Origin of the sequence: uncultured Allobosea sp., from assembly GCF_945956895.1 — a bacterium.
Lineage (GTDB): Bacteria > Pseudomonadota > Alphaproteobacteria > Rhizobiales > Beijerinckiaceae > Allobosea.
Genome location: NZ_CAMFJF010000007.1, coordinates 56,806 through 110,797, shown reverse-complemented (window position 1 = coordinate 110,797; position 53,992 = coordinate 56,806). Strand labels below are relative to the sequence as shown.

General features: G+C 66.7%; 56 protein-coding genes and 2 tRNA genes (2 of these 58 running past the window's edge). 23 read left to right on the top strand and 35 right to left on the bottom strand.

The window, feature by feature from the left end; genetic code table 11:
• A protein-coding gene (locus Q0Q02_RS06755; RefSeq protein ID WP_293807984.1) for a rhomboid family intramembrane serine protease crosses the window boundary here: on the top strand, positions 1 to 625 show its 3' portion. 203 nt of this gene lie to the left of the window's left edge; only the last 625 of its 828 coding nucleotides appear in the window; its start codon lies off the left edge, out of view; the stop codon is at positions 623 to 625.
• Positions 626 to 822: 197 nt separating this feature from the next.
• Positions 823 to 1,254 (top strand): CBS domain-containing protein, encoded by a 432-nt coding sequence (locus Q0Q02_RS06750; protein WP_293807982.1) that lies wholly within the window; start codon positions 823 to 825, stop codon positions 1,252 to 1,254.
• A 25-nt stretch (positions 1,255 to 1,279) separates the two neighbouring features.
• Here the strand turns inward: Q0Q02_RS06750 and Q0Q02_RS06745 are convergent, their stop codons facing one another.
• The 3 genes from Q0Q02_RS06745 to folE all read right to left on the bottom strand — a co-directional run bounded on the left by Q0Q02_RS06745 (position 1,280) and on the right by folE (position 3,657).
• The gene (locus tag Q0Q02_RS06745) at positions 1,280 to 2,257 is read right to left on the bottom strand and encodes a patatin-like phospholipase family protein (RefSeq protein WP_293807980.1); all 978 of its coding nucleotides are present in this window, start codon (positions 2,255 to 2,257) and stop codon (positions 1,280 to 1,282) included.
• Positions 2,258 to 2,459: 202 nt separating this feature from the next.
• Positions 2,460 to 2,867, bottom strand: a complete 408-nt coding sequence (gene hisI, locus Q0Q02_RS06740) for a phosphoribosyl-AMP cyclohydrolase (protein ID WP_293807978.1) — start codon at positions 2,865 to 2,867, stop codon at positions 2,460 to 2,462.
• A 145-nt stretch (positions 2,868 to 3,012) separates the two neighbouring features.
• Positions 3,013 to 3,657 carry a GTP cyclohydrolase I FolE gene (folE, locus tag Q0Q02_RS06735; RefSeq protein WP_293807976.1) on the bottom strand — a complete coding sequence of 215 codons (645 nt, stop codon included), beginning with the start codon at positions 3,655 to 3,657 and terminating at the stop codon, positions 3,013 to 3,015.
• A 184-nt stretch (positions 3,658 to 3,841) separates the two neighbouring features.
• Here folE and Q0Q02_RS06730 point away from each other — a divergent pair, with 184 nt between their 5' ends.
• On the top strand, positions 3,842 to 4,288 hold the full coding sequence (locus Q0Q02_RS06730) for an iron-sulfur cluster assembly scaffold protein (protein ID WP_293807974.1): 447 nt from the start codon (positions 3,842 to 3,844) through the stop codon (positions 4,286 to 4,288).
• Here Q0Q02_RS06730 and Q0Q02_RS06725 read toward each other — a convergent pair whose 3' ends face one another.
• Positions 4,289 to 5,032: a phosphatase PAP2 family protein gene (locus Q0Q02_RS06725; RefSeq protein WP_293807972.1), complete on the bottom strand. Its 744-nt coding sequence runs from the start codon at positions 5,030 to 5,032 to the stop codon at positions 4,289 to 4,291. It lies immediately after the preceding gene.
• Between the two features lie 122 nt (positions 5,033 to 5,154).
• Here Q0Q02_RS06725 and yidD point away from each other — a divergent pair, with 122 nt between their 5' ends.
• The 6 genes from yidD to Q0Q02_RS06695 all read left to right on the top strand — a co-directional run bounded on the left by yidD (position 5,155) and on the right by Q0Q02_RS06695 (position 12,218).
• Positions 5,155 to 5,499, top strand: a complete 345-nt coding sequence (yidD, locus tag Q0Q02_RS06720) for a membrane protein insertion efficiency factor YidD (RefSeq protein ID WP_293808058.1) — start codon at positions 5,155 to 5,157, stop codon at positions 5,497 to 5,499.
• A 51-nt stretch (positions 5,500 to 5,550) separates the two neighbouring features.
• Entirely contained in the window at positions 5,551 to 7,548 is a 1,998-nt protein-coding gene (thrS, locus tag Q0Q02_RS06715; protein WP_293807970.1) for a threonine--tRNA ligase, read from the top strand.
• Positions 7,549 to 7,917: 369 nt separating this feature from the next.
• Positions 7,918 to 9,207 carry a DUF2157 domain-containing protein gene (locus tag Q0Q02_RS06710; protein WP_293807968.1) on the top strand — a complete coding sequence of 430 codons (1,290 nt, stop codon included), beginning with the start codon at positions 7,918 to 7,920 and terminating at the stop codon, positions 9,205 to 9,207.
• The gene (locus Q0Q02_RS06705; protein ID WP_293807966.1) at positions 9,207 to 9,824 is read left to right on the top strand and encodes a GDYXXLXY domain-containing protein; all 618 of its coding nucleotides are present in this window, start codon (positions 9,207 to 9,209) and stop codon (positions 9,822 to 9,824) included. The genes Q0Q02_RS06710 and Q0Q02_RS06705 overlap by 1 nt, the downstream gene beginning before the upstream one ends.
• A 421-nt stretch (positions 9,825 to 10,245) precedes the next feature.
• Positions 10,246 to 11,472, top strand: coding sequence for an OpgC domain-containing protein (locus Q0Q02_RS06700; RefSeq protein ID WP_293807964.1), 1,227 nt, complete (start codon positions 10,246 to 10,248; stop codon positions 11,470 to 11,472).
• 86 nt (positions 11,473 to 11,558) lie between these two features.
• A complete protein-coding gene (locus tag Q0Q02_RS06695; RefSeq protein ID WP_293807962.1) occupies positions 11,559 to 12,218 on the top strand; it encodes a GDSL-type esterase/lipase family protein in 660 nt (219 codons plus the stop codon).
• 108 nt (positions 12,219 to 12,326) lie between these two features.
• On the opposite strand, the gene Q0Q02_RS06690 is transcribed toward Q0Q02_RS06695, so the two are convergent.
• Positions 12,327 to 13,190: a hypothetical protein gene (locus tag Q0Q02_RS06690; RefSeq protein WP_293807961.1), complete on the bottom strand. Its 864-nt coding sequence runs from the start codon at positions 13,188 to 13,190 to the stop codon at positions 12,327 to 12,329.
• Between the two features lie 262 nt (positions 13,191 to 13,452).
• On the opposite strand from Q0Q02_RS06690, the gene Q0Q02_RS06685 reads away from it, so the two are divergent.
• Both Q0Q02_RS06685 and Q0Q02_RS06680 read left to right on the top strand, forming a co-directional pair.
• Positions 13,453 to 14,022: a nitroreductase gene (locus Q0Q02_RS06685; protein ID WP_293807959.1), complete on the top strand. Its 570-nt coding sequence runs from the start codon at positions 13,453 to 13,455 to the stop codon at positions 14,020 to 14,022.
• A gap of 4 nt (positions 14,023 to 14,026) precedes the next feature.
• Positions 14,027 to 14,632 carry a flavin reductase family protein gene (locus Q0Q02_RS06680; protein ID WP_293807957.1) on the top strand — a complete coding sequence of 202 codons (606 nt, stop codon included), beginning with the start codon at positions 14,027 to 14,029 and terminating at the stop codon, positions 14,630 to 14,632.
• A 135-nt stretch (positions 14,633 to 14,767) separates the two neighbouring features.
• Here Q0Q02_RS06680 and Q0Q02_RS06675 read toward each other — a convergent pair whose 3' ends face one another.
• The 3 genes from Q0Q02_RS06675 to Q0Q02_RS06665 are packed head-to-tail and all read right to left on the bottom strand — an operon-like array spanning position 14,768 to position 16,377.
• Positions 14,768 to 14,977, bottom strand: coding sequence for a heavy-metal-associated domain-containing protein (locus Q0Q02_RS06675; RefSeq protein ID WP_293807955.1), 210 nt, complete (start codon positions 14,975 to 14,977; stop codon positions 14,768 to 14,770).
• Positions 14,978 to 14,996: 19 nt separating this feature from the next.
• Positions 14,997 to 15,875, bottom strand: coding sequence for a CoA ester lyase (locus tag Q0Q02_RS06670; RefSeq protein ID WP_293807953.1), 879 nt, complete (start codon positions 15,873 to 15,875; stop codon positions 14,997 to 14,999).
• 4 nt (positions 15,876 to 15,879) lie between these two features.
• Complete coding sequence (locus Q0Q02_RS06665; protein ID WP_293807951.1) at positions 15,880 to 16,377, bottom strand: MaoC family dehydratase; 498 nt, start codon at positions 16,375 to 16,377, stop codon at positions 15,880 to 15,882.
• 191 nt (positions 16,378 to 16,568) lie between these two features.
• Here Q0Q02_RS06665 and Q0Q02_RS06660 point away from each other — a divergent pair, with 191 nt between their 5' ends.
• Positions 16,569 to 17,645 carry a lytic transglycosylase domain-containing protein gene (locus Q0Q02_RS06660; RefSeq protein ID WP_293807949.1) on the top strand — a complete coding sequence of 359 codons (1,077 nt, stop codon included), beginning with the start codon at positions 16,569 to 16,571 and terminating at the stop codon, positions 17,643 to 17,645.
• A complete protein-coding gene (locus Q0Q02_RS06655; protein WP_293807947.1) occupies positions 17,642 to 18,856 on the top strand; it encodes a DUF2336 domain-containing protein in 1,215 nt (404 codons plus the stop codon). The genes Q0Q02_RS06660 and Q0Q02_RS06655 overlap by 4 nt, the downstream gene beginning before the upstream one ends.
• A gap of 6 nt (positions 18,857 to 18,862) precedes the next feature.
• Here the strand turns inward: Q0Q02_RS06655 and Q0Q02_RS06650 are convergent, their stop codons facing one another.
• From Q0Q02_RS06650 to Q0Q02_RS06630, 5 genes are all read right to left on the bottom strand, one after another.
• The gene (locus Q0Q02_RS06650; RefSeq protein WP_293807945.1) at positions 18,863 to 19,636 is read right to left on the bottom strand and encodes an NAD kinase; all 774 of its coding nucleotides are present in this window, start codon (positions 19,634 to 19,636) and stop codon (positions 18,863 to 18,865) included.
• Between the two features lie 137 nt (positions 19,637 to 19,773).
• On the bottom strand, positions 19,774 to 20,757 hold the full coding sequence (locus Q0Q02_RS06645; RefSeq protein ID WP_293807943.1) for an MBL fold metallo-hydrolase: 984 nt from the start codon (positions 20,755 to 20,757) through the stop codon (positions 19,774 to 19,776).
• A gap of 77 nt (positions 20,758 to 20,834) precedes the next feature.
• The gene (locus Q0Q02_RS06640; RefSeq protein ID WP_293807941.1) at positions 20,835 to 21,269 is read right to left on the bottom strand and encodes a hypothetical protein; all 435 of its coding nucleotides are present in this window, start codon (positions 21,267 to 21,269) and stop codon (positions 20,835 to 20,837) included.
• Positions 21,270 to 21,387: 118 nt separating this feature from the next.
• Complete coding sequence (locus Q0Q02_RS06635; RefSeq protein WP_293807939.1) at positions 21,388 to 21,765, bottom strand: hypothetical protein; 378 nt, start codon at positions 21,763 to 21,765, stop codon at positions 21,388 to 21,390.
• Positions 21,766 to 21,979: 214 nt separating this feature from the next.
• Positions 21,980 to 22,270 (bottom strand): hypothetical protein, encoded by a 291-nt coding sequence (locus Q0Q02_RS06630; RefSeq protein WP_293807937.1) that lies wholly within the window; start codon positions 22,268 to 22,270, stop codon positions 21,980 to 21,982.
• A 173-nt stretch (positions 22,271 to 22,443) separates the two neighbouring features.
• On the opposite strand from Q0Q02_RS06630, the gene Q0Q02_RS06625 reads away from it, so the two are divergent.
• The gene (locus Q0Q02_RS06625; protein WP_293807935.1) at positions 22,444 to 22,929 is read left to right on the top strand and encodes a DUF3617 family protein; all 486 of its coding nucleotides are present in this window, start codon (positions 22,444 to 22,446) and stop codon (positions 22,927 to 22,929) included.
• A gap of 30 nt (positions 22,930 to 22,959) precedes the next feature.
• On the opposite strand, the gene Q0Q02_RS06620 is transcribed toward Q0Q02_RS06625, so the two are convergent.
• From Q0Q02_RS06620 to rlmB, 4 genes are all read right to left on the bottom strand, one after another.
• A tRNA-Thr gene (locus Q0Q02_RS06620) sits at positions 22,960 to 23,034 on the bottom strand.
• Between the two features lie 166 nt (positions 23,035 to 23,200).
• Entirely contained in the window at positions 23,201 to 23,494 is a 294-nt protein-coding gene (locus Q0Q02_RS06615) for a GYD domain-containing protein (RefSeq protein WP_293807933.1), read from the bottom strand.
• 217 nt (positions 23,495 to 23,711) lie between these two features.
• Positions 23,712 to 25,370 carry an MFS transporter gene (locus Q0Q02_RS06610; RefSeq protein ID WP_293807932.1) on the bottom strand — a complete coding sequence of 553 codons (1,659 nt, stop codon included), beginning with the start codon at positions 25,368 to 25,370 and terminating at the stop codon, positions 23,712 to 23,714.
• A 272-nt stretch (positions 25,371 to 25,642) separates the two neighbouring features.
• On the bottom strand, positions 25,643 to 26,443 hold the full coding sequence (gene rlmB, locus Q0Q02_RS06605; RefSeq protein WP_293807930.1) for a 23S rRNA (guanosine(2251)-2'-O)-methyltransferase RlmB: 801 nt from the start codon (positions 26,441 to 26,443) through the stop codon (positions 25,643 to 25,645).
• Positions 26,444 to 26,555: 112 nt separating this feature from the next.
• On the opposite strand from rlmB, the gene Q0Q02_RS06600 reads away from it, so the two are divergent.
• Positions 26,556 to 27,098, top strand: a complete 543-nt coding sequence (locus tag Q0Q02_RS06600; protein WP_293807928.1) for an AAA family ATPase — start codon at positions 26,556 to 26,558, stop codon at positions 27,096 to 27,098.
• A gap of 288 nt (positions 27,099 to 27,386) precedes the next feature.
• Positions 27,387 to 27,471, top strand: a tRNA-Tyr gene (locus tag Q0Q02_RS06595).
• 212 nt (positions 27,472 to 27,683) lie between these two features.
• Here Q0Q02_RS06595 and Q0Q02_RS06590 read toward each other — a convergent pair.
• Genes Q0Q02_RS06590 through Q0Q02_RS06580 form a run of 3 tightly spaced genes read right to left on the bottom strand, consistent with a single transcriptional unit; the run spans position 27,684 to position 31,677 of the window.
• Positions 27,684 to 28,529: an amidohydrolase family protein gene (locus Q0Q02_RS06590; protein WP_293807926.1), complete on the bottom strand. Its 846-nt coding sequence runs from the start codon at positions 28,527 to 28,529 to the stop codon at positions 27,684 to 27,686.
• Entirely contained in the window at positions 28,526 to 29,974 is a 1,449-nt protein-coding gene (locus tag Q0Q02_RS06585) for an amidase (RefSeq protein ID WP_293807925.1), read from the bottom strand. Before Q0Q02_RS06585 ends, Q0Q02_RS06590 begins: the two co-directional genes overlap by 4 nt.
• Entirely contained in the window at positions 29,971 to 31,677 is a 1,707-nt protein-coding gene (locus tag Q0Q02_RS06580; RefSeq protein ID WP_293807923.1) for a class I adenylate-forming enzyme family protein, read from the bottom strand. Before Q0Q02_RS06580 ends, Q0Q02_RS06585 begins: the two co-directional genes overlap by 4 nt.
• Positions 31,678 to 32,064: 387 nt before the next feature.
• Here Q0Q02_RS06580 and Q0Q02_RS06575 point away from each other — a divergent pair, with 387 nt between their 5' ends.
• Complete coding sequence (locus Q0Q02_RS06575) at positions 32,065 to 33,117, top strand: LysR substrate-binding domain-containing protein (protein ID WP_293807921.1); 1,053 nt, start codon at positions 32,065 to 32,067, stop codon at positions 33,115 to 33,117.
• Here the strand turns inward: Q0Q02_RS06575 and Q0Q02_RS06570 are convergent.
• From Q0Q02_RS06570 to Q0Q02_RS06545, 6 genes are all read right to left on the bottom strand, one after another.
• Positions 33,025 to 33,822, bottom strand: coding sequence for an ABC transporter permease (locus Q0Q02_RS06570; protein ID WP_293807919.1), 798 nt, complete (start codon positions 33,820 to 33,822; stop codon positions 33,025 to 33,027). The two genes, Q0Q02_RS06575 and Q0Q02_RS06570, sit on opposite strands and share 93 nt — an antisense overlap.
• 5 nt (positions 33,823 to 33,827) lie before the next feature.
• Positions 33,828 to 34,664, bottom strand: a complete 837-nt coding sequence (locus tag Q0Q02_RS06565) for an ABC transporter permease (protein ID WP_293807917.1) — start codon at positions 34,662 to 34,664, stop codon at positions 33,828 to 33,830.
• Positions 34,661 to 35,839 (bottom strand): ABC transporter ATP-binding protein, encoded by a 1,179-nt coding sequence (locus Q0Q02_RS06560; protein WP_293807915.1) that lies wholly within the window; start codon positions 35,837 to 35,839, stop codon positions 34,661 to 34,663. The genes Q0Q02_RS06565 and Q0Q02_RS06560 overlap by 4 nt, the downstream gene beginning before the upstream one ends.
• A 278-nt stretch (positions 35,840 to 36,117) precedes the next feature.
• On the bottom strand, positions 36,118 to 37,146 hold the full coding sequence (locus tag Q0Q02_RS06555; RefSeq protein WP_293807913.1) for an extracellular solute-binding protein: 1,029 nt from the start codon (positions 37,144 to 37,146) through the stop codon (positions 36,118 to 36,120).
• Positions 37,147 to 37,350: 204 nt separating this feature from the next.
• Positions 37,351 to 37,830: a DUF411 domain-containing protein gene (locus Q0Q02_RS06550; protein WP_293807912.1), complete on the bottom strand. Its 480-nt coding sequence runs from the start codon at positions 37,828 to 37,830 to the stop codon at positions 37,351 to 37,353.
• 22 nt (positions 37,831 to 37,852) lie between these two features.
• Positions 37,853 to 38,122, bottom strand: coding sequence for a heavy-metal-associated domain-containing protein (locus tag Q0Q02_RS06545; RefSeq protein ID WP_293807910.1), 270 nt, complete (start codon positions 38,120 to 38,122; stop codon positions 37,853 to 37,855).
• A gap of 191 nt (positions 38,123 to 38,313) precedes the next feature.
• On the opposite strand from Q0Q02_RS06545, the gene Q0Q02_RS06540 reads away from it, so the two are divergent.
• Positions 38,314 to 38,709 carry a cupin domain-containing protein gene (locus tag Q0Q02_RS06540; RefSeq protein ID WP_257732078.1) on the top strand — a complete coding sequence of 132 codons (396 nt, stop codon included), beginning with the start codon at positions 38,314 to 38,316 and terminating at the stop codon, positions 38,707 to 38,709.
• Positions 38,710 to 38,835: 126 nt separating this feature from the next.
• Positions 38,836 to 39,057 (top strand): hypothetical protein, encoded by a 222-nt coding sequence (locus Q0Q02_RS06535; protein WP_293807907.1) that lies wholly within the window; start codon positions 38,836 to 38,838, stop codon positions 39,055 to 39,057.
• Between the two features lie 227 nt (positions 39,058 to 39,284).
• On the opposite strand, the gene Q0Q02_RS06530 is transcribed toward Q0Q02_RS06535, so the two are convergent.
• The gene (locus tag Q0Q02_RS06530; protein WP_293807906.1) at positions 39,285 to 40,730 is read right to left on the bottom strand and encodes an undecaprenyl-phosphate glucose phosphotransferase; all 1,446 of its coding nucleotides are present in this window, start codon (positions 40,728 to 40,730) and stop codon (positions 39,285 to 39,287) included.
• A 210-nt stretch (positions 40,731 to 40,940) separates the two neighbouring features.
• Positions 40,941 to 41,315, bottom strand: a complete 375-nt coding sequence (locus Q0Q02_RS06525) for a VanZ family protein (protein WP_293807904.1) — start codon at positions 41,313 to 41,315, stop codon at positions 40,941 to 40,943.
• Positions 41,316 to 41,560: 245 nt separating this feature from the next.
• Between Q0Q02_RS06525 and Q0Q02_RS06520 the strand changes: the two genes are divergently transcribed.
• Together Q0Q02_RS06520 and Q0Q02_RS06515 are read left to right on the top strand one after the other, a co-directional pair.
• Positions 41,561 to 42,310, top strand: a complete 750-nt coding sequence (locus tag Q0Q02_RS06520) for an aspartate/glutamate racemase family protein (RefSeq protein WP_293807902.1) — start codon at positions 41,561 to 41,563, stop codon at positions 42,308 to 42,310.
• Positions 42,311 to 42,547: 237 nt separating this feature from the next.
• Complete coding sequence (locus Q0Q02_RS06515) at positions 42,548 to 43,942, top strand: DUF2793 domain-containing protein (protein WP_293807900.1); 1,395 nt, start codon at positions 42,548 to 42,550, stop codon at positions 43,940 to 43,942.
• A gap of 3 nt (positions 43,943 to 43,945) precedes the next feature.
• Here the strand turns inward: Q0Q02_RS06515 and Q0Q02_RS06510 are convergent, their stop codons facing one another.
• The 4 genes from Q0Q02_RS06510 to Q0Q02_RS06495 all read right to left on the bottom strand — a co-directional run bounded on the left by Q0Q02_RS06510 (position 43,946) and on the right by Q0Q02_RS06495 (position 48,388).
• Positions 43,946 to 44,869, bottom strand: coding sequence for a 3-hydroxyacyl-CoA dehydrogenase NAD-binding domain-containing protein (locus Q0Q02_RS06510; RefSeq protein ID WP_293807898.1), 924 nt, complete (start codon positions 44,867 to 44,869; stop codon positions 43,946 to 43,948).
• Positions 44,869 to 46,602, bottom strand: a complete 1,734-nt coding sequence (araD, locus tag Q0Q02_RS06505) for an L-arabinonate dehydratase (protein ID WP_293807896.1) — start codon at positions 46,600 to 46,602, stop codon at positions 44,869 to 44,871. The genes Q0Q02_RS06510 and araD overlap by 1 nt, the downstream gene beginning before the upstream one ends.
• 177 nt (positions 46,603 to 46,779) lie before the next feature.
• Positions 46,780 to 47,697, bottom strand: a complete 918-nt coding sequence (locus tag Q0Q02_RS06500) for a dihydrodipicolinate synthase family protein (protein WP_293807894.1) — start codon at positions 47,695 to 47,697, stop codon at positions 46,780 to 46,782.
• Positions 47,687 to 48,388, bottom strand: coding sequence for a GntR family transcriptional regulator (locus tag Q0Q02_RS06495; protein WP_293807893.1), 702 nt, complete (start codon positions 48,386 to 48,388; stop codon positions 47,687 to 47,689). Before Q0Q02_RS06495 ends, Q0Q02_RS06500 begins: the two co-directional genes overlap by 11 nt.
• 196 nt (positions 48,389 to 48,584) lie before the next feature.
• Here Q0Q02_RS06495 and Q0Q02_RS06490 point away from each other — a divergent pair, with 196 nt between their 5' ends.
• Positions 48,585 to 49,556, top strand: a complete 972-nt coding sequence (locus Q0Q02_RS06490; protein ID WP_293807891.1) for a tripartite tricarboxylate transporter substrate binding protein — start codon at positions 48,585 to 48,587, stop codon at positions 49,554 to 49,556.
• 160 nt (positions 49,557 to 49,716) lie between these two features.
• Here the strand turns inward: Q0Q02_RS06490 and Q0Q02_RS06485 are convergent, their stop codons facing one another.
• Complete coding sequence (locus Q0Q02_RS06485; RefSeq protein WP_293807889.1) at positions 49,717 to 50,487, bottom strand: HpcH/HpaI aldolase/citrate lyase family protein; 771 nt, start codon at positions 50,485 to 50,487, stop codon at positions 49,717 to 49,719.
• A 202-nt stretch (positions 50,488 to 50,689) separates the two neighbouring features.
• On the opposite strand from Q0Q02_RS06485, the gene Q0Q02_RS06480 reads away from it, so the two are divergent.
• The gene (locus tag Q0Q02_RS06480) at positions 50,690 to 51,700 is read left to right on the top strand and encodes a DUF2891 domain-containing protein (protein ID WP_293807888.1); all 1,011 of its coding nucleotides are present in this window, start codon (positions 50,690 to 50,692) and stop codon (positions 51,698 to 51,700) included.
• A 37-nt stretch (positions 51,701 to 51,737) separates the two neighbouring features.
• On the opposite strand, the gene Q0Q02_RS06475 is transcribed toward Q0Q02_RS06480, so the two are convergent.
• Positions 51,738 to 52,670, bottom strand: a complete 933-nt coding sequence (locus tag Q0Q02_RS06475) for an ABC transporter substrate-binding protein (RefSeq protein ID WP_293807886.1) — start codon at positions 52,668 to 52,670, stop codon at positions 51,738 to 51,740.
• 33 nt (positions 52,671 to 52,703) lie between these two features.
• Positions 52,704 to 53,992, bottom strand: partial view of an amino acid ABC transporter permease/ATP-binding protein gene (locus Q0Q02_RS06470; RefSeq protein ID WP_293807884.1) — the 3' portion only. The gene runs 514 nt beyond the window's last position; only the last 1,289 of its 1,803 coding nucleotides appear in the window; its start codon lies beyond the right edge, outside the window — the gene reads right to left on this strand; it ends in the stop codon at positions 52,704 to 52,706.

Sequence of the window (53,992 nt, the reverse complement as noted above, 5' to 3'; positions counted from 1 at the left end):
GGGGCGGCTCGACGATGTGGTTGGCGCCATGGCGCAGAGCACGGCGGGGCAGGACGTCGCCGAACGGCTGCAACTCGTCAGGCTCCTGCTCGCGGATGGCGGGGTCAGGCTCTGGACGATCCTGACCTACGGCTTCCTGCACGGCTCCTGGCTCCATCTCGTCTCCAACGCGGTCTGGCTCGCTGCCTTCGGCAGCCCGGTCGCCCGGCGGCTCGGGCCGGGACGTTTCCTGAACCTGATGGCACTCTCGACGATCGGAGGCGCATTGCTGCACTGGTGGTCGCGCGATCTCGACGTGCTGCCGCTGGTCGGCGCTTCGGCCGGCATTTCGGGGGCGACGGCAGCGGCGATCCGCTTCGTCTTCGCGCCGGGCCTGCGCTTCGGCGAGCTCGGCAACGACGCGGTGGTTCGCGCGATTCCGGCCGCGCCGCTCGGGCAGCTCTGGCGCAATTCGCGGGCGCTCCTGTTCATCGCCATCTGGTTCGTGACGAACATCCTGTTCGGTGCCGGGCTCGTGCCGATCTTCGGCGAGGAGACCAGCATCGCGTGGGAGGCCCATATCGGCGGTTTCGTCGTCGGCCTGCTCTTGTTTCCGCTGTTCGATCGGGGCCAGCAGGGCCGCTGACGCAGGCGATGCGGCAGTCCCCTGCCTGAGCTTGCGTTTCTCTGCGTGAACCTTGCTTGCGCCAAGGTCTTCGCCCACACTCGCATCATTGCGAAGCACTTCCCGAGCCGGCCCGGCATGAGGAGTTTTGCCGGCCCTCGCGGAGTTCCAGCGAAACCGCGCGCTGGCGACGGCGCGCCTGCGAGGAGGGACTGTCCATGAATGTCGAGCAGTTGCTGAGCGGCAAGGGGCACGATGTGATCTCGGTGCAGCCGCATCGGACGCTGGCCGAGGCGATCCGCACGCTGAGCGAGAAGCGTATCGGCGCCGTCGTCGTCATGGGAGCGGACGGGGCGCTGGTGGGCATCCTGTCCGAACGCGATATCATCCGGGCGCTCGGCGAATTGGGCTCCAGCGCTCTGGAGAGCGCGGTCTCGCGCTCGATGACCTCGAAGGTCGTGACCTGCCGGCCGCAGACCAGCGTCGACGAACTGATGGAGATCATGACGACGGGGCGCTTCCGTCATGTTCCGGTCGTCGAGAACGGGCGCGTCACCGGCATCGTTTCGATCGGCGACGTGGTGAAGCACCGGGTCGCCGCGATCGAGGCCGAGAGCCAGGCGATGCGCGACTACATCGCGATGGCCTGATGGAATGCGAAGCTGCCGGGGAGCGTCAGCTCTCCGGCGTGATGTAGTTGGCTGCGACGAGGGCGGCGATGTCGTCCAGAGCGCGCCGCGTGGCCTGCCTGCCGAGCTCGATCGTCTCGGCGGCGCGGTGGAAATCGAACAGTCCGATGCGGCCGAGCCTCGGGCCGATCATCACGTCGGGCGGATCGCCCGCCAGGCGCGAGCGCGAGATGCGGTCCTGGGTGATGTTGAATGCATCGATCATCACGCCGGCAAGGCCGGGGCGGTTCTCGGCCGGGCGACCGACGATATTGCGGACACGCTTGGCCGCGCCGCTGATCCCGTCATACCAGCGTGGCTCCGGCTGGATCCGCAATTCAGGCACGAGCGGATCGGGGTCGGAGCTCTGATCCTGGATGGTGGTGCCGCGGCCGGTGAGGTCGCTGTTGAGGTTGACGCAGATCACGACATCGGCGCCGAGCGCGCGTGCCGCGGTGACCGGAACCGGATTGACGAGCGCGCCGTCCATCAGCCAGCGGCCGCCGAGCTTCACCGGATCGAAGATGCCCGGCAGCGCGTAGGAGGCGGTCAACGCCTCGACCAGCGGGCCATGGGTCAGCCAGATCTCGTGGCCAAAGCCGAGTTCGGTCGCGACGGCGACGAAGCGATGGTTCAGATCCTCGATCCGGATGCCGTTCAGGTGCTGATCCAGCAGGCGTTTCAAGCGCCCGCCGGCGATCAGACCGGCGCCGCCGATATGGAAATCCATCAGGCCGACGATGCGGCGCTTGGTCATGCTGGTGGCGAATTCGGTGAGCTCGGGCAGCTTGCCGGCGGCGAGACAGCCGCCCACCACGGCGCCGATCGAGGTTCCCGCGATGACATCGGGGGGGAAGCCGGCCTCGACCAGCACTTCGAGCGCACCGATATGGGCCCAGCCGCGGGCTGCGCCGCCGCCGAGCGCGAGGCCGATCTTCGGCCTGACCAGGGCCGGCTGGCCCTCGACCGGGCGCATCTCATTCATTGCGGCACCACCTCCGCCGAGACCAAAGGCTCGCCGCGCGACACCATCCCACCGCATGGGCTCGTCCCTCCGTGGATAGAGAGGGTCTCAAAAGCCGATGAGCGAAAGATGAACGGCCAGCCTCCGGCGATTATCGCCCGTATTTGACGAAACCGTGAAGGCATGTCGGCGGCATTGCGGATGCGCGCCGGGGTCAGCCCCGTCAGTCGCAGAGGATCAGCGGTTTCTCCGCCTCGCCCCGTAGCGGCTTGAGCCGGTAGAAGCAGGAGCAGCGCCCGGTGTGGCAGCAGCCGCCGTCGCCGCCGACCTTCACCTTGATCCAGAGCGCGTCCTGGTCGCAGTCGACCCGCATCTCGACGATGGTCTGGATCTGGCCGGAGGTCGCGCCCTTGTGCCAGAGCTCCTGACGCGAGCGCGACCAGTACCAGGCTTCGCCGGTCTTGATCGAGCGTTTTAGCGCCTCGGCATTCATATGCGCGACCATCAGAACCGCGCCGCTGTCGGCTTCCGTCGCGACGACCGTCACCAGGCCGTTCGCATCGAATCGGGGGCTGAGCACGGTTCCCTCTTCCAGGGCGTGCTTGTTGGTTTCAGTGGGGAAGGGGCTCATCTCGGCTCCGGGGAGATCGTGCTGCGGTGTGGCCCCGCCGTCATTCCCGGGCGAAGCGAAGCGCAGACCCGAGAATCTCTGGGGAGAGATGCTCGGGTCAAGCCCGAGCATGACGGCTTGCTCATCGGCGCGGCCGGCGGCGCGGTCAAAGCCCTGGCGACTTCACCATCGTGAAGAAGCGGACCTGCTCGGCCGGATCATCCCGGAAGACGCCGCGATATTGCGTCGTCATCGTCGAGGAGCCTTGCTTCTGCACGCCGCGCATCGACATGCACATGTGCTCGGCCTCGACGAGGATGGCGACGCCGCGCGGCTCCAGCACCTCCTCGATCACGTCGGCGATCTGGGCGGTCATCGTCTCCTGCGTCTGCAGGCGGCGGGCATAGACGTCGACGATGCGGGCGAGCTTCGACAGGCCCACCACGCCTTTCGACGGGTAGTAGCCGATATGCGCCTTGCCGACGAAGGGCACCATGTGGTGCTCGCAATGCGAATAGAACGGGATGTCGCGGACCAGGACCATGTCCTGATAGCCGTCGACCTCCTCGAAGACGCGGTCGAGGATGTCGTGCGGATCCTCGTCGTAGCCCCTGTACAATTCCTTATAGGCCTTGACGACGCGCTGCGGCGTTTCGGCCAGCCCCTCGCGCGAGGGGTCGTCGCCCGCCCAGAGCAGCAGCGTGCGGACTGCGGCTTCCGCCTCTTCCTGCGTCGGTTTGCGAACCAGAAACTTGTCAGCGGAGGGGGCGACAGCCCGCTCGACGGACAAGGACTTAACCACAGGGATCATGTGGTGCCTCCCGTTGGGACGATGAAGACCTCGCGAGCCGCCCTTGCGGGCTGCGGCTGCGTGGCCGATGCGACAAGTTTGATGCCTCGCGGCGGAAGAGGTTCCCATGCCCTCCCGTTTTGTGGCGATCAACCCTATATTGTGTCTGCGTGCCGGTCATTCCAGACTGGCGAGAGATCGAACCATGCTGGACGACGTCTACAACAAGCGCATCCTCTCGCTTGCCGCCAACATCCCCCTGCTGCAGCGCCTGCCATCGCCCGATGCGACGGCGCGCGCGCATTCGAAGCTATGCGGCTCGACCGTGACAGTCGATGTCACCATGGAGGGCGATGTCGTCACCGGCTTCGGCCACGAGGTGAAGGCCTGCGCGCTGGGGCAGGCCTCGTCCTCGATCATGGCGCGCCATGTCGTCGGCTCGACGGCGGCTGAATTGCGGGAGGTGCGCGAGCAGGCGCGCGCCATCCTGAAGGAGAATGCCGACCCGCCCGACGGCAAATGGGCGGACCTCGCCGTGCTCGTGCCGGTACGCGACTTCAAGGCGCGCCACGCCTCGACGATGCTCACCTTCGACGCGGTCGTCGATGCGATCGAACAGATCGAGGTGAAGCGGCGCGAGGCTGCAGCCTGATCACTTCACGCCGAACGCGACCTTGATCTCGGGAATCGTCTCGTCGAAACGGGTCCTGAAGGCCTTCTCGGCGAGCAGGGCCTTGGCGACCGCGCGCCCGGCCTTGTCGCCGGCGACGAGATCGCTCGGGAAGTGGAAGCCGCAGACGAGACGGCTCTCGCCGTAGCTCTTCACCCGCTCCTCCAGCTTGTCGCCCATCTCGGGAACGGCCGTCTTCAGCAGTTCCGCATAGAGTGCGGCGGTTGCGGCATGAGCGGAGGGGAAGGAGGTGCCTTCCGGGCGGGCGCCGGGGCAGGGCTTGACGCGGACCTTCGCCCAGAGCTGGAACGGACGCTGGCGGCTGGTCAGGCGGTGGACGCTTTTCAGGAGGATGCCAAGCTCGACCTGCGCTTCGCGGAAGAGCAGCCGCACCTCGCGATGGGTGCCGTCGACATAGCGGGTGTCCATGCCGTTCAGGAAATTTACGAGCCCTTGGCGCTGATCGGCGATCGCCTGCTTCTCGCGTTCCGGCGTGCGGGCTTGCGTGATCTGCTGCACCTGCTCGAACTCGGCCTTGGCCTCGGGGCTGTTCTGCGCCGGCGGCAGGCCGATGATATGGGCGATGTCGAGCTTGGCGCTGTCGAGCCAGAGCAGGTACGGCCGCTGCTGGGCGAAGGCCGGCGTGGCGAGGCCGAGGCCAAGCGCGAGACCGGCGCCGAGAAGAGCCTGGCGAACGAGGGCTTGGCGAAAGCGAGCGGCGCGCATCATGTATCCGGGGTCGAGCAAGGGAAGCGGTTCTGGTGGCGGCTGAACGAAACGAAGCAGACGATCTATTCCAGCGTCTCTTTGTTAAGCAAAGATTTTCGCGCCTGCGAAGGTTGGCATTTTTGCCGCGCCGGGGCGCTCATTTCGCCATCCGCGGCTATCAACTGAGCTTGTCCATGCTGGTCGGGCGGCATTGTCGGCACTGGCCGAGCTGCTCGGCCTATACCGACGAGGCGATCCTGCGCTTCGGGTTGTGGCGCGGTGGTTGGGTCGGCTTCGCGCGAATTTGCCGTTGCAACCCCTGGGGCACGAGCGGCGTCGATATCGTCTGCGAGGCATTGCCGCCCGAGGCGAGGTGGTATAGGCCGTGGGCCTATGGCCGCTGGCGCGGGACAAACGTGCCGGCGGCTTTCGATTCCGACGCCGAACCGGCCACGGGCGGCGGAACGCAATCCTCACATCCGTAGCCGGCCTAGTCTTACGGGGCTTGTATCCCCGAGTGAGCAGGATAGCGATCCATGACGATCTCCCTGACATTTCCCGATGGCGCCAAGCGCGAGTTCCCCTCCGGCATTACCGGAGTCGAGATCGCCAAGGGCATCTCTCCCTCCCTGCTGAAGCGCACCGTCGCGATGGCGCTCGACGGCACCGTCGTCGATCTCGCCGACCCGATCACCGCGGACGCGAAGATCGAGCTCCTGAACCGCGAGGATCCGCGTGCGCTCGAGCTGATCCGGCACGACACCGCCCACGTCCTCGCCGAGGCCGTGCAGGAGCTGTTTCCCGGCACGCAGGTCACGATCGGCCCGGTGATCGAGAACGGGTTCTTCTACGATTTCGCCCGCAACGAGCCCTTCACGCCCGAGGATTTCCCGGCGATCGAGAAGAAGATGCGCGAGATTATCGCGCGCGACAAACCCTTCACGAAGGAGGTCTGGAGCCGCGACAAGGCCAAGGACTTCTTCGCCGGGAAGGGCGAGGCCTACAAGGTCGAGCTGGTCGATGCGATCCCCGCCGACCAGACGCTGAAGATGTATGCTCAAGGAGCGTGGATCGATCTCTGCCGCGGCCCGCATATGACCTCGGTCGGCAAGGTCGGCAACGCCTTCAAGCTGATGAAGACGGCCGGCGCCTATTGGCGCGGCGACTCGAACAACGCGATGCTGACCCGCATCTACGGCACCGCCTTCGCCAAGCAGGAAGAGCTCGACGCCTATCTCAAGCAGCTCGAGGAGGCGGAGAAGCGCGACCACCGCAAGCTCGGCCGGGAGATGGACCTGTTCCACTTCCAGGAGGAGGGGCCGGGCGTCGTGTTCTGGCACTCCAAGGGCTGGCGCCTGTTCCAGGAGATCATCGCCTATATGCGCCGGCGTCTCGCCGCCGACTATGAGGAGGTTAACGCGCCGCAGATCCTCGACAAGTCGCTCTGGGAGACCTCGGGCCACTGGGGCTGGTACCAGGACAACATGTTCGCGGTGAAATCGGCCTCGGCTTTCGAGAATCCCGCCGATGCCGAGCGCGACCATCGCGTCTTCGCGCTGAAGCCGATGAACTGCCCGGGCCATGTCCAGATCTTCAAGCACGGTCTGAAGAGCTATCGCGATCTGCCGATCCGGCTTGCCGAATTCGGCAACGTCCATCGCTACGAGCCCTCCGGCGCGCTGCATGGGCTGATGCGCGTGCGCGGCTTCACGCAGGACGACGCGCATATCTTCTGCACCGAGGAGCAGCTCGCGGCCGAGTGCCTGAAGATCAACGACCTGATCCTCTCGGTCTACGAGGATTTCGGCTTCACCGACGATCTCGTCATCAAGCTCTCGACGCGGCCCGAGAAGCGCGTCGGCTCCGATGCGGTCTGGGACCATGCCGAGGACGTCATGACCAAGGTTCTGGAACGGATCGCCAAGCAGTCCGGCAACCGGATCAAGACCGAGATCAATCCGGGCGAGGGCGCCTTCTACGGGCCGAAATTCGAGTATGTGCTGCGCGATGCTATCGGCCGCGACTGGCAATGCGGCACGACGCAGGTCGACTTCAACCTGCCGGAGCGGTTCGGCGCCTTCTATATCGGCGCCGATGGCGAGAAGAAGCAGCCGGTCATGGTCCACCGCGCCATCTGCGGCTCGCTGGAGCGCTTCACCGGCATCCTGATCGAGCACCATGCCGGGCATTTCCCGCTCTGGCTGGCGCCCGAGCAGATCGTGGTCTGCCCGATCACCTCGGAGGCCGATGCCTATGCCGAGGAGGTGACGATGGCCCTGATGGGCGCCGGCCTGCGCGCCCGCGCCGACCTGCGCAACGAGAAAATCTCGTACAAGGTGCGCGAGCACTCGCTGGCCAAGGTCCCGGTCATCCTCGCCGTCGGCAAGCGCGAGGCCGAGGAGAAGACCGTGACGGTCCGCCGCCTCGGCAGCCAGGCGCAGACGGTGATGACACTGTCGGAGGCGCTCGCGGCGCTGGGCGAGGAGGCGCTGGCGCCGGATCTGGCGCGCCGGAAGGCCGTGAAGGTGGCCTGACGGAACCTCGCCGTCATGGCCGGGCTTGACCCGGCCATCTCGGAAACCAGCCTTATTCTGCCGGAGATTCTCGGGTCGGAGCTCTGCTTCGCCCGACAATGACGGCGAGTGGCTAGGTTTCCTCCGAAGTCCGTTGGGCTTGCAGGGAACCACGCCGTCATTCCGGGGCTTCGCGTCAGCGAAGAGCCCGGAACCCAGAACCGATGCTGTTTTTCAAGAAGACGCGGTTAGGTCGCCGCTCAAACGTGTAACAGCATCGGCTCTGGGTTCCGGGCTCAGGCCTGCGGCCTGCCCCGGAATGACGACAGAGGTTCCGAGAAAATCTGTTGCTCTAGCGAATCCCGCCCCCGCCATGGCAGACTGCCGGCGATGCTGACAGGCTCCTATCGCAAGCGGCTCGAAGCCGATCTTCCTCGCTGGGTCGCCGAAGGCTGGCTCAGCGCCGAGAATGCCGCGGCTATCCGGCGCTCGATCGTGAGCGAGCAGGGCGGCATTCGCCTGCCGGCGCTGCTCGGTCTGCTCGGCGGCCTGCTGATCGCGGCGAGCGTCGCGGCTTTCGTCGCAGCGGGCTGGGAGGACATCCCGCGCCTCGTCAAGCTCGGCATGATCCTCGCGGCCATCGTGGCCTGCATCGCCTATGCGTTCCGGCTGGAGCGTCAGGGCTCGCCGCGCGGTGCCGATGCCGCGGTAACATGTGGCGTGCTGATCTTCGGCGCCGGGCTCGCTCTGGTCGGCCAGATGTACCATCTGCCGGCGGATTGGCCGGGCGGGGCCTTGCTGGTCGCACTCGGCGGTCTGATCGCCGCCTTCCTGATGCGTTCGAACGGTGCGCTGGCGATCGCGCTGATCGCGATCTGCGCCTGGAGCGGCGGGCGCTGGGAGGAGGCGCGCAGCGGCGCCCATCTCGGCTTCTTCATCTTCTACCTGCCGGCCTTGTGGCTCTCGCTGTCGCGCGACAACCGGCTGGTGCATCACCTCGTCGTGCTGGCGGCTGCGGCCTGGCTCGCCATGGCGCCGGGCTATGGGCTGTTCGACCGCTTCGATTACGGGCTCCTGGCCTATGGGTTGGCGCTCGCCGTGTTCTATGTGGCGCTGGGCGCGTTGGCGCTCGACCGGGGTCTGCCCTCGGTGCTGACCGCCTGCCTGCCCTGGGGGCTGCTCGGGCTGGTGCTGGTGCTGAATGTCGAATTGATCCGCATCCTCGACCGCGAGGAGGCGCGGGCCGGGCATGCCTTCCGCTTCGTCTTCCTGGCCTATGCCGTGGCCGTTCCGGCCGTCGCCTGCCTGGCGGGGCTCGCCCGCGAGCGGCGCTTCTCCTGGCCGTTGGCGGGCGGGCTTGTCTTCGCATTGCTGGTGCCTGCCGTGTTTTGGACCGGCATCGTCACTGCCATGGCCGGCAAGATCATCGTCGCGAGCCTCATCCTGCTGGCAGCGACCGCGCTGGTGGCGGCCGGGTCGGTCGGCGGCGTCCGACGGCTTGCATTGGCGGGCTCGGTGCTGTTCGGCGGCGCGATCCTGATCCTGCTCTGGCAGACGATCGGCACGCTGCTCGACCAGTCGCTGTTCTTCCTCGTTGCAGGCGCAGCGCTGCTCGCGATCGCCTCGGGTGCGCGGCGCCTCTTCGCTCGCCTCAACCCGCCTGAGAAGGAAGCCGCCTGATGCGCGCGCTCTCGGCTGATGCGCTTGTCGGAAAGGTGCCGCTGCTCTGGCGCGCGCTGGCGACGGCGGTGCTGCTGGTGCTCGTCCTGTTCGCGCTTGTGGAGCAGCGGGCGCAGATCCTGCGGGGCGGCACCGAAATCCGCCTGAAGACCGTTCCGATCGATCCGCGCGATCTCTTCCGCGGCGACTATGTCGTGCTGGCCTATCCGATCAGCACGGTCGATGCCGATACGGCCGGCAAGGCGGGTTTCGAGCGCGGCGAGCGGGTCTATGTCAGCCTGGGCCGGGACGAGCAGGGCTTTGCCAAGGCGGCCGGCGTTTCGCGCGATTGGCCCAAGGCTAGCGATGGCATGGTGGTGATTGCCGGGCGCGTCATTTCCACCTCGGCCTGTGCCACCAATGCGGATGGCACCTTCGATTGCGGCGGCAAGCGTAATCGCCTGCGCATCGCCTATGGGATCGAGAGCTTTTTCGTGCCGCAGGGCGAGGGCAAGGCGATCGAGACCACCGACAAGGCGCGGGTCGAGGTCGTTGCCGCTGTCTCGTCGTCGGGGGAAGCCGCGATCAAGCGCCTGCTGATCGACGGCAAGCCGGTCTACGCCGAACCGCCATACTGAGATCGCGAAGCTGGAGCGGGGCCCCTTTGAGGGGACTGTTTCCCTCGTCGGTCCACTCAGTGCGGACAGGTTTCACCGTCATTGCGAGAAGCGAAGCGACGAAGCAATCCAGGGGGACTGGGCTAAAGCGTTCAATCCAGCCCCCTGGATTGCTTCGCTACGCTCGCAATGACGGATAGGTGCGGCATCACATTGCCGTGTCGGTCTCGCTCCGTCTCAACCCCGCCGCAAACCCGCTCATGATCCGCCACACGGGCTTGTGACAACGCGCCGCGTGACGTGAATCCTCGGGAGTTATATGAACGCTAGATGAACGAATTCGACAACGAACGTTCATCTTGAGAGCTGCCTGCCGGGAACCCGCATCGGCTGCCGGCGTTTCCATCCTGATTTTCGGCCTGCTGAAGGACTGTCGTGCCCCATGTCCTCCGATTCCTCCTTCAGGCGCTTCCTGCTCCTCGGCCGACCGGCCGCCGATGTAGTGCTGGCTGCGCCGGGGCGGGATGCGCGGATCGACGTCATCCGCGGGCTTTCCCTGCTGATCATCTTCATCAACCACATGCCGGGGAACGTGGTTTCGGCCTACATGCCGCATAATTACGGCTTCTCGGACGCGGCCGACATCTTCGTCCTGCTGGCCGGCGTCTCGGCGACGCTCGCCTATGGCGGGCTGATCGAGCAGCGTGGCTTTCCGGTCGGGGCACTGAAGCTCGGCGCGCGGCTCTGGACGCTCTACATCGCCCATATCGCGGTCTTCATCATCGTCTGCGGTGTGGTTGCCACGGCGGTGACGCAGACCCAGAATCCGCTCTATATCGAGGCGATCAATATCCAGCCCTTCTTCCGTGACACGGTGGAAGCGCTGATCGGCGCGCTGACGCTGACCTATCAGCCGTCCTATCTCAATATCCTGCCGCTCTATATCGTGCTGCTGGCGCTCTTCCCGGCGATCTACTACGCGGCGCGCCTGAGCCCGCTGCTCACGCTCGCCTGTTCGCTAGCGATCTGGCAGGCGGCGCTCGCCTTCGAGTTCAATCTGCCCAATGGCAGCGCCGGGGGCTGGTTCTTCAACCCCTTCGCCTGGCAGGTCATCTTCACGCTCGGCGTCGTCATCGGCCGGGCGGCGCAGCTCGGCATCCGCGCGCCGCGCCTGGTCTGGCTCGATCTCGCCGCCGTCGCCTTCATCGCCTTTGCCTGGGTGGTCAAGGTGTCGAGCGGCAATCCGACCGGCATCGCCGCGCTGAACGACTGGGTCGATTCCGTGCAGCTCGGCTCGGACAAGACCAATCTCGCCTGGGCGCGCCTCCTGCATATCGGGGCGCTGGCCTGGCTGGCGATCCGCTGGCTGCCGGCCGGGAGCGCCATGGCGAAGGCTGCACCAGGGCGCATGCTCGCCAGCGCCGGGCAGAATTCGCTGCATGTCTTCTGCGCTGGAATCGTGCTTTCGATCAGCGGCCAGATCGTGCTGGCGGAAACTTCCTTCGCTTTGGGCGTTCAGTTGCTGATATGCGCGGCTGGCGTTACAATCTTGACAGGGTTAGGGATTTTCCTGTCGTGGTACCGTTCGATCACGAAATACGGCGCAAGCGCCGAGTCTGCCCAGGCCCGTGGCGCGCAGCCGCCGCGGCCTTCCTTCTCCTCGCACTGAATTCCGGGTCGAGCGCGGCTCCGCTTCCGCCGCCGCTGGAGGCCCGCTGTCGCGCTGAGGCGGCCAAGACCGCCTTCCAGCCCAGCTTGCCGGCGGCGCGCAAGGCGCTCCAGGAAACCGGCCGCCTGACCATTGTGGCGCTGGGCTCTTCGGCTACTGCCGGCTCGGGCGCCAGCGCCGACGACAAGAGCTATCCTGCCGTGCTCCAGGCGGAATTGGGGCGGCGCCTGCCCGGTGTCGAGGTCAGGGTCCTCAACAAGGGCGTCGGCGGCCAGTCCGCCTATGACATGCTGCTGCGCATGCAGGCGGATGTCGTCGACGAGAAGCCGGCGATCGTGATCTGGCAGACGGTGATCAACGACGCGATCCGCGATATCGGCGAGGACAAGCTCGCCAAGATCCTGCGCAAGGGGGTGGGCAAGGCCCGCGCCGCCGGGATCGAGATGATCCTGATGGACCTGCCCTGGCTGCCGCGCGAGGGGCGCTACCCGCATTACGACGATTATCGCGCGGTGCTGGTGAAGACAGCCCAGGACCAGGGTATCTCGCTGTTTCCCCGCTATGCGATGATGAAGGGCTGGTCGAACTCGCGCCAGTTCACGCCGGAGGAGCTCGTCGGCATGGACGGCCTGCATCTGGTGGATGCCGGCTATCGCTGCCTGGCGCTGCGGCTCGCCGATGGGATCGTCGCCGGGATCGGCCCGGTCAGGATCGAGGCGGCCGGGGGCGGAAAGCCGACGAACTGAGGCTGAGCGTCATTCTCGGGCGGAGCGTAGCGGAGACCCGAGAATCGCACGAGGAGAGGGCGCTGGTTTCCGAGATGCCCGGGTCAAGCCCGGGCATGACGAGATGACTTACTTCGCGAGAACCTCGATATCGCGGTCGCTACCCGACTCGACCTTGAAGTCGCGCGAATAGACCTGCCCTTCCTGCCGGGCGATCAGGACATAGTCGCCTTCGGCCAGGATGACCTGCGGAAAGGCGCCGATCGCCTCGCGGATGACGTCGCCGCCCGGCGTCAGCACGCTGAAGGCGGTTCCGGCGAAGGCTTCGCCGCCGGCATTGGCGACGAGCTTCAGCGTGACCTTGGCGGCGCGGTGGTGCAGCGTCGCGTCGGTGACCTTGCCGGTCTCGACCTTCACGTCGGCGCGCTGGATCGCGTTGGAATCGCCGTAGGTCGAGACGACGTGATAGGTGCCCTCGGGCAGGCGGATGATCTCGCCCGCCTTGGCGCCGCTCGTGATCAGCCGGCCTTCCGAGTTGCCCTGTAGCGGCACGAAGACCGAGAAGGAGAGCAGGGGAGCCGGGATCGGCGCATCGCCGATCGAGCCCGCGAGCGAGAGCGCGCCGGCGCTGATCTGGACCTGATCGCGCAGGCCCTGCTGGCCGAGGCTGATGCGCTTGGTGCCGCTGGCGAAGCCATAGCCGGCATGGATGATGTAGTTGCCGGGGGGCAGCGAGAAGGCTGGCTCCTGCTCGGAGGAACGCGCGACGATCCTGGGAGAGCTGCCGTCGGCGTTTTCGCTGAGCACGCGCCAGTTCAGCCCGGAGCGGATCGGCTTGCGGTCGGCGGCGAACTGGGCGGAGACCGAAAGCCGTGCCAGCCCGTTCGGCGCGACCGGCTGGCCTTGCATCGGCGCGGGGGCCGGGGCGTCGGCGCCGGGGCCGGGATCGGCGGACTGGGCGCCGGCGAGGTTCGGCGCAAGCAGGACGGCCATGGCGAAGGCGACGCCGGCAAGGCGGCGGCCAGCTTCAAAACCCTCCGAAGCATTTCCGCGTTTCCCTGAAACACGAAAATTTTTCAGATTTTGGTTGTGTCGCATCTTCTTCACGCGAACCGATGTCCACTTCGCTTGAAAATGCTCCAATTCAAGCATGCTTTTCGTCCTCGGCGGCTCTGCGGCGATGTATGAGCAGCTCCGCTTGTCCTCATCATGGCGAAGGAATAGGTCAATTCCAAAGCCACCGTCCGGATGTTTCATGACCGATGCGCTCTCTCTGCTCAAGCTGCGTCGCTCCGTGCCGCCGCAGTTCCTCGCTGCGCCCGGCCCTGACGGCGCCCAGCTCGACGAATTGCTCGCCATCGCCGCGCGCGTGCCCGACCATGGCAAGCTCGCGCCCTGGCGCTTCATCGTCTTCAAGGGCGCGGCCCGCGAGGAGGCGGCCGAGATCGTCGCCCGGGTCTTCCGCGAAAAGAATCCGCAGGCCAGCGAGGAGCAGGTCGAGTTCGAGCGCAAGCGCCTGCTGCATGCGCCGGTCATCGTCGCCGTGGTCTCGCGGGCGCGCCAGCACGCCAAGATCCCGCTCTGGGAGCAGGAGCTTTCGGCCGGCGCAGTCTGCATGAACATGCTCGTCGCCGCCTATGCCATGGGCTATGCCGGCTCGTGGCTCACCAACTGGTTCTCCTTCGATCGCGAGATCCTGACGGCGTTCGGGCTGGCCGAGGACGAGCGGATGGCCGGCTTCGTGCATCTGGGCACCCCAACGGCGCCGATCACCGATCGCGACCGGCCGGTGATGGCCGATATCGTCAGCTATTACGGGACCTGACGCGATGATCTATTCGGCCACGCAGGACGATCTCGGCTTCGCGCATGATCCGTTCAAGGCGATCGTCGCGCCGCGGCCGATCGGCTGGATCACGGCGCTGAGTGCCAAGGGCGAGGTCAATCTCTCGCCCTACAGCTTCTTCAACGCGATCTCGTCGCGGCCGAACATCGTGATGTTCTCCTCCGAGAACAAGAAAGACGCCGTCGCCTTCGTCGAGGAGACCGGTGAGTTCACCTGCTCGCTGGTGACCAAGGCCTTGGCGCAGCCGATGAACCTGACCTCGGCGCCCTTGCCGCGCGGCGAGAGCGAGTATGCGCATGCGGGGCTCACGATGGCGCCGTCGCGCTTCGTCAAGCCGCCGCGCGTCGCCGGCACGCCGGCCGCGCTCGAATGCAAGCTGCTCTCGATCCAGCAATTGCATGATCTCGACGGCCAGGCCGTGCCGCGCTGGATGGTACTGGGGCAGGTCGTCGGCATCTTCATCGATGACGCCTATGTCAAGGACGGGCGTTTCGACACGGCTGGCGCCAACCCGATCGCGCGCTGTGGCTATGCCGATTATGCCGAGGTGACGAGCCTGTTCTCGATCACACGCCCGGCGGGCGGGTAGGGGCGTCAGGGGCCGTCATGCTCGCCCTTGTGGCGAGCATCCATGTCTTCAGCACGGCTTGGCACGAATGAAGACGTGGATGGTCGGGACAAGCCCGACCATGACGGAGAGGTCGGCGCAGGTTGGCTAAAGCCTTCAACCCGCCAGCGGCTTGGCGCGATAATCACCGAACTCTGCCAGTGCCTTGTTGATCGCCTCCGCATCGAGCTTGGCCCCGTCCGGCAAGGTGAGGCGCGGCGGGTCGAGCGTCACGGTCGCGCCGGGGGCGAGCACCGTCGCGGCGCGCTGGACGCGCGAGGCGCAGCCGCCGCAATGCATGCCTGAAACCTCGAAAACCTGAGTCATTCGAATCGCCTCCGGCGGTTCATTCAGCCAGTTTGCGAGCTCGGGCGACGAGTCGCTGTGCCTTGATCAGATGGGGGCGATCCAGCATTTCGCCATCGAGGCCGATGACGCCGGCGCCGGGATTGGCCTCGAACAGCGCGATGATCTGCTCCGCCTTGGCGAGCGCCGTCGGCGATGGAGCGAAGATCTCGTTGATGACGGGGACCTGCGCCGGATGGATCGCCATCTTGCCCGTGAAGCCGTCGCGGCGCGCCGCGAGGCATTCCGCCCGGAAGCCGGCATCGTCGCGGAAATTGGTGAAAACCGTATCGATCGCGTCGACCTGCGCTGCCGTCGCCGCGAAGAGGGTCAGTGCGCGGGCGAGGCGGTAGGGATCGGCATAGGAGCCGTCCTCCAGCCGGTTGGTCTCGGCGCCAAGATCGGCCGAGAGGTCTTCCGCGCCCCAGGTCAGCGCCATCAGGCGATGCGAAGAGCGGCTATAGCTGCCGAGCCCGAAGATCGCCTTGCCGGTTTCGGTGCCGATCGGGAGGATGCGTGTCGTGCCGTCCGGCAGGTCGGACTCGGCCTCGCGCACCGCGATCTTCGCGGCGAGGTGGCCGACATCGGTGCCGCCCTCCGATTTCGGCAGCATGATCGCGTCGGGCGCGCCGGGCATGATCGCGTCGAGATCGGCATCGCTCATCCCGGTCGTCAAAGCATTGATGCGGACGATCAGCAGCGGGCGTTTCGGCAGCGCGCGAGCGGATTCGAGGAAGGCGCGGGTGATTTCGCGCGCCTGCGGCTTGGCGTCGAGCGCGACGGAATCCTCAAGGTCGAGGATCAGCGCGTCGGCGCCGCTTTCCAGACCTTTCTGCTGCTTCTTCGGGCTGTCGCCCGGCACGAACAGGAGCGAGCGCATGGGATCAGACCGCAACCGTATCGGGGGCCGGACGTTTGCGCATGAAGGCCTGCCGGCGGCACTGCGCGACCAGCGTGCCGTCCTGCTTGTAGGCCTTGTGCACGAACTCGACGATGCCGGCATCGGGCCGCGAGCGCGACTCGCGCTTGGCCGCGATCTCGGTGGTGCAGTTGATCGTGTCGCCTTCGAAGAGCGGGGCGGGGAAGAGCACATCGGTCATGCCGAGATTGCCGATGGTGGTGCCGACGGTGGTGTCGTTGACGGAGATGCCGATCATCAGGCCGAGCGTGAACAGCGAGTTCATCAGCGGCTTGCCCCATTCGGTCTCGGTCGCACAGAAATGCGCATCGATATGAAGGGGTTGCGGGTTGAGCGTCATGTTGGAGAACAGCATGTTGTCCATCTGCGTGACGGTGCGGGTTAGGCCGTGCTCGATGACCGCGCCGACCTGGAAATCCTCGAAATAGATCCCGCCACGCTTGTGACGCACCACATCCGCCATCGACGCCTCCGTCTTCACAATGCCGGCTGCTGAGCCGGGACCAGAAGTCGTAGAGTGACCTCCGCCGGGAGGGAAGCGGAAAGCGCGGACGGCCTGCGGTGTGGGGCCGATCTTAACGGTTCGCTTACCATAATGGAGGCAATTTCGAGGCGTGCCCTCGCAATGCGCGCGGGCTGCCGCCGAAGGTCTCGATGTTCCTCTTCACCACGCCGCAGAGCCAGAGCCGCGAAACGCAGCCGGCGAGCCCGGTCGTCAGCGCCATCCGCCAGGGTGCGGAGCGGACGGGGGCAGGATTCGACTATCTGCTCAAGACGGCGCAGCGCGAGTCGTCGTTGGAGCCGACCGCCAAGGCGAGCACGTCAAGCGCCACGGGGCTGTTCCAGTTCATCGAGCAGACCTGGCTTTCGATGGTCAAGCAGGAGGGGCCGAAGCAGGGCCTCTCGCAATATGCCGACGCGATCACGGAGAGCGGCGGGCGCCTCAGCGTCTCGGATCCGGCGGCGCGCGAGAAGATCCTGCAATTGCGCAACGATCCGCAGGTCGCGGCCGTGATGGCCGGTGCGCTGACCCAGAAGAATCGTGATCAGCTCGCCTCGAGCCTCGGCCGCCAGCCGCAGGCCGGCGAGCTCTACATGGCGCATGTGCTCGGCGCGCGCGGCGCCTCCGACCTGATCCGCGCTGCGGCCAGCGATCCTGGCCGCGTCGCAGCGCGGGATTTTCCGGATGCTGCGGCAGCCAACCGCTCGATCTTCTACGACAAGGCCGGGCGCGCGCGCAGCGTGCAGGAAGTCTATGGCGTGCTGGCTGCGAGCCATGCGAGCACGCAGGTCGCAGCCAATGTGACGCAGAATCCGCAAGCGGGACAGGACGACATTCCGGTCGCCGAGGTTGCCGCCGGCCTGCGCGAGGGGCGCGCCAAGGGACTCGTCGGGTTGTTCTCGACCAATGGCTCGCGCGATCCGGTCTCGAAGGCCGTTGCCAATCTCTGGACGACACCGTCGCGTGGCGGCACGCGCATGGCCTCGCTCGAAGGCGGTGAACGCTATTTCCCCCGCTCCGGCCAGAGTGACGCCACGATGTCGGATGCGAATCCGGGTGCAGGCGGCGTGGTGGCCGGCGCAGGAGGCAAGACCGTCAATGCGCCGCTGCCGCCGTCGCGGCCGAGCGACCTGTCGCAGCCCGGCGTTGCGGCGTCGCAGCCGGCCGCGAAGCGTCGAAACGGGCCGCTCGACCTGTCTTCCTTCATGATCCAGCGGAGCGGCGCATGATCGTTCGGCGCTTCCTGCTCTGGGCCCGCACCGCACCGGCGGGGGCGCGCGCGAGCGGTGCCGCCAGCCTGGCGGGAGCCTATCTGCGCTCGGACATGTCCGACGAGGACCGGCACGAGGCCGAGACGGCGCTGATGGCGCTGATCGACGATCCGTCACCGTTGGTGCGCCGGGCGATCGCCGAGGAGATGGCGCCGTCGAGGCGTACGCCGCGCAATCTCGCGCTCAGCCTGATCGCCGAGCAGAGCGATGTCGCGGCGCTGGTCCTGGCGCATTCGCCGGTGTTGACCGAGGCCGATCTGGTCGACGCCGCCGCGGTCGGCGATGCGCTTGCCCAGAAGGCCATCGCCATGCGCCGCTGCCTGCCGGTGAGCGTCTGTGCGGCGTTGGCCGAAGTGGGTTGCGAAGAGGCGCTCATCACCCTCGCCGGAAACCGCACCGCCGAGATCCCGGATTTCTCGCTCGAACGCATGATCGAGCGGCATGGCGACAGCGGTACCCTGCGCGAGGCGCTGCTCGAGCGCGCCGACCTGCCGGGAGGCCTGCGGCAGGCCATTGCCGCGCGCGTGTCCGACACGCTGGCGAGCTTCGTCGCAGGCTGCGGCTGGCTGACGCCCGAGCGCAGCGCGCGGCTGGCGCGCGAGTCGACGGAGCGGGTCGCGGTCGCTTTGGCCGCCGGCGGCGAGGCGAGCGATGCGCCGGCGATCGTCGAGGTTCTCAGGGGTGCCGGTCGGTTGACCCCGGGGCTGATGCTGCGCTCGCTGCTCAGCGGCGAGCCGGCTCTGGCCGAGGCGGCCTTCGTCGCGCTGTCCGGCCTGCCCGAGGAGCGGGTCGCGGCGCTGTTGCGCGACAAGCGCGGGGCGGGGCTCAAGGCGCTTTGCCGCAAGGCCGGGCTCTCGGCGAGGCTGGAACCCGCCTTCACCGCCGCCATCATCGCCCTGAATGCCCGCGGCTTCGATCGGGGAAATGCCCGCCAGGGCCTGGATCGCGACCTGTTGCGTGCGGTCCTGATCGCCTGCGAGAGGCAGGAGGGGCCGGAAGCCGACGGGCTGATGGCCATGCTGCGCCGCATGGATGCCGAGGCTGCCCGCGAGGAGGCGCGCAATCTCGCCGATTCGCTGGCGGACGATGCCGCGCTTGCGCTTCTGGTCGAAGCGGATCCCTCGTTCCTGATCGAGCTCGCAGAGAGCGACCTGCGCGACGCGGCCTGAACCGCTTCAGTAGCCGAACTGCTCGCGCAGGATGCGTTCGTCCAGGCTGTGGCCGGGGTCGTGCAGCATGACGAGGTCGACATCGCGATCGATCTCGATCTCCACCGTGTGGACCTCGTCGATCTGCGTGTGGTCGGCGACAGCGCTGACCGGGCGCTTCTCGGCTTCCAGCACCTCGATCGAGACACGGGCATGGTCGGGCAAGAGCGCGCCCCGCCAACGGCGGGGGCGGAAGGCCGAAATCGGCGTCAGCGCCAGCAACGGCGCATCGAGCGGCAGGATCGGGCCATTGGCTGAGAGATTGTAGGCTGTCGAGCCGGCGGGCGTCGCCAATAGCACGCCGTCTGCGATCAGCTCCGCGAGGCGCACCTGCCCATCCACCGAGATGCGCAGCTTCGCCGCCTGATAGGAGCGCCGCAGCAGGGAGACCTCGTTGATCGCACGCGCGCGCACGATCGTGCCGTTGCGGTCCACGGCCTGCATCGAGAGAGGATGCACCACACTGCGCTGCGCCGCCGCCAGCCGCTTGGTCAGGCCACGCTCCCTGAACTCGTTCATCAGGAAGCCGACCGAGCCGCGATTCATCCCGTAGATCGGCTTGCCGGTGCCGAGGAAGCGATGGAGCGTTTGCAGCATCAGGCCATCACCGCCGAGCGCGACGATCACCCCGGCTTCCGCCGGGTCGGCATTGCCGTAGCGCTCGACCAGCTTGGCGAGGGCGGTCTCGGCCTCGGGAGTATCGTTGGCGACAAAGGAGATCGCCCCGAAACGCTCGGTCATCATGAATCCTGAAACGGCAGCCTCGGGGGCATCGCGGCAGGCTTACCATGACGGGGCTGCCGGCCGCGAGGCCGCAGGGGCAATAAAAAAGGCCGGGCGACGGGCCCGGCCTCGATGTTGTCGACAATGCCGCTGTTTCAGAGGGCGGTGCTCCATTGCACAGGCACCATCTCGAAGCCGTTGCCGTCCTTGGCGATGAAGCCGGTTGCCGGGAAGGGAGCGTGATAGAAGGCGACCTGCATGCGCTCGGCCGAGACCATGTCGAGGAGCTTGCGCCGCGTCGCCGCCGCCTGCGGGCCGTCCATGTCGAACACGGCCGACCAGTCGGGATTGCGCACGAAAAGGGCTGGATGATTGGTCGTGTCGGACATGATCATCAGCTTGCCGTTGCCGGAGGTCAGCGCGAAGACGGTGTGTCCGGGCGTATGGCCGGGCGCGGCGATCGGCGTCAGGCCCGGCAGGAGTTCCTTGCCCGCCTCGAACTGCTTCACGTCCTTGGCGACGGGGCCGAAGACGCGGCGCACGCCGGCAAAGGCGCCCTTCATGCCCTCGGGCGCCGCGCTCATCTTGGCGTCGTCCATCCAGAAGGCCCATTCGGCGGCCGGGACCATCACTTCGGCATTCGGAAAGACGGCGGTGCCGTCCTTCAGCCGGAAGCCGTTGATGTGGTCGCCATGGAAATGGCTGAACACGACGCTGGAGACGTCCTTGGGGTCGAAGCCCGCCGCCTTGAAATTCGCCATCCAGGTCCCGGAGGTCGGGGCACCGGAATCGCCGTTGCCGGTATCGATCAGGGTGAGCTTGCCGCCATGCTGGATGACGAGCGTGGTGAAGGTGATGTTGAGCGCATCCTGCGGCAGGAAGGCCTCTGCCATCGCCTTCTTCACATCGGCGAGCTCGGCATTGCGGACGAAGCCTTCGAGCGGCCTTTTGCCGAAGCCGTCATTGAGTGCCGTCAGGGTGATGTCGCCGATCTTGTAGCGGTAGAAACCGGGAGCCTGATTCACCGAAACTCCTTGTGCGTGGGTCGGGCTGAAACCGGGCAGACCCAATGTCGCAGCGGCAGCAAAAGCACCGGCGCCGGCCAGAGCGGCACGGCGCGTGAAATCTGTATCCTGCATGTGGTTATTCTCCCCTCGGATCGCTGGCAGACTAGCGGCGGTCCGCCTGCGTTCAACCGTGTGGAATGACCGACAGGTCAAGTTTCCGTGAGGCGAGGAGGTGAGGACGCCGCGGGCGCAGCCGGCTCGCGACGGGCGAGGGCGCGCAGCATCGCGGCACACAGCGCCAGCGAACCCATGACGCCCTGTCCGGAGCAATCGGCGACGAGCGCCTGGAAGGCGATGCTGTCCTCGCTTGCGAGGCATTGCAGGCTCCAGCTCCAGCTCGGCGCCTTCTGCCGCAGCAGCGACACGGCGATGTCGATATCGGCGCTGACGGTGCCCAGCGTCTTCCAGAAGGAGCCGTGCTGGTAGATGCCCCCGGCCGGCGTACGCCGGTTGACCAGACGCGTCGGCTTGCGCCGGACGATGAAGCCCAGCGCCTCGTAGATATCGGCATCGAGCTCGCGGTCCGGCTTGCTGGAGGCCTCGCAACGATCAGCGAGCGTCAGAAGTTGTGTCCGGTCGTCCATTCCGGTCCGTGCAAAGCTTGCCGAGGTCGGTCCGCGCTGGCGCGGCGCCACATGCCGGACATCTAACCCATGATCGCGCCCGCCGGCCAGTCATGGAATGCAGGCAAGGGCCGGTCGATCAAGGACCGACGACCACGCCTCTGGCGCGGCCGCCCGGCACGCGGCAGGAGCACCCCACCCCGAGCGGAGCGGGCTCGTACAGCGTACAGGTCTTGACCGGCGTGCTGCACATCCCGCCCGCGGCCGCGGGTGCCGCCCCATAGGCGGGATAGACCGGGTAGGCGGGGTAGTAAGGCTCGTAATACGGATAGCCGGCGATCGCGCCGAGCGTGGCCGCTGCCGCCAGACCTGAGGCAGCTCCCCAGTAAGGGTAGCCGCGATATCCGCGATAGGGATAGAAGCCGGCCCGGCGCCAGCCCCAGCCGCCGCCGTGCCAGCCGGGGCGGAAGCCCTGGCGATAGACGGGGAATGCCGGCCGCACTCCATACGGCCTCATGCCGATGCCGCGCGGTTGGAATCCGCCATGCCGAAATCCGTGGCCACCGAAATGCGGCTGGGCAGCTGCCGGCAAGCCAGCGGCCAGGAGCAGCGGCGTGACCGAAGCCGCGACGAGAAGCAGGCGACGCATGCGAACCTCCCTGGACGAACCGGGGTTTCGCCCCACCAGGAAAACGTGGCGGCGCGTCGGAGGTTCCATGGAGGGACTGGTCTCAGTCGTCGAAAAAGTTCGACCGGCTCTTGCAGCGATAACCGATGAAACAGGACTGGCTGTCCCGGCTCGGCACGAAGGCTGGCTCGGTGGTTTCGTCCCTCTCGCAGAAGCTGCGATCGCGAACGAACCGGTCATAGGTGTAGCCGCCGGTTCCCAGCACGATCGCGCCATTGGCCCGGACGTCGTGCTGGCTCGCCGCGCAGGGCCGGGAGACGGTCGAGGGGCGCGTCTGCGCTGCCGCCATTCCTGCGCTCGACAGAAGAGCAAGCGTGAGAACAAGGGCCTTCATCGAAGCCTCCCGAAGCTTGAACAGGCGGATAACCGCCCGGCTCGCCAAACGTTCCCGGAGCGGCCGATCTGTCAAGACGCATCCGAAGGTTGGCCGCGGATTGCGTCGCCTCATTCTGGCCTTGGCACCCGTCTTGTCTTGGCGAGAGCCGATTCCTCTTGGAGAGCGACGTCATGAAAATCGCGTTGATTGCCGCACTCGGCATCCTCGTCGCGCTGTCCGCCGCGGCACAGCAGCAGCTTCCACAGCGCAAGCCCGGGCTATGGGAAACGAAATCGGTGGGTAACGAGGGGGAGACCCTCGCCAGGCAATGCGTCGGGCCGGGAACCGATCAATCGATCGTCGGCGGCCTGGCGGCCGGAGCCTGCTCGAAGCTGCTGGTGACCAAGACGGCCAACGGCTACGCGGTCGAGACGGAATGCGCGGTCGGCCAGATCAGGGCATCCGGCAGCAGCATCATCACCGGCGATTTCGAGACATCGGTCCGCACCGAGGGAACGACCAAGCTGAGCGGCATGCCCGGCCAGTCCAGCCCGGTCGAGCGCAAGCTCGTGGTGGAGGCCAAGCGCCTCGGCGAATGCGCCGCCGGCCAGAAGCCCGGCGACATCATCATGCCGGACGGCAAGGTGATCTCGGTTCCGTCGAGGCCTGCGCCGTAAGCTTGCCGCTTGGGATGAGTCTTTGGAAACTGGTGCCGGCAGAGAGGATCGAACTCCCGACCTTCGGTTTACAAAACCGCTGCACTACCGCTGTGCTATGCCGGCATTCTGGCTGGTCGACCAAGGTTACCGCCGACGGGGACTTCCCATCGGCGGCTCGATAGCGGTTACCAGCCGATCGCGGCGAGGGCAAGCATTCGCAGTCGAGTTCCCTCGGTGCGTTCGATGCTTTCCAGCGGCCTCGTCCAGCTCGGCTATCCGGCCGATGGGCTCAGCTTACCGAGCGGATAATCTCGCGATAGGCGGCCTCGGGAAAGGCCTTGAGGGTTTCGGTGCGGATATTGCCGAGCATGGCGATCTGCAGGCAGAAGCGCGCCAGGACCGCATCGTCCGGCGCCTCGCAGACGATCACCATGTCGTATTTGCCCATGGTCATGAAAAAGGCCTTGAAGTCGCCACCCACCTCCTTGAGCGCCTGCTTGGCGGCATCGAGGCGGGCTGGCGAGGCCTTGACGTTGCGTGCGCCCTGATCGGTCCAATTCGCCAGCATGATGTAGGTCGTCATCGCGCTACTCCCTGAAACGGCCCGGCCTGTTCATCGGAAGTACCTGGTGGCGGCTTGATTGTCGCCACCGGTTGGAATGGCTTCAGCCATCGGCCGGACCTTGCCGGCCAGAATAGCACAGCGCGCAGCCGAGCAGGACGGCAAAGGCGGGTGGCGACGAGGCAATAAAAAGGGCCCCGCCTTGGGAGGCGGGGCCCGGTTCGCGTTCAGGCGACGATCAGTCCAGGATGTCGCGGTTCTTGGTTTCCGGCAGGAAGAGCAGGCCGATCACGAAGGTGCCGAGCGCCACGATGATCGGATACCAGAGGCCGGAGAAGATGTTGCCGCTGGCCGCCACGATGGCGAAGGCGGTCGGAGGCAGGAAGCCGCCGAACCAGCCGTTGCCGATGTGATAGGGCAGCGACATGCCGGAGTAGCGGATGCGGGTCGGGAAGAGCTCGACCAGCAGGGCCGCGATCGGGCCGTAGACCATCGTCACGAAGAGGACGAACAGGAACAGGATGCCGACAGCCTGCAGGGCGCGCGGGCTGGACAGCATCTCGCCGAAGGACGGGGTCTTCAGGATGCTGGCATCGCCCGGCTTGGGATAGCCGGCAGCCTGGGCGGCGGCGACGAGGGCGGCGGCTCCGCTCGGGGCGTCCTTGCCGTTGATCGTTGCCTTGAGCGGCGAGCCCGCCGGTCCGGCCGCCAGATCGTAGTGGACCGAGGCGGTGGCCAGCGTCCGGCGCACGACGTCGCAGGGCTTGGTGAAGGTCCGCACGCCCACGGGGTCGAACAGCGTGCCGCATTCGGCCGGATCGGCGGTCAGGACCAGCTTCACGTTCTCGGTGGCCGCGATCAGATTCGGATTCGTGGTCTTGGCCAGCATGGTGAAGAGCGGGAAATAGGTCAGCGCCGCGATCAGGCAGCCGGCCAGCAGGATCGGCTTGCGGCCGATCTTGTCGGAGAGCCAGCCGAAGAGGATGAAGAAGGGCGTGCCGAGCAGCAGGGCGAGCGCGATCATCAGGTTCGCGGTGGTGCCGTCGACCTTCAGGGTCTGGGTCAGGAAGAACAGCGCGTAGAACTGGCCGGTGTACCAGACGACCGCCTGGCCGGCGGTGCCGCCGAGCAGCGCGACGATGCCGATCTTGGCGTTCTGCCAGTTGCCGAACGCCTCGGAAAGCGGCGCCTTCGAATGCGTGCCCTCCTCCTTCATCTTCACGAAGGCCGGCGATTCAGCGAGCTGGAGACGGATCCAGACCGAGAAGCCGAGCAGGATGATCGAGAGCAGGAACGGAACGCGCCAGCCCCAGGCCGCGAAGGCTTCCGGCGTCATGCTCAGGCGCAGGACGAGGATGACGATCAGCGACAGGAACAGGCCGACCGTCGCGGTCGTCTGGATCCAGGAGGTGTAGAAGCCGCGCCGGCCCATCGGGGCGTGCTCGGCGACATAGGTCGCGGCACCGCCGTATTCGCCGCCGAGCGCGAGGCCCTGCAGCAGGCGGCAGATGATGAAGATGGTCGGGGCGGCGTAGCCGATCGTCTGGAAGCCGGGCAGCAGGCCGACCACGAAGGTGGCGAGGCCCATGACTGTCATCGTGACGAGGAAGGTGTATTTGCGGCCGATCATGTCGCCGAGGCGGCCGAAGAACAGGGCGCCGAAGGGGCGGACCGCGAAGCCCGCGGCGAAGCCGAACAGCACGAAGATGAACTTGGCTGTGTCGTTGTCGCCGGGCACGAAGGTCTGGGCGATGTTGGCGGCGAGCGAGCCCGCCAGATAGAAGTCATACCACTCGAAGACCGTGCCGGCCGACGAGGCGATGATGACCTTCCTTTCCTCCTTGGTCATCGGCCGGGGCGCTGCCCGCGAGTCCGATGCGTGTGATGCCATGCTCATGGCGCTTGTCTCCCCTGGTGAAGCTCTGAAGCCGGGTTGAGCCCGGCAACCTCGTTCCGCGCGGTTCACGTTCTGAATGACGGTGGCCGCGCTGCCGGACGACGGGTAAGTCCCGTCATTCCAGCTCGCTTCAGAGGATTGCGCGCGGATTGTCGCAGGGGCAATCAGGCACTTGGTCTTGCACCGTTCGTCTATGAGACTATCGGCGGGGGAGATTTTGCAGAGCGGAAATGGCGCGAAACGCGCTTTTCCCGATGCTGCGGGCCAGCCGCTCAGCGGCGGCGGCTGGCCGCGTAGAGCGCGATCGCGGTCGCGTTCGAGACGTTGAGGCTGGTGATCGTGCCGGGCACTTCGAGCCGCGCGACATGGTCGCAGAGCTCGCGCGAGCGCTGGCGCAGGCCCTTGCCCTCGGCGCCCATGACCATGACCAGGGGGCGGCGGAGTGCGACGTCGTCGAGCGCGACATCGCCGTCCGAATCGAAGCCGATGCGCAGGAAGCCGCGTTTGCCGAGCGTCTCGAGCGCGTCGCCGAGATTGCGCACCGCAACGAGCGGGACATGCTCCAGCGCGCCGGAGGCGGATTTGGCGAGCACGCCGGTCGCTGCCGGGGAATGCCGGATCGTGACAATCACGGCCGCGGCAGCGAAGGCGGCGGCCGAGCGCAGGATGGCGCCGACATTATGCGGGTCGGTGATCTGGTCGAGCGCCAGCACGATCGCATCGTCCGGCAGGCTGTCGAGATCGGGCGAGGGCAGGGGATCGCAGACGAGATAGAGGCCCTGATGCACCGAATCGGGCGTCAGCAGGCGGTCGATCTCGGACGGACGCACGATCTCGGCCTCGAGCGGCAGGTCTCCGACTTGCTCCTGCAGGCGGCGCAGGCCATTCTCGGTGGCGAGCAGCCGCCGGAAGCGCCGCTGCGGATTCTTCAGCGCCTCGACGACGGGGTGAACGCCGTAGAGCACGGCCTCGTCGATATCGCCCGGCCGGTGCGGCGGCGGGCCGTCGGGGCGGCGGGCGCCGGGGCGGCCCCCTGCGGGCCTGGCATGTTTCGGGCGGAACGGCGGAGCCATCGCTCTCTCCAGTGATTGCCGGACTGCCGTGCCACGACGCGGCGCGCTTGGCCAGCGCGAACCATCCTTTGCCGACATATCCAGGAGGAAAGGCGCCAGGATGCCACAGGACATGGACCGGCCGATCGTCGTCACCGGCGGACCCGGAGCGGGAAAGACGAGCCTGATCGAGGCGCTGGCGGCGGCCGGCCACAAGGTGCGGCCCGAGGCCGGGCGCGCCGTCATCCGCGAACAGCAGGCGCTCGGCGGCAAGGGGCTGCCCTGGGTCGATCCCGGCCGGTTCGCCGCATTGATGCTGGCGGAGGACCTGCGCAGCCATGCCGAAGCCCTCGCGGGGCGGGACGTCTTCTTCTTCGATCGCGGCCTGCCCGACATCGCCGGTTACCTGACGCTCTGCGGCCTGCCGATTCCCGATCCCGTCGAGCGCGCGGCGCGACAGTTGCGCTATCGGCGCACCGTCTTCATCGCGCCGCCCTGGCGGGAGATCTTCACGCAGGATGCCGAGCGGAAGCAGGATTTCGCCGAGGCCGAGCGGACCTATGCGACGATGGCCGAGACCTATCCCCGTTACGGCTACACCCTCGTCGAACTGCCCCGTGCGAGCCTGGCCGAGCGGGTGGCTTTCGTTCTGGGCCACGAGGCGGCGGAAAGCTGATCGGTTTGCAGGGCCGTTTTCCGATCTCACGCCAGCTCGCTTCGCTCGCCGCTCCGATGAGGCGGCCTGACCGTCCGGCGGACGGCTGCCGTTTGCGAACCCTCCGGGGTTTGGCCTTGTTTCGGCGCGGCGCCCATCCGGCCCCCTTCACAACGAATTCACAGCATCGGTCTTTTTGCCGTTGACAGGGCGCGGCCCGGTCACCATAAGTCCGGCCGCGCCTACCGGTCGTCGCGAAAGTGACATATCGGTGGCCCTGGGCTCACAGAGCCGATCAAGGGCGCAGGCGGGGGAATGTCCCGAGCGGCAAAGGGGGCGGACTGTAAATCCGCTGGCTATGCCTTCGCAGGTTCGAGTCCTGCTTCCCCCACCACCATCCTTCCAAGACTCTGATTAAGCTCCGATCTGCGGACGCCGCCGCGCCGTTCGCGGACGGACCGCGCGCGAATACGCCGCCGTTCCGGGCCGCCGCGATTCTTGCGGCCTGTCCGGAGCAGCGGCGCCTTCTTGCGGAAGCGGAGCGCTAACTTTTGTTTTTGCGCAATTCCGGACGCAAAACCGCTGCGCACTTTTGCTGGAATGGCTCTAGATTCGCAGGAAGCGCTTGGCATTGTCGTGGAGCCAAAGCTTCTCGACCTCCTCGCCGATCGGAAGCGCCCTGATCTCGGCGATGGTGCGCGCGATCGGGCCGAGCGGATAGGCGCTGCCGAAGATGATCCGGTCCTTGAGGACTGTGCGGCCGTATTGCAGCAGCGGCTCGTAGCCGGAGCCCGCGACCTGCAGATACTTTGGCCGGACGGCGACGAGGCCGATGCTGAGATTGGGATGGCGCCAGGCCACGCCGATCAGTTCATGCACCCAGGGGAAGCCCGGCGGCGAGGCGCAGACCCGCAACTCGGGAAAATCGACCATGACCTCATCGAGCAGCGACGGATGGCCGTAGCGCATCAAGGTCGAGGTCGCGAAATTGATCGAGCAATGGATGTTCACGGGAATGTCGAGCTCGATGCATTTGGCATAGAGCGGGTACATCCGCCGGTCGTTGATCGCGAGATGGTGTTCGAAGCATTGCAGGTTGAGCCCGCGCAGGCCGAGCACGCGCACAGCATGGTCGAGCTCGCGCACGGCGGTCATGCCCTTGTTCGGGTCGACCCCGGCGAAGCCGATGAAGCGCGGTCCCTGCTCGCGGCAGAAATCGGCGACATCCTCGTTGCTGATGCGCCAGCCGTAGGTCGTCTCGAGGTCGCGCGCCTTGACGCAGACATGGCTGACGCCGGCCTTGTCGTATTCGGCGAGATAGCCGGCGAGATCGTGCTGGGGCTCGGCCGCGGTCTCGCTGGCGGCATAGACCTGCCGGTAGCGCTTGAGATGCTCGGCGCCCTTCGGGCCGAAGGCGGGAAGCGGCGGGCGGCTGCCATAATCGATGATCACGAAAGCTGCTCCTTGCCGGAGAGGGCGGGCCAGGTCGCAGCCCAAGGTTTCAGGGCTTCGATCGCAGCGGCAACCGCCAGAAGCTGGGCTTCCGAATGCCAGCGGCCGACGATCTGGAGGCCGATCGGCAGGCCCTCCGGGCTCATGCCGCAGGGAACGGACAGCGCCGGGTGCCCGCTGGCATTGTAGGGGATGGTGTAGGGATACCAGGCGTCGCGCAGCGGGCCGTGGTCGATGCCGTCGACGATGAGCGGGCCGTCCGATTGCTGGCCGATGGGCAGGGCGGGCGTCGCGACGGTGGGCGTGATGAAGATATCGGCGCCGTCGAAGAGGCGTTCCACCTGCCGGTAGATTTCGGAGCGGGCGCGCTGGGCATGGGCGAGGCGCGTATAGGTCTGCGCTTCCGGCTGCAGGGTGAGGCCGAGGCGGGCGGTGCGATCCATGCGCGCGCCGTGCTCCTCCAGCAGCGTACCGAAGCGGGCATGCTGGTAGGCGCGCATCAGCACGAGGGCCGAGGGCGTATCGAAGACGATATCGTCCAGCATCGTCACGCGCTCGGCGCCGACTGCCAGCAGGCGCTCGACCGTCTCGCCGACGGCCGCCTCGACCGCCGGGGCGACCCAGCGATTGAGCGTCTTGGGCACGTAGCGGAAGCGCAGGCCCTTGAGGGCGGCGACGGGGTTCTCGGGAAGCCGGACGGGCTCGGCTGAGCCGCCGAAGGAGAGCGGATCGCGCCGGTCGGTGCCCTTCATCGCGTTGAACATCAGCGCGACATCCGCGACCGTGCGGCCCATCTGGCCGAGGCAGGTCAGCGAGCCGAACAGGTCCGTCGTGGTCTCGTGCGGAACCGCGCCCCAGCTCGGCTTCAGGCCGACGACGCCGCAGCAGGAGGCAGGGATGCGGCCCGAGCCGGCACCGTCCGAGGTGAGATGGAGTGGGCCGAAGCCCATTGCAGCCGCGATCGCCGCGCCGCCGCTGGAGCCGCCGCAGCTATAGTCGGTGTTCCAGGGATTGCGGCTGATGCCCTGTCGCGGGGAATCGGTCAGCACCTTGTGGCCGAATTCCGGGGTGGTCGATTTCGCGAAGGGGATCGCACCGGCGCGGCGGAGGCGGGCGACAGCCTCGGCATCGGCTTCGGCGACCTGCCCGGCGAAGGCATGCGAGGCATATTCCAGCGGCATGGCGGCGACGGCGACGAGATCCTTGACGCTGAAGGGCAGGCCGTGGAGCGGGCCGGGCGCGGCACCACTTGCGAGCTTGCGGTCGGCTTCGCGGGCGGCGTTGAGCGCGCTCTCGCTCGCGACATGGGAGAAGGCGTTGACCGGCCCGTTGCGCGCTTCGACCTGGCCGAGCACGGAGCGCATCAGCGTCTCGGCCTTGAGCGTGCCTGAGCGCAGCTCGGGCAGGAGCTCCGCCGCGCTGCGGCTCCAGAGGGGCATGCTCATCGCCAGATTCCTTCCACCCTGTCGAAGGCGCCGAGACGCAGGTCGGCGATGCCGGCCGTCAAGGCCGTCTTCGCGACTTTCTGCGAGGCGGTGCGCGGGATGTCGTCGACGAAGGCGATGTAGCGGGGGATCTTGAAGGCGGCGAGATTGGCCTCGCAATGCCTGGCGATCCGGCCGATCAATTCGTCGCTGCCGCTGAGGCCGGCGGCGGGCAGGACATAGGCCTTGACCTCCTCGCCGCGCAGGTCGTCCGGCACGGGGACGACCGCGACCTCCTCGATCTCGTCCATGTTGCGCAAGACGGTCTCTACCTCGCGGGCCGCGATGTTCTCGCCGGCGCGCCGCACCATGTCCTTGAGCCGGCCGACGATGTAGAAATAGCCCTCCGCGTCCTGCCGGAAGAGATCGCCGGTGCGGAACCATTCGCCGAAGAAGCTGTCGCGATTGGCCTCGGGGCGGTTGTAGTAGCCGAGCATCAGGCCGGTGCCCTTGAGCACGAGCTCGCCGATCTCGCCGCGCGGGACATCCTTGCCCGCCTCGTCGACGACCCGCGCCTGCCGGAACGGAGCGGGAATGCCGCAGGAGCCGGAGCCGACCATGTGCAAGGCATCAAGCGGCATGTAGAGGCCGGGGCCGACCTCGGTCATGCCGAAAGCCTCCATCGCAGGCGCGTTGAAGCGCTTGCGCAGGGCCGCGTTGATCTCCTTGCGATGACCGTAGATGTTGGCCCGCATCAACTCGGTCTTGCCGTCCTCCGGCGTCTCAGGCTGCTTGAAGACGATCTCCGGGAACAGGCAGAAATGGATACGGTGCTCGCGCAGCCAGGCGGCGAAGCGGCTGGCGCTCTGGCGCTTCGCCACGAAGAGCGTGCCGCGCTGGTAGAAGCACAGCAGCAATAGCCATTGCGGGTCCATGTAGAAGAACGGCGTCGAGGCGAGCACGCGGCGGAAGCGCCGGGCATCGCGGAAGCCGTTCACGAAGGCGGCGCCGAGCCAGTAGCGATGCGTTAGCATGCAGCCCTTGGGGAAGCCGGTCGTGCCCGAGGTGTACTGGATGTTCATGAGGTCGTCATGGGCGGGCTCCGGCCCGTCATGCCGTGCTCCTTCCGGCACCGAAGCGACGAGGGCCTCAAGTGTCACGGCGCCCGGCGGTAGCAAGCTCTCCTGCGCCTCGTCGGCTGCCATGCGCAGCACGCGGTCGGCGCGCGGGAACTTCCCGGCCTCGGCCACCTCCACCGCCTCGCGATATTGCGGGCCGCATTCGTCGTGGATGACGAGCGCCTCGGCGCCGGCATCGCCGAGCACATAGGCGAGTTCGCGGCCGGTATAGCGCAGGTTGACCGGCACCATCACCGCGCCGATCCGCGCCAACCCAAGCCAGACGATCGGCATCTGCGGGCAGTTCGGCAGCATCACGCCAACCTTCATGCCGCGCGTCACGCCGAAGGAGGCGAGCGCCACCGCCATCCGGTCGACGGCCCTGTCGAGCGCGGCATAGGTGATCGTCTCGCTGGTCTCGAAGAAGTTCCAGGCGAGGGCCTCCGGCGTCTCGGCCGCCGCCTCGCGCAGCAAGGTGCCGATATTGCGGGGGAAGCTGAAGCGCTCCATCTCGCGGTGCCGTGTCTCGATATCGAGCGCGGCCAGGCGCGCCACATAGGCATCGGCCCAGACGGGCGTTTCAGTCTCGGCGGGCAGGGGCGGCATTGGCATCTCGAAAGGCATGTTCGCGTCGAACAGGTCTGGAAGTTATATTTTCCGTCTGTGCTCGTGCGCGGTTGAGGGCGTGGCAGGATTGCGAGGCTTTGCCGGGCTTTGGCGTATTTTCCAGTTTTCCGTCTGGCCCGGCTCGCACTATTCCGCCGCCGGCAGGGAGCCGCAAATTTCTTTTTGACTAGAAAACATTCCTGTTGGTTATAACGTTGTGAATCCCTGGCAGGCGGATGCCGGTTTGCCGTCATTGCGAGCGTAGCGAAGCAATCCAGGAGCGGCAGAGCTCTACGTTCCCCTGGATTGCTTCGCTACGCTCGCAATGACGATGGTCGGCATCGGCGGCTGCTGGAATGATCGCCCAACCGAATGGCGGAGCCTTGCATGCGGATCACCCATCGACAGCTCGAGGCCTATATCCAGTTCATGGAGACCGGCAGCGTCACGGCCGCGGCTGAGCGGATGCGGCTGTCGCAGCCGGCGATGAGCAAGATCCTGGCGGGGCTCGAAATCGACCTCGCGCTCACCCTGTTCGAGCGCAAGCGCAAGCGCCTGATCCCGACGCATCAGGCGCAACTGCTCTACAAGGAGGTGCGCCGGCTCTTCGCCTCGCTCAGCGATGTCGAGCGCTTCGCCAGAGATCTGCGCGACCTGCGGTCAGGGGAATTGCGGATCGTTTCGGCGGCCTCGATCGGCCATACACTGGTCGCGGATGCGCTGGTCGCCTTCGCCGAGGCCAATCCGGCGATCTCGGTGACGCTCGACGTCTCCAGCGTCGTCGGCAGCGACGTGCTTGGACAGAATGTCGATATCGGCTTCTCGGTCAGCCATTTCCACCACCCGGACCTGCTGACCGAACCGCTCTTCCATGCCGATGCGGTCTGCGTGATGCGGCGGGATCATCCGCTGGCGTCGCGGGACGTGATCGTGCCGCGCGATCTCGAAGGGGCGGAGTTCATCTCCTTCACCCGCAACAGCCGGATGCGCCACCTGACCGACGCGGTGTTCGAGCAGCAGCGCATCTCGCGCAAGATGCGGGCGGAGGTGTTCTCCTCGGTCGAGGCCAATGCGCTGGTCTCGCGCGGCTTCGGCATCGCCATCGTCGAGCCGATGACGGTGCATCAGGGTTTTTGGCCGGATCTGGTGGCGCGCCGCTTCGAGCCGACCATCGCCTTCACGTTTAACGCCATCGTCTCGCGCAACCGGCCGGTGTCACCCCTGACCAAGGCCTTTCTCGCCGAGCTCAAGACACGCATCGCCGCACTGGCGCAGGGCGACGATCCGCGCGCCGCCGAGAGCCTCATCGTGCGCCTGCCGCAGCGGCGCACGCGCGACGGCGCGGGTTCAGGCGCCGTCGTGACGGACGAAAAAGGCGAGGCCGGCGACGCGATCGAGGATGACCACGGCGAGGAAGGTGATCAGCACGCTGATCGTTGAGATCGCCGCCAGCACCGGCGTCGCCGAATCCTGGACGAAGGAGAAGATCTGGACCGGCAGGGTCGAGATGTTCGGCCCGATCAGGAACATCGTCACCGTGGCCTCGTCGAAGGAGATGATGCCGGCGAAGAGCAGCGAGGTCAGGATGCCGGATCGGCACATCGGAATGACGATGTCCTTGAGCGCGCGCCATTCGCTCGCGCCCATCACATTGGCGGCGCGTACCAGATCGGGATCGAGGCTGCGCAAGGCGATATGGATCGGGCGATAGGAGAAGGGCAGGGTCACGATGAGATGGGCCAGCACGATGCCCGGCGCCGTGCCGATCAGCCCGAACTGGGCGACGAGCGCGACCATGGCGACACCCATCGCGGCATGGGGGAAGAACAGCGGCGAGAAGATCGCGAGCTCCAGCCAGGTCGCGAGTTTCGGCGCATGGCGCTGCGTGTAATAGGCGGCCATGAAATTGACGATGGTGACGATCACCGCCGTCACCGCCGCGATGCCGACGCTGATCGCGAAGGCGCGCGGCCAGCGCGGATCGAACAGCGCATCGCGATACCAGCGCAGGCTCAGTCCCTCCGGCGGGAACTGGATATAGCTGGTGTCGCTGAACGACGCGCCGATGATGATCAGGATCGGCGCCGGCAGCGAGATCAGCAGCAGGATACCGGCCCAGGTCGAGAGTTTGGGGTTTGCCGTCATCGCGCTCACTCCAGGGTCCCGATCAGCCGGCGCTCGATGGCTTTCAGCAGGAGCAGCGACAGGAAGCTGATGGCGAGCAGGCAGATCGACCACGCGGCGGCCTTGTTCAGATTGAAGGTGTACATGACCTCCTGGTAAATCTGCGATCCCACGAACTGATGCGACATGCCGCCGAGCACGATCGGCGTGACGATCGCGCCGATGCTCGCCAGGAAGATCACGATCAGCGCCGTGAAGGCGCCCGGCAGCGACAAGGGCAGCACGATGCGCCGGAAGGTCTGGAAGCGGCTCGCGCCGAGCACGCCGGAGGCCTCTTCCAGATTGCTCTCGATCGCCAGCAGCGAAGACAGGATCGAGATCACTGCGAAGGGGATCAGCACGTGGGTCAGGCCGATGACGATGCCGAGATCGTTGAACATCAGCGCCAGCGGCTGCTCGATGATCCCCGTCCAGGCCAGCATGCCGTTGATCACGCCCTTGGGGCCGAGCAGCACGAGCCAGCCATAGGTGCGTACGACGAGGCTGACGAGCCAGGGCACGAGGACCATGATCAGGAGCGTGTTGCGCCAGCGTTCGAGCCGCCAGAGCAGCAGAGCGATCGGATAGGACAGGGCCACCGAGAGGAGGGCGACCGTTAGCGAGGACAGGATCGTCCGCGCGAAGATGACCTGATAGTCGCTGCGGTTGAGGATCTGCCGGAAGTAGCGCAGCGACCAGCCATCGGCATCGGCGAAGCCGTTCGAGAAGAGCTGGAAGACCGAGACGAAGAACAGGCCGAGCAGGACGAGGACCGGTAGGAGCAGCAGCGCCTTTGCCGCCGAGGCAGGTTGCGTCTCCGTCATGGCTTCTCTCCGAAGCTCGCGGCAGCGGATGCTGCCAGCGGTTCGAAGATCTGCGCGTCGGCGGGCTCGAAGGCGATGCGGCAGGCGGAACCGGCTTCCGGCAGGGCCGCAGCGTCGCTGGCCAATCGCACGGCGACCAGCCGCTGCTCGCCGCAGCGCAGGGTGAAACGAATGACCGGGCCGAGCGCGATGCGCTCGATGACGGTTCCGGACAAGGCGATGCGCCCGCCGGTATCGGCGTCGGGCGGTAGGATCGCGATGCGTTCGGGGCGCAGGCCGATCACGCAAGCTGCGCCGGGGGCAGGCGAGAAGCCGCGGATGCCGCTCGCCGGCAGGGCATGGCGGCCGCTAGGGCTGTCGATCTCGACAGTGCCGGCCGTGGCGGCGACAATGCGGCCGGGTATCTCGTTGAGCTCGCCGACGAACTTGGCGACGAAGAGATTGGCGGGCTGCGAATAGATCGCGGACGGCGTGTCGTATTGCTGGATCAAGCCTGCGCTCATCACCACGATGCGATCCGACATCAGGGTCGCTTCTTCCTGGTCGTGGGTGACGAAGACGAAGGTCGTGCCGAGTTCGCGCTGGATCTCCTTGAGAGCGACCTGCAACTGCTTGCGGAGCTGCAGGTCGAGCGCCGAGAGCGGTTCGTCGAGCAGCAGGATCGAGGGTTCGAGCACCAGCGAACGGGCCAGCGCCACGCGTTGCTTCTGGCCGCCGGAGAGCTGCGAGATGCGGCGGCTGCCGAGATGGCCGAGCCCGACGAGATCGAGGAAGGTGCCGACCTTCCGGCGCAATTCAGCGTCGGGCACGTTGCGCAGGCGCAGGCCGTAGGCGACGTTCTCCTCGACCGAGAAATGCGGGAACAGGGCCAGGTTCTGGAAGACCATCCCGATCGGCCGGCGCTGTGGTGGCAGGCCCGCCATGTCGCGCCCGTCGATTGCGATTGTGCCGGCGCTGGGCTGGATGAAGCCGGCGATCAGGCGCAGCAAGGTGGTCTTGCCGCAGCCGGAAGGGCCGAGCAGCGTGACGAAGGTTCCAGCCTCGACCGTGAGATCGAGGCTGGAGAGCACCGTCGTCGCGCCATAGGCCTTGGCGACGCCGGCGACATGGATGGAACCGCGGGCTGCGCGGGAGGGCGCGGCCTGCGCAAAGGCTGCGGACGGGGCAGGGGACATCGATCGAATCCGCCGGGTAAGCGAGTGGGGTGAGGGGATCGTTCGGTGGATTGTGTTCCCGAGAACGTCCAGGGCTTGCTGATCTGACGAGGAACCTCCCCGTCATTCCGGGGCGGGTCGTAGGCCCGAGCCCGGAACCCAGAACCGATGCCCGCAAGAGCTTGAGTGATGGTCTGGCCGCGTTTCTCAGGGAGACGGCATCGGTTCTGGGTTCCGGGCTCTTCGCTCACGCGAAGCCCCGGAATGACGCAGAGGTTCCATCATGACATGGCAGGCATCTAGCGCTTGCCGGCGGCGATCTGCTCGACCCGGTTGAGCCGATCCTCGTAGTCGCTGACGATGACATTCCAATCGGGAATATACATCTTCTTCATCAGCGCCTCGCGGGTCATGCCGAGATCCTGCTCATATTCGGGCGGCAGCACGGCCTTGTTGTTGGTCGGGATCGAGCCGTTCTGGCCGGAAATCCGGGTCTGCGCCGCAGCATCCAGGAGTTCGTTGAGATAGGTGATGGTCTGCGCCCGCTCGGCGGAGCCCTTCGGCACCACGACGACATAGGGCAGCATCAGCGCGCCCTCCTTGGGGATCGCCAGCTCGATGGTCTTCTGTCCGTCACGGCGCAGGCTCCAGACGCGCGTCGAGTAGAACGGCGCGGCCGTGACCTCGCCCCGCGTCAGCAGCGTATTCATATGGGCGAGCGAGGTATAGGTGGTCAGCGAATTGGCGAAGATCGCCTTCAGCGGCTCGATGCCGGGCTCGATCTTGGCGGAGCTGCCGCCATTGGCATGGGCAAGGATGGTGAGGTCGTAGGAGGTGGCGTAGACCGGGCGCGTGACCGCGAGCTTGCCCTTCCAGCGGGCGTCGGTGAGATCGTTCCAGGACTGGAAATCCGAGGCCTTGGCCAGCGTGTTATTGAAGGCGATGCCGTAATAGCCGAAATGCGTGGCGAGGCCGACGATCTTGCCGTCCTTGTTCCGGACGACCAGCTCCTTCGGCAGGTTGGCGATTGCGGGGATCTCCTTGTCCTCGAAGGCTTCGAGCAGGTTCGACTTGGCCAGGCCGATCGCCTCGAAATAGGTGACCTCGACGACATTGTATTGCGAGGCGGAGGGGGAGCGGACGGCGCCCGCCGTGTTCGGCACCTCGGCCATGCGCGCGGCGATGCCGGTCTTCTGGGTGAACGGAACCTGGAAATAGTCGCGCAGGACGGCTGCGCCACCGCCGCCCCAGGTCGCGTGAATGACCTCGGCCGCGCTCGGGCCGGCGCTGGCGGCCAGCATCGACAGTGCGAACACCCATGGCTTCATCTGATGGCTCCCGATCCTCATGCAGGCCGTTCTGCGCGGCCTCGATGACAGGAGCCTCCCGTGTGCGGACCCTCATTGCAAATTCAAAGGAATCCGAACTTCATTCCAGGAAGTTATGAGTGGGATTGGGCAAGCGAGAACCGGGGTGGTCGAGCCATTTCGGGGTCGCCTAGCGAGCCAATCTCGTTCAGAAGGATCCCTGTTTCAGATTTGCTGCAAGCCGCGATAGCGCGCGAAGACGTTCTGACGGCCGGGCGAAAAGATCATGACCTCATAGGCCTCGGGTTGCTGCCCGGCGACCTCCATGCCGGGCGAGCCGAGCGGCATGCCAGGCACCGCGAGGCCCGCTGCCTGCGGACGTTCGAGGAGCAGGCGCCGAATCGCCTCGGCCGGGACGTGGCCTTCGACGACATAGCCGCCGATCTCGGCCGTGTGGCAGGAGGCCAGAGCATCGGGCACGCCGAGCCGGGCCTTCAAGGGAGCGAGATCGGGAATCTCGACGACTTCGACCGCGAAACCGGCGGCTTTCACATGGGCAACCCAGTTGCTGCAGCAGCCACAGTTAGGGTCGCGTGTGACGAGCATTTTCGGAAGGCTCTCCACGGCCATCACGGGCCGCCAGGACGCAGCCAACGTGGCGCCGGTCACGAACAGGCGACGGGACATCAGGTGTTTACCGGCCATGATGATCTCCTCGGCGGAATTTTCAGCGATTGGGAGCTGCGACGGGCGTGTAGCCCGCGGCGGCGATGATCGCACAGAGGGTCTCGAGATCGGCGCTGCCCCGTACCGTGACCAGCTTCGAGGCCGGGTCCGCCGTGACGCTCGTGCCCGGAAGGCGGCTCGAGATGGCCCGCTCAATGGTGCCGGCACAATGGCCGCAGGTCATGTCGTCGACCCGGAGGCTGACGGCCTCTCCGGAAACCTGCTGGGCTGACGAAGCGGCGGCAGTCTGATGCGTTTGGCAGGAGCACATGGCGATGTCGTTCCTCGTTGTCGATCATCGCAGCTTGCTCCTTCCCATAATGGCAAGGTCAAGCCTGTTTTTGGCCGGCGCGGCCGCCGGCTCCGAATGGTGCAGGGGGCGTTGTCTCATCAGGCTGGATTCCCGGCCCAGGCACCGGCATGCTTTCCGGAGCGATTTGGAACGGAGCAGGGAGAGATTCCTTGGACATCACGCGTGCTGGCTCCCGGCCTTCCGGGAAAGGTCCCTCGGATTGGTTCACCGGAACGGTCAGGATCGACCCACTCTGCAATGCGCATGCGGCCGAGCGCGTCCAGGGCGCGAGCGTCACCTTCGAGCCGGGCGCGCGCACGGCCTGGCATACGCACCCGCTCGGGCAGACGGTGATCGTCACGGCGGGCCTCGGCCGCGCGCAATGCTGGGGCGGGCCGATCATGGAAATCCGGCCCGGCGACGTGGTCTGGTTTCCGCCCGGGGAAAAGCATTGGCACGGCGCTTCGCCGGCGACGGCGATGACGCATATCGCGATCCAGGAGGTTCAGGACGGCAAGGTCGTCGACTGGATGGAACAGGTCTCCGACACCCAATATGGCGGGTAGCAGCACTTTGCCGCGCGGGGGCTCTCCGGTGGGGATCCCGCGCATCCTGTGCTTTTATTTTGGCACGAATTGGATCATTATTGTCGGCATCTGTTTGATGCCTGCATAACGTTACGAGAGAGTTCCATGCGGCCCGAGCGCGTGCGACGGTTTCCGGCGCCTGTCCAGACGCCCGACTTCGGCCGGTGGCCGCAGGCCGCGAACGACAATGAGCCGGAGAATACGGAAAGCCTCGCCAGTCTCGTGATCGGCCGCGTTCTGATCGTCGGGGCGATTCTGCTGACGACGCTTGTCGTCGCCGGATGGAGCCTCTGGCTGGGGCGCGCGCTGTGGCGCCATTTCGCCTGACCAGGGTCGAGTTCCACCCCGTCCGCCTTTAGCGCGACGGCTTGGTATCGGCCCCGGCGTTCCCTTGCCTCTGACCTGCGCGTCGGCCGCGGCTAGCGCAAGGGAGGCACGCCCGACACCGTCCGGTATCGTTTGGCGCAAAGGCGATGCCGTGCTGCGCCATATGCCGGTGGAGCGCGGCAGAATCTGTCGTCCAGCGAAGCGGCAGGGGGGAGCGGAGCCGGGTCTCAGCGGGCGTTCGCGAAAGCCTTCCTGCTCAGCACGGTCCGGAACAGGATCGTGATATCGAGCCAGAAAGACCAGTTGTCGATGTACCAATGGTCGTAGGCGACGCGACGCGCCATCTTCTCGTCGGTGTCGGTCTCGCCGCGCAGGCCGTTCACCTGCGCCCAGCCGGTGATGCCGGGCTTGACGTTGTGGCGGCGGGCGTAATTGGCGATCTTGCGCTCGAACTCGATATCGTGTGCCAGCGCATGCGGGCGCGGTCCGACGAGCGACATATCGCCAGCGAGGACGTTCAGCAGCTGCGGCAGCTCATCGAGATTGTAGCGCCGCAGCAAATGTCCGAGGCGCGTGATCCGGGGATCGTTGCGCTTGGCCTGGAGGACGACCTGGCCGTCATCGGTCGTCGTCATCGTGCGGAACTTGAAGATGCGGAAAGCCTGCTGGTTGAAGCCGTAGCGCCGCTGGCGAAACAGCACCGGGCCGGGAGAATCGAGCCGGACCAGCGCCGCGATCAGCAGCAGGAGCGGCAGGGTCAGGATGATGCCGCAGGAAGCCGCGACGATGTCGAAGGCGCGCTTGGCCGCAACCTCGGCTGTCGAGAGCGGTTGGCGTGTCAACCGGAGGCTCGACAGGGTGCCGGTATGCACGACATGCGCGCCGCCGAAGCGCTCCATGATCGGCTCGGGCGCGAGATGAATGGCGACCGGCAGATTCATGAACGCATCCACGCAGGCCGAGATGGTGTCCTGATCGGACCAGGGAACGGCGATGAAAACCGCATCGGGCCGCCTTGTCCGGCAGTTTGCGACAGCTGCGGCTAGATCGAGGGCAAGCGCGGAAGACCCGGCTTCCGCCGAGGATTTCAGGAAGGCGACATCGGTCACCGCAAAGCCCATGTGCCAAGGCTTGTGGCGCGAAACGAAGGACATGATGTTCACCTCACGCCCGATGATAAAGGCACGCTCGGCGGTGATCCGCCCGGTACGGCTGCCGGCCGCCACCAGCCGGACGACGAGCGAGCGGGAGAGCGCGATGACCGGAATGCCGCAGATATAGGTCGCGACCAGAACGGCGCGCGAATAGTGATCGGCAATCTTGGCGAGGAACAGCAGGGCGAGAAACGCGACGAGGGTGATGTTCCACACCGTCAGGGCAGAGCCCATCTGGCCTCGCTTCGAAAGGTAGTTGGCGATCTGATAGCGCCCACGCATCAGATTGACGAAGACGAAGAGCGTCCCCAGCATCGCCGCCAGTTCGGGCGTGGAACGGTCGACGCCCGGCCGGCCGCCGGTGGCGCAGAGGTGATAGGCGAACGAGACCGCATAGACGAGCGCCACGACGATTGCCGCGTCGCTTGCCGCGGTGAGCGGGCCGAGCCAAAGGCGCCAGAGTCCCGACCGGCTGTCGGAAAGGGCCTGTGGCATGCCGCGCAGATCGTTGACGCTCATTCCTAACTCCCAGGCCAGCCATGCCGGTGCGAGCCGGCTTGCGCATGTCCCGTTGCGGCACAATGTGCCGGTGCCGGGGCATGGTCGGGAGCGAAGTGGCAAGGCGCATGCCGAAGCGATGCGGCCCAGATTGGTGCGGATGTGGGGTGTTTTGCTAGAGGGAAAATGCCTGCCAGCGGGGAGCCGGCAACGGTTTTGTCCCGGGATGAATCAGGCGGGCTTGCGGAGGCGCTGCGCCATCGTGTCGAAGCCTACGGCGAGGAAGCAGCCGAGCGTGGCGCCGACGATCTTCACGATCGCATCATGGGGGCGGCCATGGCGGGTGGCCTCCAGCGTCTGGAGCCATTCGAGGCCGACGGCAAGCGCGATGATGCCCCCCAGGAGCAGCCAGCGCTGTCGCGGATAAGCGAAGGCGAAGGTGGCGCCGGCGGCGAAATAGGCGAGGAAGCGCTCGATGTCCGGGTCCATCAGCGGGATGTGCGGGCGCGCATCCAGAGGCGAGAGCGTCGAGAACAATATTGCGAGGAGTGCCGCCCAGCCCGCGATCACGGCGAGGCGACGAAGCTTGTCGAGCGAAAGAACCAAGACGGGGCTCCGGGCGAATGGCTAGGCGGGGCAGGCAAGATATGGACCAACGCCGGCGGAATAACGCGAGGGCGGGGCAGACGTCGATCTTATGACGGTGCAAAAACGACGAAGCAATGGCAGCAATGGAAGATTGGGCCGAAGCTCATGAAAATTCTCTTCATCTCGGGACTTCCGAATAACACTTGCCTGTGACGGGATCCCCGTTCCAAGGCTAGGTTCTGCAGATGGAGGCTAGACCCCGGATGACTGAATTATCCGCAGCGCCCTCGATGGCGCGGATCGCACGCGGCGGGAAGGCGATCTACGGCGTTCCCCTGGGCATCCTGATGCTGGAGGCGCGGTTCCCGCGAATCCCCGGCGACATGGGCAATGGCACGACCTGGCCGTTCCCGGTGCTGTACCGCGTCGTCGGAGGTGCCAGCCCCGAGAAGGTGGTGCTCAAGGGTGCGGCCGGGTTGTTGCCCGATTTCGTGGAGGCCGCGCGCGATCTCGTTCGACTCGGCGCGGAGGCGATCACGACCAATTGCGGCTTCCTTTCGCTCTTCCAGCGCGAGCTCGCGGCGGCTGTCTGCGTGCCGGTCGCGACCTCCTCGCTGATGCAGGTGCCGTGGGTGCAGGCGACGCTACCGCCCGGCAAGCGCGTCGGCGTCGTCACGGTCTCGGCGGCGACGCTGACGCCGAAGCATCTGGAGGCGGCCGGCGTGCCGCTGGATACCCCGGTTACCGGCACGGAGAACGGCCGCGAGTTCTTCCGCGTCCTGATCAAGGCCGAGAAGGACGACATGGATGTCGAGCTCGCCCGGCAGGACGTGGTGCAGGCGGCGCTGGATTTGGTCACCCGCCACCCCGATGTCGGCGCGATCGTGCTGGAATGCACGAACATGCCGCCCTATGCGGCCGATGTGCAGGCGGCGACCGGTTTGCCGGTCCATGACATCTATTCGCTGATCAACTGGTTCCACGCGGGCTTGAGGCCGCGCCGCTTCGGCTGAACTTATCCCCGGCCTGACCAGGCCGTCATTGCGAGGAGCGAAGCGACGAAGCAATCCAGGGGGATTGGGCTGGACCGGTCAACCCAGTCCCCTGGATTGCTTCGCTGCGCTCGCAATGACGGCGTGGCGGCTCGGCGAGATCGGAGTGCGTTCAACCCGACTTATCCCCGGCGGCCCGGACCGGCTGCATCATCGCCTCGCGGCAGCCTACCGCTGCGTTCCCTTCCGCGAGGCTCCATGACCGACACGCCCCGTCTTTCCCTGCCGCTGCTCGCCGCCGGGCAGGCGCAGAAGCACGTCACCCATAACGATGCCCTGATGCGGCTCGACGGGCTGATCCATCTGACCGTCGACAGTCGGACGCAGACGGCACCGCCGGCTTTGCCGACCGAGCTTTCGGCCTATATCGTGCCGGCGGGCGGCACCGGCGCCTTCGCTGGCCGCACCGATCAGGTCGCGCTGTTCGAGGATGGCGGCTGGACCTTCCTCGTGCCGCGCGCCGGCTGGCAGGCCTGGGTGATCGACGAGGCCGAGCACAATCTCTGGACTGGCACGGAATGGCGCCGCGACAGCCCGATCAGCAGCCTCGGTGCCGAGCGCTGGGGCGTGAACGCGACGGCGGATACGACCAACCGCCTCGCGGTGTCCTCGGATGCGAGTTTGTTCAATCATGCGGGCAGCGATCATCACCTGAAGATCAACAAGGCCGCTGCTGGTAACACCGCGAGCCTGCTGTTCCAGAGCAACTGGTCGGGCCGGGCCGAGTTCGGCCTCGCCGGCGACGACGATTTCCGGGTCAAGGTCAGCGCCGACGGCTCGGCCTGGCATGATGCTGTTGCGATCGACCGGGCATCGGGCAGCGTCGCCTTGCCGACTTCTGCCTGGGCTGCGGGAACGAACCTGCTGGTCAATGGCGACATGGCGATCAACCAGCGCGGATTCGCAGGCGGCGGACTCACGGCCGGCGCCTATGGCTTTGATCGCTGGAAGGCGGCAACGGGCGGCGCGAATCTCTCGCTCAGTGGTTTCACGATCACCCTGACCTCCGGCGCCATCGTCCAGCCGGTCGAGCCGGCGCTGTGGGGGCTCGCTTCCTTTGCAGGCCTGCCGCTCACGTTCTCGGTCGAGGACCTCACCGGCGGCAGCCTTGCGGTCACGATTGGTAGCCAGTCCGGCACGATCGCTGCTGGGGCGGGGCGCCGTTCGCTGACCTTGACGCCTGCCGTGGGCGATACCGGCGTGCTGCAGGTGCGGTTGTCCCCGAGCGCGGGCGCGGTCAGTTTCGAGCGGATCAAGTTGGAGCGCGGGTGGCTCGCAACCGGCTGGATGGCGCGTCCGCTGTCCGTCGAGCAGATGCTGTGCTGGCGCTATTTCCTGAAGCAGGACGGGCAGGTGCTGATCGATGCCTATCAGGCTGCGGCAGCAGCGAGCCGGCAGAGCCTGAGCCTGCCGGTGCCGATGCGGGCGACGCCGAGCGTCACGGCCACGGTCTCGCTGGAGATCAATGTGCAGGGCACTGATCGGGGCGTCGTCGCGCAGTCGCCCGAGCGGGCTTACGCCTATGTCACCGCGCTGACGCTCGGCCGGGTGAGGGCGGCTTTCGACGCCATCGCGTTCGACGCGGAGTTGTGAGGCTCACTCGCTGATGAGCTTGCGGGCGCGCAGCAGGGCCAGCAGCCCTTCGTCGCGGCGCTCCTCGAGCTGCGCGATGGTCCGCCCGGCCGCTTCCTCCGCGACGCCCTCGATGATCTTGCGCTGGACGTCTTCGTCCAGCGAGGGCGTTCCGAGGGATTGCCAGCGGCGCACCTGACTCGGCCCGAGATGGGCGAGATAGCCGGCGATGCCGCCTTCGCCGCCGCCGAGATGATAGGTCATGTGCGGCCCCATCAGGGCCCAGCGCAGGCCGGGACCGTTGCAGAGCGCCGCGTCGATCTCGGCGACGCTGGCGACGCCCTGCTCGACCAGATGGACGGCCTCGCGATAGAGCGCCGAGGCCAGTCGGTTGGCGACATGGCCGGGCATCTCGCGCTGGAGGATGACGGGGCGCCGATCGAGGCTGCGATAGAAGGCGGCGGCGCGCGCGACGACCGCTTCGTCCTCGCCGACGATCTCGACCAGCGGCACGAGATGCGGCGGGTTGAAGGGATGGGCGACGATGACACGGCGCTTGTCCCTGCAATCCGCGACGATCGCGCTGCGCAGCAGGGCCGAGGTGCTGCTGGCGATGATCACCTCGGGCGGTAATGCCGCATCGAGCTTGGCGAGAAGCTCGCGCTTCGCCGATTCGTTTTCCGGGCCGTTCTCCTGAACGAAATCAACGCCTTGCAGGGCTTCGTCCAGATCGTTCGTGAAGAGGTACTGGCCGGTATTGGCCAGTCCGAGCTCGGCAAGCTGGGCACGAGCCCGGTCGACCGCGTGGCGAAACCGCTCCTCCGCGCCGGGTGCGGGATCATAGGCCACGACGTTCAGGCCGTGGCCCATGGCGAGCGCAGCCCAAGAACTGCCAATCAGCCCGGCGCCTATAATGGCGACGCGCTCGATATCGCGGATATCCTGCATCAATGAATCTCGGGCTCGGGCACCTTCGCCGTCCCTTCCAGATAATCGAAATCGCAGCCCTTGTCGGCCTGGCGGATATGGGCCGCCGACATCTTGCCCCAGCCACGCGGGTAGTCGCGGTTGGGCGGCGTCCAGACGGCGAGGCGGGCGGCGATTTCGGCATCGGTCAGATTGACCGAGATGCTGCGGGCCTCGACATCGACGCTGATGATGTCGCCGGTCTGGACCGCCGCGAGCGGACCTTTGATGTAGGCTTCCGGCGCGACATGGAGGATGCAGGCGCCGTAGCTGGTGCCGGACATGCGGGCATCCGAGATGCGCAACATGTCGCGCACGCCCTGTTTCAGCAGCTTCTTCGGGATCGGCAGCATGCCCCATTCCGGCATGCCCGGGCCGCCGACCGGGCCGCAGTTCTTGAGGACCATGATGTGGTCGGCGGTGACGTCGAGCGTCTCGTCGTTCACCGCCTTCATCATCGCATCGTAATGCTCGAAGACCAGCGCAGGGCCGGAATGCTTGAGCAGGCGCGGCTCGGCGGCCGAGGGCTTGATGACGCAGCCATCGGGCGCGAGGTTGCCCTTGAGCACGGCCAAACCGTTGGCGGTCGAGACGGGCTTGTCGAGCGGGCGGATGACGTTGTCGTCATAGACCTGGGCGAGGGCGATGGTCTCGGCGATCGGCTTGCCGGTCACGGTCATCGCATCGGTGTGGAGCTTGCTTTCGAGCTGCTTCAGCAGGGCGGGCAGGCCGCCGGCATAGAAGAAATCCTCCATCAGGAAATCGCCGGAGGGGCGCAGGTTCGCGACGACGGGCACGTTGCGCGAGAAGGCGTCGAAATCATCAGGCGTCAGCGGCACGCCGGCGCGGCCGGCCATGGCGACGAGATGGATGATCGCATTGGTCGAGCCGGCGACGGCCATATGCACGGTCAGCGCGTTCTCGAAGCTCTTGCGGGTGAGAATTTGATCCGGCGTCAGGTCCTCCCAGACCATCTCGACGATGCGCTTGCCCGCCATTGCGGCCATGCGCGGATGCGCGGCGTCTGCCGCGGGGATGGCGGAGGCGCCGGGCAAGGTGAGGCCGAGCACCTCGGCATGGCTCATCATCGTCGCGGCCGTGCCCATCACCATGCAGGTGCCGTAGGAGCGGGCGATGCCGCTCTCCATGTCCTTCCACTGATCGTCGGTGATGTTGCCGGCTTCCTTCTCGGCCCAGTATTTCCAGACGTCGGCGCCGGAGCCCAGCACCTTGCCGGCCCAGTTGCCGCGCAGCATCGGGCCGGCCGGCACGAAGATGAAGGGCAGGCCAGCGCTGCAGGCGCCCATGATCAGGGCCGGCGTGGACTTGTCGCAGCCGCCGAGCAGGACGGCGCCGTCGAGCGGGTGGGAGCGGATCGATTCCTCGGTCTCCATCGCCAGGAAGTTGCGATAGAGCATTGTCGTAGGCTTCTGATATTGCTCGGAAACCGACATAACGGGGATCTCGATCGGGAAGCCGCCGGCCGCCCAGACCGCGCGCTTCACTGCCTCGGCGCGGTCGCGCAGATGGGTGTGGCAGGGGTTGATCTCGGACCAGGTATTGATGATGCCGATGACCGGCTTGCCCATGAATTCTTCGTGGCCGAGGCCCATCTGCAAGGCTCGCGAGCGATGCCCGAAGGAGCGCAGATCGCTCGCCCCGAACCAGCGCCAGCTGCGCAGGGTCTCGGGCGTCTTGCGGGGGCGGGCGGACATGGGCGTTTCCTCGGGTGTTCTTCTGAATGACTTTTCTCAGCCCTCATCCTGAGGAGCCGCAAAGCGGCGTCTCGAAGGATGTTTCAGGAGGTTTCGGAACCATCTGGAGCATCCTTCGAGACGCGCTTCTTGCGAAGCGCTCCTCAGGATGAGGGCTGAGGGGTACGAATTGCAGCCTCACTCAGCCGCGACGCGCTGGCCACCCCAGCTCGACACGATGCCACGCAGCTCCGCCCGCTCGGCCTCGTTCAGCTCGGGCAGGCCGGGGAGGCGGACCGGGCCGACATCGGTGCCGAGCAGGCCCAGCGCCTCCTTCACCACCGTCACATTGGCGCCGTTGCCGTATTTGGTGCGCAGCTTCTCGAAGCCGGCGATGGCGTCGACCTCGCGGCGGGCCGTATCGTAGTCGCCGGCCTCCAGTGCGCGCCAGACCGCAAGCGAGCGCTCCGGCGCGACATTGATCAGGCCCGAGGTGAAGCCGCGGGCGCCGAGCGCGTAGAAGGGCGCGGCCCAGCCCTCGGCGAGGCCGCAGATCCAGTTGGCCGAGGAACCTTCCGTCTCGCGCACGCAATCGGCGAGCAGCATCATGTTGTTGGAGGCGAATTTCACGCCGGCGACATTCGGGTGGGTCGCGACGCGGATCAGGTCCTTCACGCCGATGGCGTCCGAGCGGATATAGGCGACGAGCGGGATCGTCAGCGCCTCGGCGATGGCGAGGACGTAGTCGGCCTGCGATTGCGGTGCGGCGAAGGGATCAAGCGGGTGATGCACCATCGCGGCATCGCAGCCGGCCTTGGCCGCGAGCTTGCCGGTTGCGATAGCTTCGCGCAAGGACCTCCCGATGCCGGCCGTGACCAGCGCCTTGCCGGCGGCGGCCTCGGCCGCGACGGCGTGCGAGCGCTCCACCTCGGCCGTCGTCATCGGGTAGAACTCGCCGGTATTGCCGGCCGAGACGATGTTGTGGATGCCGGCCTCGGCGATACGCCGGACGATTCGGCCGGTCAGCGCCCAGTCGGCCTCGCCATCCGCCTTCCAGGCGGTGACATGGACGCCGGAGATGCCGCGCAGGGCGCGGCGGATCTTGTCATTCGTCATAATCCAGTCCCTCCGCACCCGCGCCGAAGACCAATCGCACATGGGCCTTCGCCGAGCGGACGATGTGACGGCGCATCCTGAGTTCGGCGCGCGCGGGATCGCGCGCCAGGAGCGCCTCGTAGATGTCCCGATGTTCCTCGAAGCCACGGCGGCGTTCGTCGGCTTGCGAATGCAGGGCAATGCGCTGGGCATGGTCGTACATGCGCTGGCCGTCGAGGCGGCGTTCCAGATAGGTGCAACCGGAGATGCGATGGATCGCGCGATGATAGGCCTCGTTCAGAGCGACGAGGTCCTCGAGATCGCCATGCTCGGTCGCCTGCTCCATCTCGGCGATGAGCTTGCCGAGCTCGGCCGCGCCGTCCTCGGTCAGGTGATTGGCGGCGATATGGGCCATGACGCTTTCGAGCGCGGCACGGCCGAGCGCCATTTCAAGAGCCTGTCGGGGCGAGAACTCGACGAAGACGCCGCGGCGCGCTTCCGTCCGGACCAGTCCCTCGCTTTCGAGCTTGCGGATCGCGTCCTTCACCGGCGTCGTGCTGACGCCGAGCATCTCGGCGAGATGTCGCTCGTTCAGCCTTTCGCCATTGCGGAAGCAGCCGGCGACGATGGCGCGGCGCAGGCGCTCATGGACATGCTCGCGCAGCGAACGCAGCAGATCGGGAGCGACGGGTTCGACGGCAGGCTGCAACATGGTTCTTCCGCGGCGCGTTGCCGGAGCCGCTCCACCGCGGCTGCCAGCTCATGCGCCATGGCCATCAAACAGCACAAAGCGTCGTGCCCGGCAATCTGAAATTTCAGATTTCAAACCTGCGATCCTGTGTTATCGCTTGCGGCAAGCGCCCGTCATGAGGTGCAGGCGGAATTGTCCGCGACGGGGAGACGAACCGATGAGCATCACGCGCAGGACCATCATCGCCGCCGCCTGTCTGGCTGCGGCAGGGCCCGCCTTCGCGCAGGGCGACTATCCCGGCAGCAAGGTCGTCACCATCGTCGTGCCCTTCGCGGCCGGCGGCACCACCGACCTGCTCGGGCGCATCCTGGCCGATCGGCTCGGCCAGCGGCTCGGCGGCAAGTTCATCATCGAGAACCGGCCCGGCGCCGGCGGCAATACTGGCGTCGCGGCGGTCGCGCGCGCACCGGCCGACGGCTACACGCTGACCATGGGCACGGTGTCGAGCCATGCGATCAACCCGGCCGTCTATACGAAGCTGCCCTTCGACCACATCAAGGATTTCGCGCCGATCTCGCAGGTGGCGAGCGTGCCGAACATCCTGATGGTCAATATCGACCTGCCGGCGAAGAGTGTGCCGGAACTGATCGAGCTGCTGAAGAAGAATCCCGGCAAGTACTCGTTCGGCTCGTCGGGGGCGGGCACCTCGACCCATATGGCGGCGGAGCTGTTCAAGGTCTCGACCGGCACCGACATGGTGCATGTGCCCTATCGGTCGAGCGGGCAGGTGACGCAGGATCTGCTCTCCGGCCAGATCCAGATCACCTTCGACAACATCACCATCGCCTGGCCGCATGTGCAGGCTGGCAAGATCCGCGCGCTCGCCACCGCGACGCCGAAGCGGCTCGCGGTCGCTCCGGACCTGCCGGCGCTGTCGGAGTTCATTCCGGGCTACGATGCAAGCTCATGGCACGGCTTCTTCGCGCCCTCGGGCGTGCCGAAGGAGATCGTCGCCAAGCTCTCGACCGAGACGCAGGCGATCATGCGGGAGCCGGCGGTGATCGAGCAGCTCAAGAAGCTTGGCGTCGATCCGGTCGGATCGAGCCAGGAGCAGTTCACCGCCCATATCGCCTCCGAGACCAGGCGCTGGGCCGAGGTCGCGCAGAAGGCGAATGTGAAGATCGAGTGAGGGCCGGGGTGGACGGCTCGGAGGGGTTGTCCGCACCGTCATTGCGAGCGTAGCGAAGCAATCCAGGGGCGGCAGAGCTCTACGTCCCCCTGGATTGCTTCGTCGCTTTGCTCCTCGCAATGACGGGTCAGCTCGATGACCCGGCCTGCCAGCGGGATCGTCAGCGCTGCCCGGCGAAAGCCTTGGCCAGCGCGTCGGCATGCTTGGTCATGAGGCCGAGATCGGAGCCGACCGCGACGAAGCGATAGCCCCATTCGATGTAGCGGCGCGCATCGGGCTCCGACGGCGTCAGGATGCCGGCCGGCTTGCCGATCGCGGTCAGGCGCTTCACCGCATCGTGGATCGCGGCCTGAACCTCGGGATGACCGGGATTGCCGATATGGCCGAGCGAGGCCGAGAGATCGGCCGGGCCGATGAAGACGCCGTCGACGCCGTCGACCGAGGCGATCTCCTCGATCCGGCTGAGCGCCTCGCCGGTCTCGACCTGAACCAGCACGCAGATCTCACCATCGGCGCGCTTGAGATAGTCCGGCACGCGCCCGTAATGACTACCGCGGCCGCTGGTCGTGATGCCGCGGATGCCGGCCGGCGGATAGCGGCAGGCGGCGACGGCCTTGCGCGCCTCCTCGGCGTTCTGGACGAAGGGCACGAGCACGGCCTGCACGCCGATATCGAGCAGGCGCTTGAGCAGCACCGCATCATTCCAGGCCGGGCGGATGATCGGGGTCGCGGTGCCACCCTTCAGGGCCTGCAACTGGGCGAGAACGTCGGGCGGCTCATTGGGCGAGTGCTCGGTATCGACCAGGATCCAGTCGAAGCCGCTTTGGCTGATGATCTCGGAGACGATCGGGCTGCACAGACTGCTCCACAATCCGATCTGAAGCTCGCCGCGCTTCAGCGCGGCCTTGAAGGCGTTAGTGGGCAGATCCACGGCGTTTCCCCTCAGGCGAATGAATTGGCGGCGCTGCCCGGCCGACCGCAGCATGCGGGAGCGCGCATATCCGGTTAGATCATAACGAGTGGACGAGGGGACCCGTCGGGAGGAGATGGCGGGGTTGCAGCCTCGATTTCGAGCGAAGCTTCGCGACAGCCGAATCGCTGATAGGCTGCGCGGCATCGGAGACAACCAGCTCATGACCACTCCCACGCTCACCGAAGAGATCGCCCAGCGCTTTGCCCGGATCGCGCTCGGCCATGTCCGCCGCGAATACCCGAACAAGCCGGACCATACGCTGGCCGGGCCGCAGGATGCGCAGACGCCGAGCCAGCTGCATCCGGTGTTCTATGGCAGCTATGACTGGCATTCCTGTGTGCACAGCTACTGGATGCTGGCGCGTTTGCTGCGGCGCCATCCGACGATGGAGGCGGCTGCCGATATCGTCGCGCTGTTCGATGCGCAGCTTGTCCCGGAGAAGGTCGCGGTCGAATGCGCCTATCTCGCCCAGCCGACGGCGCGCGGCTTCAAGCGGCCCTATGGCTGGGGCTGGCTGCTCAAGCTCGCGTCCGAGCTGAAGGGGCTCGATGACGGGCGCTGGGGCCGGGCGCTGGCGCCGCTCGCCGAGGCCTTCGCCCAGCGCTTCCGCGATTTCCTGCCGATCGCAACCTATCCGGTGCGGGTCGGCACACATTTCAACACGGCTTTCGGCCTGCGGATGGCGGCCGATTATGCCGATGCGACCGACGACGGCGCCTTCCTGACCCTGCTGCGCGAGACGGCCCTGCGCTGGTATGGCGCGGATGAGGATTGCCCGGCCTGGGGCGAGCCGAGCGGCGACGATTTCCAGTCCTCGGCGCTGATCGAGGCGGAGTGCATGCGCCGCCTGCTGCCGGCGGAGCGCTTCCTGCCCTGGTTCGAACGCTTCCTGCCGCGGATCGCGCAGCGTGAGCCGGCGATCCTGTTCAAGCCGGCGACCGTGACGGACCGGACCGACGGCAAGATCGCGCATCTCGACGGGCTCAATCTCAGCCGCGCCTGGTGCTGGAGCGCGCTGGCTGCGGCGCTGCCGGAGTGGGATGCGCGGCGCCCGGTCATCGCGGACGCGGCAAGGCTGCATCTTGAAACCGGGCTGCCGCATATTGCCGGCGACTACATGGGCGAGCACTGGCTTGCGAGCTTCGCCGTGCTCGCCATCGAGGAGCGGTGAGGCCTGCTCCCGCGCCAGCGGCGACCGATCCCGGCCATCACGCTTTCGGCAGGCCGGGCGGATTGGTGCGGGATTCCTCGATCGCCTCGGCCGAGAGGTTCCAGCGAGCCAGAACCTTGGCGTAGTTCCCGTTCCTGATTTGGGTGTTGAGCGCCTGAGTGATGGCGTCGGCGAGGCCGGCGCCCTTGCGGGTCGTCACCGCGATCTCGGCGAGGATCGGCCAGCCGCCGGAGAAATTGCCGGCGAGCCGGGTCTTGTTCTCGCGCGCGGCCTTGTAGCTCAGCAGGGCATTCGGGCCGAGATAGGCGTCGGCGCGGCCGGATTCGAGCGCGAGGTAGAGCACGACATCGTCGTCATAGTACTGGATCTCGACCGGCTTCAGCCCGGCCTTGAGATTGGCCTCGTTCCAGCGCAGCAGGATCTGCTCCTGGTTCGTGCCAGCGCCGACGATGATCTTGAGGCCGGCGACGTCGCGCGGCTCGCGGATGACGATCTCGTTGTCCTTCTTCACGTAGAAGCCGAGCAGGTCCTTGCGATAGGTCGAGAAGTCGAACTTCTCCTTGCGTTGCTCGGTGACGGTGACGTTGGAGATCACCGCGTCGAACTTGCCGGAGACGACGCCGAGCGGCCAGTCGGCCCAGGCGGTCGGGACGATCTCCAGCTTGCGGCCGAGCGCGTCGGCGACGAGTTGGGCGATATCGGGTTCGGCACCGATGATGGTCTTCGTGTCGCTGGCATAGCCGCCGAAGGGGAAGCGGCCGGTATTGTTGGCGACGGTGAAGACACCGTCCTTCGCGAATTTGGCGTCCTTGGCAATAAGCTTGATCGCGGCCTCGTCGATCTGCGCGCGGGGCCGGCCCGGCTGCTCGGGCGAGAGGTCGATACCCTGCTGGGCAAAGGCGCGGGCGGGGAGGATGGCCGCCGAGGCGGCGCCGGCGAGGAGGCTGAGCGAGTTACGACGCGTGATCATGGTCGGTTTCCTTGTGGAGCGTGGCGGGGAGGGTCAGAGCACCTTGGCGAGGAATTCGCGGGTGCGGGTGTGGCTGGGGTTGCCGAGGACATCGGCCGGCGCGCCGCTCTCGACGATGCGGCCGGCCTCCATGAAGACGACCTGGTCGGCGACCTCGCGGGCGAAGCCGATCTCATGGGTGACGATGACCAGCGTCGTGCCGGAGCGGGCGAGTTCCTGGATGACGTCGAGGACTTCGCCGACGAGTTCGGGATCGAGCGCCGAGGTCGGCTCGTCGAAGAGCAGGACTTTCGGCTTGAGGGCGAGCGCCCGGGCGATGGCGACACGCTGCTGCTGGCCGCCGGAGAGCTGGCGCGGATGGGCGTTCGCCTTCTCGGCGAGGCCGACGCGGGTGAGCAGTTCCTGCGCCTCCGCCAGGGCCTGCTCGCGGGAGAGGCCGCGCACGGTCACCGGCGCCTCGGCGATGTTCTCGATCGCGGTCAGGTGCGGGAAGAGATTGAAGTTCTGGAAGACCATGCCGACATCGACGCGCCGGGCCAGGATGTCCTTCTCCTTCAGTTCGTAGAGCGTCTCGCCGTCCTGCCGGTAGCCGATCAGCTCGCCGTCGATGGCGATGAAGCCCTCGTCGACGCGTTCCAGATGGTTGATCGAGCGCAGCAGGGTCGACTTGCCCGAGCCGGATTGGCCGATGATCGCGGTGACGCTGCCGGGGCGCAGCGACAGGCTGACATCGTCGAGCACCCTGAGCGGGCCGAAGCTCTTCGAGACATGGCTGATCCGGATCTCGCCGCCGCTGCGCGGGGAGAGCGTGGCGAGCGAGGCCGTGCGCGGCGTGGCAGGGGCCTGCGCTGGGGCGGTGAAGCCGGCGCCGGCGGTCGCCGGGGCGACGTGGTTCCGGCCGAGCCAGCGCATGGCCGTGTCGATCGCTGACGGCGGCGGGTTGCGCAGGGCGCCGCGGGCATAGTGGCGCTCGATATGGCGCTGGAAGAAGGAGAGGACGCTGAGGATGACGAGGTACCAGACCGTTGCCACCATCAGCAGCGGGATCACCTCGAGATTACGCCGGTAGATGACCTGGATCGTGTAGAACAGCTCCGGCAGGGCGAGGATGTAGACTTGGCTCGTACCCTTCGCGAGGCTGATGATCTCGTTGAAGGCGGTCGGCAGGATCGAGCGCATCGCCTGCGGCAGCACGATCCGCGAGACCTGACGATGCTTCGGCAGGCCGAGCGCAGCGGCGGCCTCGTGCTGGCCCTGGTCGACGGCGAGGATGCCGCCGCGCACGATCTCGGATGAGAAGGCCGCGGCATTGAGGGTGAGAC

Coding starts and splice junctions, on each gene's coding strand:
- Q0Q02_RS06750 (WP_293807982.1), top strand. CDS start 823: ATGAATGTCGAGCAGTTGCTGAGCGGCAAGGGGCACGATGTGATCTCG.
- Q0Q02_RS06745 (WP_293807980.1), bottom strand. CDS start 2,257: ATGAATGAGATGCGCCCGGTCGAGGGCCAGCCGGCCCTGGTCAGGCCG.
- hisI (WP_293807978.1), bottom strand. CDS start 2,867: ATGAGCCCCTTCCCCACTGAAACCAACAAGCACGCCCTGGAAGAGGGA.
- folE (WP_293807976.1), bottom strand. CDS start 3,657: ATGATCCCTGTGGTTAAGTCCTTGTCCGTCGAGCGGGCTGTCGCCCCC.
- Q0Q02_RS06730 (WP_293807974.1), top strand. CDS start 3,842: ATGCTGGACGACGTCTACAACAAGCGCATCCTCTCGCTTGCCGCCAAC.
- Q0Q02_RS06725 (WP_293807972.1), bottom strand. CDS start 5,032: ATGCGCGCCGCTCGCTTTCGCCAAGCCCTCGTTCGCCAGGCTCTTCTC.
- thrS (WP_293807970.1), top strand. CDS start 5,551: ATGACGATCTCCCTGACATTTCCCGATGGCGCCAAGCGCGAGTTCCCC.
- Q0Q02_RS06710 (WP_293807968.1), top strand. CDS start 7,918: ATGCTGACAGGCTCCTATCGCAAGCGGCTCGAAGCCGATCTTCCTCGC.
- Q0Q02_RS06705 (WP_293807966.1), top strand. CDS start 9,207: ATGCGCGCGCTCTCGGCTGATGCGCTTGTCGGAAAGGTGCCGCTGCTC.
- Q0Q02_RS06700 (WP_293807964.1), top strand. CDS start 10,246: ATGTCCTCCGATTCCTCCTTCAGGCGCTTCCTGCTCCTCGGCCGACCG.
- Q0Q02_RS06690 (WP_293807961.1), bottom strand. CDS start 13,190: ATGGCCGTCCTGCTTGCGCCGAACCTCGCCGGCGCCCAGTCCGCCGAT.
- Q0Q02_RS06685 (WP_293807959.1), top strand. CDS start 13,453: ATGACCGATGCGCTCTCTCTGCTCAAGCTGCGTCGCTCCGTGCCGCCG.
- Q0Q02_RS06680 (WP_293807957.1), top strand. CDS start 14,027: ATGATCTATTCGGCCACGCAGGACGATCTCGGCTTCGCGCATGATCCG.
- Q0Q02_RS06675 (WP_293807955.1), bottom strand. CDS start 14,977: ATGACTCAGGTTTTCGAGGTTTCAGGCATGCATTGCGGCGGCTGCGCC.
- Q0Q02_RS06670 (WP_293807953.1), bottom strand. CDS start 15,875: ATGCGCTCGCTCCTGTTCGTGCCGGGCGACAGCCCGAAGAAGCAGCAG.
- Q0Q02_RS06665 (WP_293807951.1), bottom strand. CDS start 16,377: ATGGCGGATGTGGTGCGTCACAAGCGTGGCGGGATCTATTTCGAGGAT.
- Q0Q02_RS06660 (WP_293807949.1), top strand. CDS start 16,569: ATGTTCCTCTTCACCACGCCGCAGAGCCAGAGCCGCGAAACGCAGCCG.
- Q0Q02_RS06655 (WP_293807947.1), top strand. CDS start 17,642: ATGATCGTTCGGCGCTTCCTGCTCTGGGCCCGCACCGCACCGGCGGGG.
- Q0Q02_RS06650 (WP_293807945.1), bottom strand. CDS start 19,636: ATGACCGAGCGTTTCGGGGCGATCTCCTTTGTCGCCAACGATACTCCC.
- Q0Q02_RS06645 (WP_293807943.1), bottom strand. CDS start 20,757: ATGCAGGATACAGATTTCACGCGCCGTGCCGCTCTGGCCGGCGCCGGT.
- Q0Q02_RS06640 (WP_293807941.1), bottom strand. CDS start 21,269: ATGGACGACCGGACACAACTTCTGACGCTCGCTGATCGTTGCGAGGCC.
- Q0Q02_RS06635 (WP_293807939.1), bottom strand. CDS start 21,765: ATGAGGCCGTATGGAGTGCGGCCGGCATTCCCCGTCTATCGCCAGGGC.
- Q0Q02_RS06630 (WP_293807937.1), bottom strand. CDS start 22,270: ATGAAGGCCCTTGTTCTCACGCTTGCTCTTCTGTCGAGCGCAGGAATG.
- Q0Q02_RS06625 (WP_293807935.1), top strand. CDS start 22,444: ATGAAAATCGCGTTGATTGCCGCACTCGGCATCCTCGTCGCGCTGTCC.
- Q0Q02_RS06615 (WP_293807933.1), bottom strand. CDS start 23,494: ATGACGACCTACATCATGCTGGCGAATTGGACCGATCAGGGCGCACGC.
- Q0Q02_RS06610 (WP_293807932.1), bottom strand. CDS start 25,370: ATGAGCATGGCATCACACGCATCGGACTCGCGGGCAGCGCCCCGGCCG.
- rlmB (WP_293807930.1), bottom strand. CDS start 26,443: ATGGCTCCGCCGTTCCGCCCGAAACATGCCAGGCCCGCAGGGGGCCGC.
- Q0Q02_RS06600 (WP_293807928.1), top strand. CDS start 26,556: ATGGACCGGCCGATCGTCGTCACCGGCGGACCCGGAGCGGGAAAGACG.
- Q0Q02_RS06585 (WP_293807925.1), bottom strand. CDS start 29,974: ATGAGCATGCCCCTCTGGAGCCGCAGCGCGGCGGAGCTCCTGCCCGAG.
- Q0Q02_RS06580 (WP_293807923.1), bottom strand. CDS start 31,677: ATGCCGCCCCTGCCCGCCGAGACTGAAACGCCCGTCTGGGCCGATGCC.
- Q0Q02_RS06575 (WP_293807921.1), top strand. CDS start 32,065: ATGCGGATCACCCATCGACAGCTCGAGGCCTATATCCAGTTCATGGAG.
- Q0Q02_RS06570 (WP_293807919.1), bottom strand. CDS start 33,822: ATGACGGCAAACCCCAAACTCTCGACCTGGGCCGGTATCCTGCTGCTG.
- Q0Q02_RS06565 (WP_293807917.1), bottom strand. CDS start 34,664: ATGACGGAGACGCAACCTGCCTCGGCGGCAAAGGCGCTGCTGCTCCTA.
- Q0Q02_RS06560 (WP_293807915.1), bottom strand. CDS start 35,839: ATGTCCCCTGCCCCGTCCGCAGCCTTTGCGCAGGCCGCGCCCTCCCGC.
- Q0Q02_RS06555 (WP_293807913.1), bottom strand. CDS start 37,146: ATGAAGCCATGGGTGTTCGCACTGTCGATGCTGGCCGCCAGCGCCGGC.
- Q0Q02_RS06550 (WP_293807912.1), bottom strand. CDS start 37,830: ATGGCCGGTAAACACCTGATGTCCCGTCGCCTGTTCGTGACCGGCGCC.
- Q0Q02_RS06545 (WP_293807910.1), bottom strand. CDS start 38,122: ATGTGCTCCTGCCAAACGCATCAGACTGCCGCCGCTTCGTCAGCCCAG.
- Q0Q02_RS06535 (WP_293807907.1), top strand. CDS start 38,836: ATGCGGCCCGAGCGCGTGCGACGGTTTCCGGCGCCTGTCCAGACGCCC.
- Q0Q02_RS06530 (WP_293807906.1), bottom strand. CDS start 40,730: ATGAGCGTCAACGATCTGCGCGGCATGCCACAGGCCCTTTCCGACAGC.
- Q0Q02_RS06520 (WP_293807902.1), top strand. CDS start 41,561: ATGACTGAATTATCCGCAGCGCCCTCGATGGCGCGGATCGCACGCGGC.
- Q0Q02_RS06515 (WP_293807900.1), top strand. CDS start 42,548: ATGACCGACACGCCCCGTCTTTCCCTGCCGCTGCTCGCCGCCGGGCAG.
- Q0Q02_RS06510 (WP_293807898.1), bottom strand. CDS start 44,869: ATGCAGGATATCCGCGATATCGAGCGCGTCGCCATTATAGGCGCCGGG.
- araD (WP_293807896.1), bottom strand. CDS start 46,602: ATGTCCGCCCGCCCCCGCAAGACGCCCGAGACCCTGCGCAGCTGGCGC.
- Q0Q02_RS06500 (WP_293807894.1), bottom strand. CDS start 47,697: ATGACGAATGACAAGATCCGCCGCGCCCTGCGCGGCATCTCCGGCGTC.
- Q0Q02_RS06495 (WP_293807893.1), bottom strand. CDS start 48,388: ATGTTGCAGCCTGCCGTCGAACCCGTCGCTCCCGATCTGCTGCGTTCG.
- Q0Q02_RS06490 (WP_293807891.1), top strand. CDS start 48,585: ATGAGCATCACGCGCAGGACCATCATCGCCGCCGCCTGTCTGGCTGCG.
- Q0Q02_RS06480 (WP_293807888.1), top strand. CDS start 50,690: ATGACCACTCCCACGCTCACCGAAGAGATCGCCCAGCGCTTTGCCCGG.
- Q0Q02_RS06475 (WP_293807886.1), bottom strand. CDS start 52,670: ATGATCACGCGTCGTAACTCGCTCAGCCTCCTCGCCGGCGCCGCCTCG.